This is a genomic window from Actinophytocola sp. (assembly GCF_036555685.1).
GTDB lineage: Bacteria > Actinomycetota > Actinomycetes > Mycobacteriales > Pseudonocardiaceae > Actinophytocola.
Genome location: NZ_DATBKY010000154.1, coordinates 1 through 56,586 on the forward strand (window position 1 = coordinate 1; position 56,586 = coordinate 56,586).

At 72.4% G+C, this 56,586-nt stretch carries 54 protein-coding genes and 2 pseudogenes (1 of these 56 only partly in view); 20 read left to right on the plus strand and 36 right to left on the minus strand.

Annotated features, from left to right (window positions below; all coding sequences use genetic code 11):
* Window positions 1–240: 240 nt before the first annotated feature.
* Window positions 241–1,197 (minus strand): hypothetical protein, encoded by a 957-nt coding sequence (locus VH969_RS14605; protein WP_331974282.1) that lies wholly within the window; start codon window positions 1,195–1,197, stop codon window positions 241–243.
* A complete protein-coding gene (locus tag VH969_RS14610) occupies window positions 1,194–1,769 on the minus strand; it encodes a sigma-70 family RNA polymerase sigma factor (RefSeq protein ID WP_331974284.1) in 576 nt (191 codons plus the stop codon). Before VH969_RS14610 ends, VH969_RS14605 begins: the two co-directional genes overlap by 4 nt.
* An 88-nt stretch (window positions 1,770–1,857) precedes the next feature.
* Between VH969_RS14610 and VH969_RS14615 the strand changes: the two genes are divergently transcribed.
* Complete coding sequence (locus VH969_RS14615; RefSeq protein WP_331974286.1) at window positions 1,858–2,208, plus strand: RidA family protein; 351 nt, start codon at window positions 1,858–1,860, stop codon at window positions 2,206–2,208.
* On the opposite strand, the gene VH969_RS14620 is transcribed toward VH969_RS14615, so the two are convergent.
* A complete protein-coding gene (locus VH969_RS14620) occupies window positions 2,205–3,377 on the minus strand; it encodes a tyrosine-type recombinase/integrase (protein ID WP_331974288.1) in 1,173 nt (390 codons plus the stop codon). The genes VH969_RS14615 and VH969_RS14620 overlap by 4 nt on opposite strands.
* Before the next feature lie 110 nt (window positions 3,378–3,487).
* On the opposite strand from VH969_RS14620, the gene VH969_RS14625 reads away from it, so the two are divergent.
* Window positions 3,488–4,606 (plus strand): coiled-coil domain-containing protein, encoded by a 1,119-nt coding sequence (locus VH969_RS14625; protein ID WP_331974290.1) that lies wholly within the window; start codon window positions 3,488–3,490, stop codon window positions 4,604–4,606.
* On the opposite strand, the gene VH969_RS14630 is transcribed toward VH969_RS14625, so the two are convergent.
* From VH969_RS14630 to VH969_RS14650, 5 genes are all read right to left on the minus strand, one after another.
* On the minus strand, window positions 4,589–5,680 hold the full coding sequence (locus VH969_RS14630; protein ID WP_331974292.1) for a helix-turn-helix domain-containing protein: 1,092 nt from the start codon (window positions 5,678–5,680) through the stop codon (window positions 4,589–4,591). The two genes, VH969_RS14625 and VH969_RS14630, sit on opposite strands and share 18 nt — an antisense overlap.
* 83 nt (window positions 5,681–5,763) lie before the next feature.
* The gene (locus tag VH969_RS14635) at window positions 5,764–6,423 is read right to left on the minus strand and encodes a hypothetical protein (protein WP_331974294.1); all 660 of its coding nucleotides are present in this window, start codon (window positions 6,421–6,423) and stop codon (window positions 5,764–5,766) included.
* Between the two features lie 99 nt (window positions 6,424–6,522).
* The gene (locus VH969_RS14640; RefSeq protein ID WP_331974296.1) at window positions 6,523–7,230 is read right to left on the minus strand and encodes an anti-sigma factor family protein; all 708 of its coding nucleotides are present in this window, start codon (window positions 7,228–7,230) and stop codon (window positions 6,523–6,525) included.
* Window positions 7,227–7,784, minus strand: a complete 558-nt coding sequence (locus VH969_RS14645) for a sigma-70 family RNA polymerase sigma factor (RefSeq protein ID WP_414638512.1) — start codon at window positions 7,782–7,784, stop codon at window positions 7,227–7,229. Before VH969_RS14645 ends, VH969_RS14640 begins: the two co-directional genes overlap by 4 nt.
* Before the next feature lie 161 nt (window positions 7,785–7,945).
* Entirely contained in the window at window positions 7,946–9,415 is a 1,470-nt protein-coding gene (locus tag VH969_RS14650) for an amidohydrolase (RefSeq protein ID WP_331974300.1), read from the minus strand.
* Window positions 9,416–9,545: 130 nt separating this feature from the next.
* Here VH969_RS14650 and VH969_RS14655 point away from each other — a divergent pair, with 130 nt between their 5' ends.
* Window positions 9,546–10,205, plus strand: coding sequence for a hemerythrin domain-containing protein (locus VH969_RS14655; RefSeq protein WP_331974302.1), 660 nt, complete (start codon window positions 9,546–9,548; stop codon window positions 10,203–10,205).
* Here the strand turns inward: VH969_RS14655 and VH969_RS14660 are convergent.
* The 3 genes from VH969_RS14660 to VH969_RS14670 form a co-directional block, all read right to left on the minus strand.
* Window positions 10,202–10,966 (minus strand): crotonase/enoyl-CoA hydratase family protein, encoded by a 765-nt coding sequence (locus VH969_RS14660; RefSeq protein WP_331974304.1) that lies wholly within the window; start codon window positions 10,964–10,966, stop codon window positions 10,202–10,204. The genes VH969_RS14655 and VH969_RS14660 overlap by 4 nt on opposite strands.
* A gap of 71 nt (window positions 10,967–11,037) precedes the next feature.
* Window positions 11,038–12,147 (minus strand): N-acetylmuramoyl-L-alanine amidase, encoded by a 1,110-nt coding sequence (locus VH969_RS14665; RefSeq protein ID WP_331974306.1) that lies wholly within the window; start codon window positions 12,145–12,147, stop codon window positions 11,038–11,040.
* 9 nt (window positions 12,148–12,156) lie between these two features.
* Window positions 12,157–12,735, minus strand: coding sequence for a hypothetical protein (locus tag VH969_RS14670; protein WP_331974308.1), 579 nt, complete (start codon window positions 12,733–12,735; stop codon window positions 12,157–12,159).
* Window positions 12,736–12,902: 167 nt separating this feature from the next.
* Here VH969_RS14670 and VH969_RS14675 point away from each other — a divergent pair, with 167 nt between their 5' ends.
* From VH969_RS14675 to VH969_RS14700, 6 genes and pseudogenes are all read left to right on the plus strand, one after another.
* The gene (locus VH969_RS14675) at window positions 12,903–13,268 is read left to right on the plus strand and encodes a YybH family protein (RefSeq protein WP_331974310.1); all 366 of its coding nucleotides are present in this window, start codon (window positions 12,903–12,905) and stop codon (window positions 13,266–13,268) included.
* A 102-nt stretch (window positions 13,269–13,370) separates the two neighbouring features.
* Window positions 13,371–14,720 (plus strand): LysR family transcriptional regulator, encoded by a 1,350-nt coding sequence (locus VH969_RS14680; protein WP_331974312.1) that lies wholly within the window; start codon window positions 13,371–13,373, stop codon window positions 14,718–14,720.
* A gap of 12 nt (window positions 14,721–14,732) precedes the next feature.
* Window positions 14,733–14,966: pseudogene (locus VH969_RS14685) on the plus strand (hypothetical protein); the annotation flags it as partial.
* A 173-nt stretch (window positions 14,967–15,139) separates the two neighbouring features.
* The gene (locus VH969_RS14690; protein WP_331974314.1) at window positions 15,140–16,414 is read left to right on the plus strand and encodes an SGNH/GDSL hydrolase family protein; all 1,275 of its coding nucleotides are present in this window, start codon (window positions 15,140–15,142) and stop codon (window positions 16,412–16,414) included.
* A 45-nt stretch (window positions 16,415–16,459) separates the two neighbouring features.
* Window positions 16,460–17,230 (plus strand): hypothetical protein, encoded by a 771-nt coding sequence (locus VH969_RS14695; RefSeq protein WP_331974316.1) that lies wholly within the window; start codon window positions 16,460–16,462, stop codon window positions 17,228–17,230.
* A gap of 132 nt (window positions 17,231–17,362) precedes the next feature.
* Window positions 17,363–19,354 (plus strand): GTP-binding protein, encoded by a 1,992-nt coding sequence (locus VH969_RS14700; RefSeq protein WP_331974318.1) that lies wholly within the window; start codon window positions 17,363–17,365, stop codon window positions 19,352–19,354.
* Between the two features lie 63 nt (window positions 19,355–19,417).
* On the opposite strand, the gene VH969_RS14705 is transcribed toward VH969_RS14700, so the two are convergent.
* The 12 genes from VH969_RS14705 to VH969_RS14760 form a co-directional block, all read right to left on the minus strand.
* Window positions 19,418–20,569 carry a hypothetical protein gene (locus tag VH969_RS14705; RefSeq protein ID WP_331974319.1) on the minus strand — a complete coding sequence of 384 codons (1,152 nt, stop codon included), beginning with the start codon at window positions 20,567–20,569 and terminating at the stop codon, window positions 19,418–19,420.
* A gap of 11 nt (window positions 20,570–20,580) precedes the next feature.
* Window positions 20,581–22,461, minus strand: coding sequence for a sulfate adenylyltransferase subunit CysN (gene cysN / locus VH969_RS14710; protein WP_331974320.1), 1,881 nt, complete (start codon window positions 22,459–22,461; stop codon window positions 20,581–20,583).
* Window positions 22,461–23,387 carry a sulfate adenylyltransferase subunit CysD gene (gene cysD, locus VH969_RS14715; protein WP_331974321.1) on the minus strand — a complete coding sequence of 309 codons (927 nt, stop codon included), beginning with the start codon at window positions 23,385–23,387 and terminating at the stop codon, window positions 22,461–22,463. Before cysD ends, cysN begins: the two co-directional genes overlap by 1 nt.
* Before the next feature lie 163 nt (window positions 23,388–23,550).
* Window positions 23,551–25,704 carry a glycoside hydrolase family 15 protein gene (locus VH969_RS14720; RefSeq protein WP_331974322.1) on the minus strand — a complete coding sequence of 718 codons (2,154 nt, stop codon included), beginning with the start codon at window positions 25,702–25,704 and terminating at the stop codon, window positions 23,551–23,553.
* Window positions 25,705–25,849: 145 nt separating this feature from the next.
* A complete protein-coding gene (locus tag VH969_RS14725; RefSeq protein ID WP_331974324.1) occupies window positions 25,850–26,794 on the minus strand; it encodes an LLM class F420-dependent oxidoreductase in 945 nt (314 codons plus the stop codon).
* A 140-nt stretch (window positions 26,795–26,934) separates the two neighbouring features.
* Complete coding sequence (locus VH969_RS14730) at window positions 26,935–27,696, minus strand: esterase/lipase family protein (protein WP_331974326.1); 762 nt, start codon at window positions 27,694–27,696, stop codon at window positions 26,935–26,937.
* 175 nt (window positions 27,697–27,871) lie between these two features.
* A complete protein-coding gene (locus tag VH969_RS14735) occupies window positions 27,872–30,082 on the minus strand; it encodes a choice-of-anchor J domain-containing protein (RefSeq protein ID WP_331974328.1) in 2,211 nt (736 codons plus the stop codon).
* A gap of 173 nt (window positions 30,083–30,255) precedes the next feature.
* Complete coding sequence (locus tag VH969_RS14740) at window positions 30,256–31,815, minus strand: hypothetical protein (RefSeq protein WP_331974330.1); 1,560 nt, start codon at window positions 31,813–31,815, stop codon at window positions 30,256–30,258.
* Entirely contained in the window at window positions 31,808–33,883 is a 2,076-nt protein-coding gene (locus tag VH969_RS14745) for a hypothetical protein (RefSeq protein WP_331974332.1), read from the minus strand. The genes VH969_RS14740 and VH969_RS14745 overlap by 8 nt, the downstream gene beginning before the upstream one ends.
* 120 nt (window positions 33,884–34,003) lie before the next feature.
* Window positions 34,004–34,393 carry a response regulator gene (locus VH969_RS14750; protein WP_331974334.1) on the minus strand — a complete coding sequence of 130 codons (390 nt, stop codon included), beginning with the start codon at window positions 34,391–34,393 and terminating at the stop codon, window positions 34,004–34,006.
* Between the two features lie 110 nt (window positions 34,394–34,503).
* A complete protein-coding gene (locus VH969_RS14755) occupies window positions 34,504–34,719 on the minus strand; it encodes a nuclear transport factor 2 family protein (protein ID WP_331974336.1) in 216 nt (71 codons plus the stop codon).
* Between the two features lie 37 nt (window positions 34,720–34,756).
* Window positions 34,757–35,434 (minus strand): CDP-alcohol phosphatidyltransferase family protein, encoded by a 678-nt coding sequence (locus tag VH969_RS14760; RefSeq protein WP_331974338.1) that lies wholly within the window; start codon window positions 35,432–35,434, stop codon window positions 34,757–34,759.
* Between the two features lie 41 nt (window positions 35,435–35,475).
* Here VH969_RS14760 and VH969_RS14765 point away from each other — a divergent pair, with 41 nt between their 5' ends.
* From VH969_RS14765 to ribA, 5 genes and pseudogenes are all read left to right on the plus strand, one after another.
* Complete coding sequence (locus tag VH969_RS14765) at window positions 35,476–36,441, plus strand: zinc-dependent alcohol dehydrogenase (protein ID WP_331974340.1); 966 nt, start codon at window positions 35,476–35,478, stop codon at window positions 36,439–36,441.
* A 19-nt stretch (window positions 36,442–36,460) separates the two neighbouring features.
* Window positions 36,461–36,859 (plus strand): 6-pyruvoyl trahydropterin synthase family protein, encoded by a 399-nt coding sequence (locus tag VH969_RS14770; RefSeq protein ID WP_331974342.1) that lies wholly within the window; start codon window positions 36,461–36,463, stop codon window positions 36,857–36,859.
* Window positions 36,856–37,932: a glycosyltransferase family 4 protein gene (locus VH969_RS14775; protein WP_331974344.1), complete on the plus strand. Its 1,077-nt coding sequence runs from the start codon at window positions 36,856–36,858 to the stop codon at window positions 37,930–37,932. Before VH969_RS14770 ends, VH969_RS14775 begins: the two co-directional genes overlap by 4 nt.
* Window positions 37,929–38,984: a lysylphosphatidylglycerol synthase transmembrane domain-containing protein gene (locus VH969_RS14780; protein ID WP_331974346.1), complete on the plus strand. Its 1,056-nt coding sequence runs from the start codon at window positions 37,929–37,931 to the stop codon at window positions 38,982–38,984. The genes VH969_RS14775 and VH969_RS14780 overlap by 4 nt, the downstream gene beginning before the upstream one ends.
* Window positions 38,981–39,535 (plus strand): annotated as a pseudogene (ribA, locus tag VH969_RS14785) (GTP cyclohydrolase II); the annotation flags it as partial. The gene VH969_RS14780 and the pseudogene ribA, both read left to right, overlap by 4 nt.
* Window positions 39,536–39,594: 59 nt before the next feature.
* On the opposite strand, the gene VH969_RS14790 reads toward ribA, so the two are convergent.
* Window positions 39,595–40,320 (minus strand): creatininase family protein, encoded by a 726-nt coding sequence (locus VH969_RS14790; RefSeq protein ID WP_331974348.1) that lies wholly within the window; start codon window positions 40,318–40,320, stop codon window positions 39,595–39,597.
* A 76-nt stretch (window positions 40,321–40,396) separates the two neighbouring features.
* Window positions 40,397–41,746 (minus strand): MFS transporter, encoded by a 1,350-nt coding sequence (locus VH969_RS14795; protein WP_331974350.1) that lies wholly within the window; start codon window positions 41,744–41,746, stop codon window positions 40,397–40,399.
* Between the two features lie 97 nt (window positions 41,747–41,843).
* Here VH969_RS14795 and VH969_RS14800 point away from each other — a divergent pair, with 97 nt between their 5' ends.
* Window positions 41,844–43,001 (plus strand): VanZ family protein, encoded by a 1,158-nt coding sequence (locus tag VH969_RS14800; protein WP_331974352.1) that lies wholly within the window; start codon window positions 41,844–41,846, stop codon window positions 42,999–43,001.
* On the opposite strand, the gene VH969_RS14805 is transcribed toward VH969_RS14800, so the two are convergent.
* The 8 genes from VH969_RS14805 to VH969_RS14840 form a co-directional block, all read right to left on the minus strand.
* Window positions 42,998–43,444, minus strand: a complete 447-nt coding sequence (locus tag VH969_RS14805; protein WP_331974354.1) for an SRPBCC family protein — start codon at window positions 43,442–43,444, stop codon at window positions 42,998–43,000. The genes VH969_RS14800 and VH969_RS14805 overlap by 4 nt on opposite strands.
* Before the next feature lie 43 nt (window positions 43,445–43,487).
* Window positions 43,488–44,339, minus strand: coding sequence for an MHYT domain-containing protein (locus tag VH969_RS14810; protein ID WP_331974356.1), 852 nt, complete (start codon window positions 44,337–44,339; stop codon window positions 43,488–43,490).
* 15 nt (window positions 44,340–44,354) lie between these two features.
* On the minus strand, window positions 44,355–44,981 hold the full coding sequence (locus VH969_RS14815; RefSeq protein WP_331974358.1) for a GTP-binding protein: 627 nt from the start codon (window positions 44,979–44,981) through the stop codon (window positions 44,355–44,357).
* Complete coding sequence (locus VH969_RS14820; RefSeq protein WP_331974360.1) at window positions 44,962–45,375, minus strand: DUF742 domain-containing protein; 414 nt, start codon at window positions 45,373–45,375, stop codon at window positions 44,962–44,964. The genes VH969_RS14815 and VH969_RS14820 overlap by 20 nt, the downstream gene beginning before the upstream one ends.
* Before the next feature lie 11 nt (window positions 45,376–45,386).
* Window positions 45,387–45,806, minus strand: coding sequence for a roadblock/LC7 domain-containing protein (locus VH969_RS14825; RefSeq protein WP_331974362.1), 420 nt, complete (start codon window positions 45,804–45,806; stop codon window positions 45,387–45,389).
* Between the two features lie 91 nt (window positions 45,807–45,897).
* Window positions 45,898–48,510: an ATP-binding protein gene (locus VH969_RS14830; RefSeq protein ID WP_331974364.1), complete on the minus strand. Its 2,613-nt coding sequence runs from the start codon at window positions 48,508–48,510 to the stop codon at window positions 45,898–45,900.
* Window positions 48,511–49,413: 903 nt separating this feature from the next.
* Complete coding sequence (locus VH969_RS14835) at window positions 49,414–51,048, minus strand: thiamine pyrophosphate-binding protein (RefSeq protein WP_331974366.1); 1,635 nt, start codon at window positions 51,046–51,048, stop codon at window positions 49,414–49,416.
* Complete coding sequence (locus tag VH969_RS14840; protein ID WP_331974368.1) at window positions 51,045–51,818, minus strand: cyclase family protein; 774 nt, start codon at window positions 51,816–51,818, stop codon at window positions 51,045–51,047. The genes VH969_RS14835 and VH969_RS14840 overlap by 4 nt, the downstream gene beginning before the upstream one ends.
* A 24-nt stretch (window positions 51,819–51,842) precedes the next feature.
* Here VH969_RS14840 and VH969_RS14845 point away from each other — a divergent pair, with 24 nt between their 5' ends.
* Entirely contained in the window at window positions 51,843–52,109 is a 267-nt protein-coding gene (locus VH969_RS14845) for an EF-hand domain-containing protein (RefSeq protein WP_331974390.1), read from the plus strand.
* 13 nt (window positions 52,110–52,122) lie between these two features.
* Here the strand turns inward: VH969_RS14845 and VH969_RS14850 are convergent, their stop codons facing one another.
* Window positions 52,123–53,313 (minus strand): metallophosphoesterase, encoded by a 1,191-nt coding sequence (locus VH969_RS14850; protein ID WP_331974370.1) that lies wholly within the window; start codon window positions 53,311–53,313, stop codon window positions 52,123–52,125.
* 79 nt (window positions 53,314–53,392) lie between these two features.
* Here VH969_RS14850 and VH969_RS14855 point away from each other — a divergent pair, with 79 nt between their 5' ends.
* Entirely contained in the window at window positions 53,393–54,208 is an 816-nt protein-coding gene (locus VH969_RS14855) for a hypothetical protein (RefSeq protein WP_331974372.1), read from the plus strand.
* On the opposite strand, the gene VH969_RS14860 is transcribed toward VH969_RS14855, so the two are convergent.
* Window positions 54,205–54,837, minus strand: coding sequence for a hypothetical protein (locus tag VH969_RS14860; RefSeq protein ID WP_331974374.1), 633 nt, complete (start codon window positions 54,835–54,837; stop codon window positions 54,205–54,207). The genes VH969_RS14855 and VH969_RS14860 overlap by 4 nt on opposite strands.
* A 17-nt stretch (window positions 54,838–54,854) precedes the next feature.
* Between VH969_RS14860 and VH969_RS14865 the strand changes: the two genes are divergently transcribed.
* Complete coding sequence (locus VH969_RS14865; RefSeq protein ID WP_331974376.1) at window positions 54,855–55,010, plus strand: hypothetical protein; 156 nt, start codon at window positions 54,855–54,857, stop codon at window positions 55,008–55,010.
* 1 nt (window position 55,011) lies between these two features.
* Here VH969_RS14865 and VH969_RS14870 read toward each other — a convergent pair whose 3' ends face one another.
* The gene (locus VH969_RS14870) at window positions 55,012–55,488 is read right to left on the minus strand and encodes an SRPBCC family protein (RefSeq protein WP_331974378.1); all 477 of its coding nucleotides are present in this window, start codon (window positions 55,486–55,488) and stop codon (window positions 55,012–55,014) included.
* Window positions 55,489–55,744: 256 nt separating this feature from the next.
* Here VH969_RS14870 and VH969_RS14875 point away from each other — a divergent pair, with 256 nt between their 5' ends.
* The gene (locus VH969_RS14875) at window positions 55,745–56,278 is read left to right on the plus strand and encodes a hypothetical protein (protein ID WP_331974380.1); all 534 of its coding nucleotides are present in this window, start codon (window positions 55,745–55,747) and stop codon (window positions 56,276–56,278) included.
* Between the two features lie 99 nt (window positions 56,279–56,377).
* Window positions 56,378–56,586 carry the 5' portion of a thioredoxin gene (gene trxA, locus VH969_RS14880; RefSeq protein ID WP_331974382.1) on the plus strand. The gene runs 172 nt beyond the window's last position, so 209 of the gene's 381 nt are visible here — the first part of the coding sequence; it begins with the start codon at window positions 56,378–56,380; the stop codon falls past the right edge of the window.

A 56,586-nucleotide genomic window follows, 5' to 3' on the forward strand; every position in this document is an offset into this window, starting at 1 on the left:
GGGAGCGGACCGGGAAGGACACCACGTCTCCTCGAGCCCTGGCCCACCCGGGGCTGGGGGCCGGCGTCCGTGGGCTCGACGGAGCGGCACCGGCGCGGGGGACGTCGCCGGCACCGGTCTTGGTGCGCGAAGGTGAATCGGTGGAAGCGCATCCGTGCAACGCGTCGGATCGCAAAGATTTCGAATACCGACGACCGGGGCAGCGGCGCTGGGCCGAACGGCCTAGGGCGCCCGCGTTGCCTAGGACTTCGCCGAGAACTTCGCTTCGGGAGTCGCTGCAGGAGTCGTCGCTGGGGTCGTCTTCGGGGTCGCCTTGGCGGGCGCGCCCGGGCCGGTCACCTGGTCGTGCCCGTGCGGCTTCTGGACCTTCTTCTTGTGCAGCTGGGTCTTCTCGGGGGCGGGCGCTAGCCCGCCCCCCTGGTCGTCGTCGCCGTTGTCGCCGTTGCCGTTCCTGCTTCCGTTGTCGGCACCGTTTCCGTTGTCGTTCCCCTTGTCGTTCCCTTTGTCCTGGCCGTTGTCGTTGCCCTTGCCAGGGGCCGGGTGGGAACCGCGCGGCGCGGAGTTCTTCGGGGCCTTGGGTCCGTTGCCCGGGTCGAGCGGCGGGGGCTCGACGCCGAGACTCGCGGTCGGCTTGCCGGCGGCCGGCGTGTCCTTGCTCCGGGGGTCGGGCGGCAGCGCGCTGCGCATCTTCGCGATGTCGGCGCGCAGCCGGTCCGCCGAGTCGGGATCGTCGACCTTGTCAGCAAGGTCGTCGGCGGCCGCGAGCAGCTGCTTGGCTTCGTCGTAGCGGCCGTCGTCGGCGGCCGTGCGGGCGTCGGCGACCGCGCGGTTGGCGTTGTCGAGCGCGATGCGCGACTGCGCCATGTCGCCGTACACGATCCGCGTGACCGGCCACAGTGGACTGTCCGGGTTGGCGTACGCCGCCGCGGTCATCACGCCGCCGCTGAGCATGGCGACCGAGGCGGCGATCCCGACCGAGGCGCGGGCGGCGCGGCGTTTAGCACGTCGACGCGGCGGGCCGGTGACGGCGTCCAGCAGCCGCGAGTCGGGCGGACCGACGATCGGGAGGCCGAGCCGCCAGGCGGACAACATCGCCTCGATGTCGCCTTCATCGCGCGGCCGGATCCGCTCGCCGCGCCCGATCCGGTCGAGCAGACGGTCGTCGTTGCGCACGGTGCGCAGGTCCGGATCGATCATGCGACCACCTCGTCGGCCGTATGCGCGCGGGCCCAGCTGCGCAAGCGGGCCATCGCGCGGGACTGCGCCATGCGGACCGCGGCCGGGCTCTTGCCGATGACCGCACCGACCTCCTCGGCGGAGAGCCCGGCGGCGACGCGCAGCACGATGATCTCGCGCTGGGAGTCGGTGAGGTCGTCGAGCAGCGGAAGCAGGCGGCGGGACATATCTGCGGTGACCGCTTTGTCTGCGGGGTCCCAGCCGTCGTCGATGGGCTCGGGGATGGTGTCGATGGGGCGTGTCGGGGCGGTCGCGGCAAGCCGGTGCGCGTCGGCGACCTTGAAGGAGGCGATGCGGTAGACGAACGCCGTGAAGGGCAGCCCGCGTTCCTCGTACCGGGGGAGTGCCTCGAAGACCGCGAGGCAGACGTCCTGAGCGACGTCGTCCGGCGTCTGGTCCCCGCGGCCCAGTGAGCCGAGATGTGCCCAGCAATATCGCAGCACGCCGGGCCGGATCCGTTCCAGCAACTCGGCGGCCGCCGCGGGGTCACCCCGTCTTGCGCGCCGCGCGAGCTCGTTGTCGCGCGTCACCACCTCCCCAGCCTAACCATGATCACCGTGGTTCACGTAACGGTGGCGCGCCCGGCGCGGCGCACCCGCGGCCCGCGATACGGTCGGCGGCGTGAGCACCGACCCGCAGCACCCGTACAGCCCCGCCGTCATCGCCGCCGGCCTCGTGTTCGTGTCCGGCTCGTTGCCGGTTCGGCCGGACGGAACGGTGGTCTGCGGTGGCCGGGCGGCGGTGGACGCCGCGCTCGAGTCGATGAAGCAGCGGATGGCCACGGTCGGCGCGCGGCTCGAGGACGTGGTGAAGCTGACGTACTTCGTCACGGATCTGAGCCTGCGCGACGCCGCGAACGAGCAGTACCTCGAGCTGTGGCCGGAGCCGCGGCCGGCCCGGACGGTGGTCGGCGTGGCGGCGCTGCCGCGGGGGTGCGAGGTCGAGATCGACGCGGTCGTGAAGGCGCCCTAGCTGATCTCCTCGCTGATCTCGTCGCTCAGCTCCTCGCTGATCGCCTTGCCGACGAGGTCGACCGCGCTGCGGGCCGGGTCGCGGGCGGCGCTGTTGTAGACCTGCTCGGTGGTGTCGACGCTGGTGTGCCCCACGTCGGCCTGGACGTGGACGAGCTGGGCGCCCGCCTCGACCGCGGTGGTCACGTAGAAGTGGCGCAGCGCGTGCGGGTGCAGGGTGTCGGCGAGGTCCGGGTCGCCGGTTGCCCTGGCGAGCCTGCGCAGCAGCTGCCAGACCGACTGGCGGGTGAGGCGGTTGCCGGTGCGGGTCACGAGCAGGGGCGTGCTGGTGCCGCGCGCGCCGCGGCGGGCGGGCAGGGTCGTGGGTTCGGTCAGGTAGCCGGCGAGGGCGCGTTCCGCGGCCGCGTGCAGGTAGACGACTCGCGTCTTGCCACCCTTGCCGGCGACGCGCAGGGCCCGGCGGCCACGGGTGACGTGCAGGTCGGCGCGGTCGAGGTCGCAGAGCTCGCTGACGCGCAGGCCGAGGGTGAACAGGGCGACGACGGCGGTGGCGCGGGCGGTGTCGGTCGGGCCGGCGCCACGGCGGGGCCGGGCGGCGGCGGCGTGCAGGGCGCGGACCTGCGCGCGGGTGAGGACGATCGTCGAGCTGGTGTTGCCCGTGGGCCTGGCGAGGCCGAGCCTTCGCCGGTTGAGGGCGGCCGGGTTGCCGGCGGTGAGGCCGGTGTCGGCGAGGTGGCTGTAGAGGGCCTTGACGGTGGCCAGCATGCGGTCGCGGGTGGCGACGGCGGCGCCGGCCTGGTCGAGGTGCTGGAGCCAGGTCTTGACGTGTGCGGAGGTCGCGGCGCGGGGGTCGGTGCCGTGGGTGGCGCACCAGCGGAACCAGTGCAGCTGCCGGAAGCGGCCGCGGGGTGCCGGTGGTGGGCCCTGCTTCGCCGGGCCCGGTTGGAGCGTGGCCGCGTACCGGGCGGCGGCGGCGCGCCAGTTCTCGTCGCGGATGTCGAGCCAGTCCTGGAGGTCGGCGCGGCTCGTGGGTAGGCCGAGTCCTTCGGCGTAGGTGCGGCGGGTGCTCCGGTTGCCGTAGCCGCCGAGCCAGTCGGCGATCGCGTTGAGCAGTCCCGCCGGGTCGTCCACCGACGGCCACGGGTCCGGGTGTCTGGCCAGCTGCGTCACGCCGCTCAGCTTAGCTACAAAAGCTCACTTCTGTAGCGCAAGTATGTTGTAGATATCGAATCTCTAACTTGTGTTAGCGGATACTCAACCCACTAGTAGGGTCCTAGATCATGGAAGATGCGGTGGAAGCGGACATTTCGGGCCTCTGTGGGTTCAGCCGGTGCCGGGCTCCGCTGCCCGCGCCCGGGCCGAAGGGCGGGCGGCCGTTCGCCTACTGCCCGGACCGCTCCTGGCCTGGTGGCAAGACGTGCAAGCAGTTGGCCGCGGCCCAGGAGGCGCTGGCCGAGGCGCTGGGGGAGGCCGGCAGCACGGAGGTCGTGTCCGCGACCACGACGTTCACTGCGGCCGCCGAACAGGTGACCGGCCCGCTCACGTCGTTGCTGTCCGCGGCGGAGAGCCTGCGTGGCACGCTCGCCGAGGAGGTCTCGGCCGCGACCGCCCGCGCGGAGCGGGCCGAGGCCGCGGCGGCCACCGAGCGAGGCCTGCGCGAGGCGGCCGAGTCGGCGGCGGCCGAGACCCGCGCCACCGCCGAGACGACTGTCCGTGAGACCCGGGCCGCGGCGGACGCCGCGATTCAGGAGGCCCGGTCGAACGCCACGTCGGAGATCCACCTGGCGCGAGCGGCCGCCGAGGCCGACGTGCAGCTGGCCCGGACCTCGGCGGAGACGGAGATCGAGCGGATCCGCGAGGATGCGGAGGCCAGGATCCAGGAGGCCCGCGAGTCCGCGGCGGCCGAGATCCAGCGCATGCGCGACGAGGCGGACCTGAAGGTGCTCGAGGCGCGCGACGCCGTGGAGGCGGCCGAGTCGCAGACCGAGCGCCACCGCTTGGACCGCGACCGCGCGAGGGCCGAAGCCCGCGCGGCCCGCGAGGCGGCCACCCGCTCCGACCTGGCCAAGGCGCGAGCCGAAGGCAGCGCGGCGGCGGAACGCGACCGCGCCGAGGCCGCCACCCAGACGCTGGCCACCGTGACGGCCGACCGGGACGCCGCCCGGGCGACCGAAGCCCACCTACGCGAGGAACTAGCCGAGGCGAGAGCCAAGCTGGACACCCACGCCACCCACCTGGCGAAGGCCGCCGCGGACCTCACCACGACCACCCAACGGGCCGACACCCACGAACGCCGCCTCGCCTCGCTGCGCACCGCCCTGCTCGACGACAGCGCGGAGGACCTCCGCACCCGGCTACTGGCCGTCCTGCTGGACCGGTCCTCAGTGGACCAGGCGTAGGCGAGGGCGCTGGTCGGAGAGGCCGACCAGCTCGCGGAGGCGGGGGAGTCCGATGTGGAGGGATGCGGCCAGCCGGGGGAGCGGTAGGCCGTGCTCGGCGGCCAGGTCGACCGCGCGGCGGAGTAGGGCCGGCTGCTCGCCCGGGTAGTCCGAGGTCACCGGCTCCTCGGTACGCCAGCCCAGCGCGGTCAGCGTGGCCATCGTGCGGCGGACGGTCGACTCGGCGTACACGCCCAGGTCCTTGCCCCGGTACACGAGCGCCGCCACCGACACGCCGTAGCCGTCGGCCAGCTCCTTCAGCGCCGGCACGGACACCGGGGCCGGTAGCAGCGGCCGGACCTCCGCGGCCGGCATCAGGAACTCCGCCGCGAACGCGTTCGCCTGCCGTTCGTGGGTGGGGGAGCCGGGCGAGGGGTCCGGATGGAGCAGCAGGTGGCCCAGCTCGTGCGCGACGGAGAACCGGCGGCGCATCGGGTTTCCCTTGTCCGACAGGGCAATCATGGGCCGGCCGTGCAGTGCGGAGGAGAACGCGTCGATCGTCGTCGCGTCCACCGACGGGAGGCGGGCCACGACGATCCCGCGCGCCTCCAGGTTCCGTACCAGGTGCGCGACCGGCCCCGGACCGAGGTCCCACGCCTTGCGCACCGTCTGCGCCGTCCGCGCGACCGAGCCGTGCGGGATCCCCAGCGGCAGGCCGAGGTCGACCGGCGGCAGCTCGATCACCTGGTCCAGCGCGTCGGTGATCTCCCACAGCAGCTCCACGTGCGCGAGCGCCTGCTGCCGCTGGACGGCGGTCGTCGCGCGCAGGGAGCGGAAGTGTGCCTGCGTCGTGTCCAGCCGCAGCTGCGGCCGCCCCACGCCGAAGAACCCCACCGGCATGTCCAGCGCGACCGCGCACCGGGCGAGGGTCGCCGCGCTCGGCCGGGACTGGCCAAGCTCGTACTGCGACACCGCGGCCGCCGTCCGCTCGATCAGCGACGCCAGCTCGCGCTTGCGCAGCCCCGCCAGCTCCCGGGCCATCGTCAGCCGCGCGGGAGCGAATGCTCGCGCGACGGCGGCGGCACTCGACGACACGACGACCCTCCCGCATGGACTGGAAGCGAACATGCGCCATCGTCGCCGAGCACTCAGCGTGGCGCGAACCGGGTGATCTGCGACTACTCCGAGGCGGCCGGCGCCTCGCTCCGTGGTCGCAGGGGCAACGTCGGCTGGGTGGCGGGACCGAACGCGTCCTCCGCACGCGGTACCGGTACCGCGGTACCGGCCAGCAGCTCGCGCAGGTTCACGCACCAGTCCCACTCGATGTGGTTGTCGTCGGAGAGCATGCCCTGACCGGCCCACAGTCCGGTGAGGCCGAGCGCCTCCGTGCCGTGCCACGGCAGGAAGAGCAGCTCGCGCCCGGACAGCCAGGCCTCGCGCCTGCTGATCAGCCCCTCGTGGTCGCCCGCGCCGAACAGCTCGCGACGCAGGTCGCTCGCGTCGCCCAGGGAGCCGTCCGGTCCGGCCGGCATCAGCAGCTGGTACATGCCGACCCGCGGCAGTTTGAGGAGCACCGACTGGAACGCGGCGTCGACCTCGAGGCCCGGCAGCTCGCCGGTGAGCGAGCCGGCCGTGCCCCGCAGGAACTGGTAGCGGTCCGTGCCGAAGCTGGTGTTGTTGCGCCAGCTGCCGCGCGGACCGGTGCGCCCCGGCTGGAAGCTCGCGGCCGCGTCGTGCGCGTCCTGCAGCCAGGCGCTGATCGTCGCGACGAAGTCGGTCGCCGGCAGCGGGTGGAGCAGCGTCGTGAGCCGCTCCACGTCCCGCGGATCGTTCGACACGTGCCGCTCCTCTTGATCGCCGGGCCCGTCAGGTGATCGCGCACTTGATTTTGGCACCGGAATCCGCCACGCCGGGGGAGGCGGGGAGGGCGTGTCGGCTCAGACCGGAACGGTCACCATCGTCTTGCCGTCGGTGGTGACCACCTCGACGGACTTGACCGTCGACGGGTCCACCAGCGCCGTGCCGTCCAGCGCCGTGCCCTCGGCCTCGCCGACCTTCGACACGCGCCAGCTGCCGGCCAGCACCGGCTCGCCGACCTTCGGGACGACCCGCAGCTCGCAGTTCAGGCCGGCCTGGATGCCGCTGACGTCCGCGTGCAGCGAGACCCAGCCCATCTTCGGGACGAGCGTCACCGCCATCGTCGCGCCGGTGCCCGAGTCGGTCGCCCGCGCCTGCCTGGCGTTCTCGGGCACGGTCGTCGTGGGGCCGCCGGCCACCTGCTGCGGCGCGGTCTGCCGGCCGATCAGGACGCCGCCGCCGAGCGCCACCGCGAGCGCCACCGCCGCCGCGACCGTGATCATCGCCGGGCCCAGGCGGCTGCGCCGCTCCGGTCCGGGCGACTCGGCGCGGGCGCGCCGCAACGTCTTCTGCAGCAACAGGTCGCCGCCCGCGGGCGGGCCGTCGAGGAATGCCTCCGGCGGCACCTCGTCGAGAGCCAGCCGCAGGTTGGTGTACTCGCGGACCTCGAGCTGGCAGTCCGGGCAGCCGGCCACGTGGGCCTGCACCGCGTCCTGCTCCGCCGGATCCAGCCCGCCGAGGGCGTACGCGGCCAGCAGCGAGGGATCGTGCTCGACGGGGTGGTTCATCGCGCACCTCCCTTGGCTCCCTTGGCCTTCGCGCCCAGTGCCGTGCGCAACGCGCGGACCGCGTGATATGTCCTGGATTTCACGGTACCCGGGGCGATCTGCAGCGCAGCCGCCGTTTCGTTGACCGTGTGGCCTCTGTAGTACAGCTCGACGATCACCGCACGGTGCTCCGGGGTCAGCTGTTCGATGGCGCCGAGCACGGTGATCGTGTCGACCACCTCGTCGGCGTGGTCGCGTGCCGGCGTCGGGATGTCCACGGTCTGGTTGACCTCGGTCGGCCGCACCGCGCGGGCCCGTGCCCGGTCGGTGATGATGTTGCGGGCCACCGTGAGCAGCCAGCCCCGCACCGAGCCGATGCCGTGCTCGAGGTCGTCGGCGTGCTTCCAGGCGCGCAGCAGGGTCTCCTGCACCACGTCCTCGGCGGCCGCCCGGTCGTTCGTCAACCGGATCGCGTAGGCGAGCAGGCTGCGCCCGTGCTCCTCGTAGAGGGTGCGTATCAGGTCCTCACCGGGAACCTGTTCCGCACGAGCACGCCGCGCCTTCCTGCTTGGGATCGCCACGCTTGCCATCACCTGCCCGGAGGTCAGTTCACGAGGGTGCGCCGCAGCAGCCCGTGCGAACCAGGCCGGGCCTCGATCGACGAGCAGGGTACTGGACAGGGATGCCGTCACGACCATCCACACGAGCAGACGGTGCGAACGGTTCATTTCCGTTCCTAGCCCGCATGGGTGATCCTTCCGCCGAGAACCGTGGCGACGATCGGCATGTCGCGCAGCTCGTCCGGCGGCAGATCCCGCAGGTCACGCCCGGTGATGACGAGATCCGCGCGGTCGCCGACCGCCACCGTCGTCCGGCCGCCGGCGCTCGCCGCGAGCGCGGCCGGCAGCGGCAGGCTCTGCTCGGGGTGCCAGGGCTCGCGGCCGTCGTCGGTGCGGGTCACCGCGGACGCGATGCCGTCCCACGGGTCGAGCGGGGCGACCGGCGCGTCGGAGCCGAACTCCAGCCGGGTTCCGGCCTTGAGCAGGTCGGAGTAGGCGAACGCGCGGGCGGTGCGACCGGGCCAGAGCCGCTCGGCGACGTCGCGGTCGTCCGGCGCGTGGGCGGGCTGGACGCCGACGGTGACGCCGAGCTCGGCGAAGCGGGGCACGTCTTGGGACGCGATCAGCTGGGCGTGCTCGATACGTCGGTCGGCGACGTCGACGCCGGCGAGCGCGTCGAGCGCGATGCGGTTGGCCGCGTCGCCGATCGCGTGCAGGGCGGGGGAGATGCCGGCCGCCGCGGCGCGCTCCAGCAGGGCCGCCAGCTCCTCCTCGGTCACGAGCTGCTCGCCCGGGTACTCGTCGTCGGGGAAGTCGCCGGGGTAGGGATCGTGGCACAGCGCCGTGCGGGTGTTGAGCGAGCCGTCGATGAAGATCTTGAGCGGGCCGACGGTCAGCAGCCCGTCCGAGCCGGGGACCTCCGCGCCGGTGCGGTGGCCGCGCTCGATGGCCTTGTCGAGCACGAACCGCGCGATGACGCAGCGGATCCGGGTCGACGGCGGCCGGATCGCGAGCCGGCGTGTCCAGTCGGTGACCGTGTCGGCGTACTCGTAGTCGGCGATCGCGGTGACCCCGCGGGCGGCGGCCGCGTCGGTCGCGTCGAGTACCCACTTGTCGGACTCGGCCGGGTCGGGGGTCGGCAGGGCGGCGGTGGCCGCCATGGCGTCGTCCTCGATGAGCACACCGGTCGGGTGCTCGCGGCCGACGAGCGTGAGCGCCTCGGAGTTGAGCCACACGGCGTGTAAGTCGTTGCTGAACACCGCCACGGGCCGGTTCGGGAACGCGCGGTCGAGCAGGTCCTTGTGCGGCGGGACGCGCCAGAACGTCTCGTTGTAGTGCGCGCCGGCGAGCAGGCCGGTGTCGCCGGGCGGGCCCTGCGCGGCGACGAGCAGCTCGACGGCGTGCACGGCGGACCGCGCGCCGGCGACGGAGATCCGCTGCCGGATGCCGGCCCACTGCAGCATGTGCGCGTGCGCGTCGACGAGGCCGGGCAGCAGCGTGCCGCCCCGTCCTTCGATCACCTCGACGCCTTCGGGCAGCGCCTCGACGGGGTCGATCGCGGTCACGCGCCCGCCCTCGACGCGCACGTTCGCCCGCCGCCCGGTGAGCCCGATGGAGACGTCGCGAAGCAGAAGTGGCTTGTGCATCCGCGCCAACCTACCGCTCGCGGTCCGACCACGTGACGCGAGACACCACTGACCTCCTGTGAGCAGCCCTAACGGTCGCCCGCGGGTCGGCGACTGTCGAATTGGTCGGGAGAGCAGGAGGAGTCATTACATGTCGCAGACCAACGGTGCCGTCGACACGTGGGAGATGGTCGTCGTGCACAAGGCCTTCCGACGGGAGTTCGGCCGCGTGGCCGGGTTGATCAGGCAGGTGGCCGACGGCGACCGCCGGCGGGCGGAGATCGTGGCCGATCACATCGCGTTCCTCACCGACGGGCTGCACCATCACCACACCGCGGAGGACGAGGTGCTCTGGCCGATGCTGCTGGACCGCGTCGGCGAGCTGGACGGCGAGCTCGTGCACCGGATGGAGACACAGCACGAGACCGTCGGGACGCTGATCGCGCGCGCGAACGAGCTGCTCCCGCGGTGGCGCGCGCGGGCCGACAAGACGACCGGCGAGGAGCTCGCCAACGTCTTCGAGAAGATGTCGGTCGCGCTGAACGAGCACCTGACCGACGAGGAGACCGAGATCCTCCCGCTGTGCTCGAAGTACCTGACCCAGGCCGAGTGGGAGTCGCTCGGCAAGCGCGGGCAGGAGGGGCTGCCCAAGGGCGCCAAGGCGTTCGTGGCCCTCGGCGGCATCCTCGAGGACGCCACGCCGCAGGAGCGCACCCGCTTCCTCGCCGGCATCCCGCTGCCGGCCCGCGTGCTGTGGCGCGTCGTCGGCAAGGGCATCTACCGGCGGGAGCTCGCCCGCGTCCAGGGCTAGCGGCCCTCCCACACCGGTGGCCGCTTCTCGGCGAACGCGCGGGCACCCTCCTTGGCGTCCGCCGAGGCGAACACCGGACGCAACAGCTCCCACTGCATGTCGAACGCCTCGTCGGGCGGCCAGCCGCCCGACGAGGCGATGATCTGCTTGCTGGCGGCGATCGCGAGCGGGCCGTTGCACACGATGCGCGCGGCCAGCTCGCGTGCACCGGCGAGCGCACCTCCGGGCGGGGTGAGCCGGTTGACCAGCCCGTACCGGTGCGCGTCGACCGCGGAGAGCGGGTCGCCGGTCAGCGCGAGCTCCATCGCGATCTGCCGTGGGATCCGTTGCGGCAGCCGCAGCAGCCCGCCCGCGGCCGCCGCCAGGCCACGCTTGACCTCCGGAATGCCGAACCTCGCGTCCTCGGCGGCGACGACCAGGTCGCACGCGAGCACGACCTCGCACCCGCCCGCCAGCGCCCAGCCCTCGACCGCCGCGATCATCGGCTTGCGCGGCGGTGTCAGGCAGATCCCGGCCAGGCCGCGCCCGGGCAGGGTCGCGTCCTCGCCGCGCAGGAACGCCTTGAGGTCCATGCCCGCGCTGAACGTGTCGCCCGCGCCGGTGATGATGCCGAGCGTGATGTCGTCGCGAGCCTCCAGCTCGTCGACGGCCTTGGCGACGCCGACGGTCACCGCGCGGTCGATGGCGTTGCGCGCCTCCGGGCGGTTGATCGTGATCACCGCGACCCGGTCGGCGAACTCGGTCAGCACGACGTCGGACATGGCTCCTCCTCGAACGCGGGACCGTCGATCGGCGGCTACCCATTCTGGGGCCGCTCGGAGCCGTCCGCGGGTCAGCCGCCGTTGACCAGCTGGATGTAGTAGTCCCAGTTCCAGTTGGGGCCCGGGTCGGTGTGGTCGTTGCCCGGCACCTCGCTGTGGCCGACGATCCCGGTGCGGTCCTTCGGGATGCCGTAGGTGTCGCACAGCCACGACGTCAGCGCCGCCGACGAGCGGTACATCGCGTCGGTGAACCACGACGGGTCGTCGATGAAGCCCTCGTGCTCGATGCCGATCGAGTACGGGTTGCCGCTGCGCGCGTGCCACGCGGTGTCCCCGTCGGCGACCATGTGTGTGATCTCGCCGTCGGCCGAGCGCACCACGTAGTGCGCGCTCACCTGTGCGTCCGGGTTCTGGAACCAGCTGATGGTCCCCGCGTACGAGCCTTCGGTCACGTGGATGACCACCGTGGTGATCGCCTGGCTGCGACCGGCGGAGTAGTTGGCCGGGCTGGCCGGGGTCCAGATCGCGTTCGGGTAGTCCTGCGCGTGGACGTCACCGGAGACGTCGTCCAGCGCGCGGACGTTCGCGAACCGGCCGAGCTCCGGCTCGACCGCCTGGGACGCGACGACCACCCGCTCGCCGCCCGGCTTCGCCGTGACGCCGGACGCGAGCAGGTCGTAGACGGTGTCGGCGTACATTCTCGCCACCCGGTCGTCGCGCGCCCCGCCGTACGCGGCGACGACGGGATACCAGGCGCCCAGCCGGTCGCGCGCGGCACCGTCCAGGCCCTGCTCGTCGGCCAGCGCCCGGAGCACGGCCGCGCCGCCGCGGACGTTCGCCGCGGTCTCGGACCGCAACGCGGCGGCCGGCAGCTCGGTGAGCTCGGCGGCCTGTTCCAGCGTGTGCCGCGCCGGGTTGCTCACCAGGTGCATGACGCCGAACCCGTTGTCCTGGCTGGGTTTCCCGTCGTGACCGTCCAGGTGGGACTCACCGTAGCCGACCGCGACGACCAGGTCGCGCGGCACGTCGAACTCCGCCGCGGCGGAGGCGAACGCGTCGTTCAGCGCACCGCCCGAGTGCGGGTCCTGCTGTCCGGTCGCGGGCCCGCCGGTGACTACCGCGGCCGCCACGACGGCCCCGGCGATCGCCGCGACGCCGCCGATCTTCATCGTCTTGCGCATCGTCGGCCCCTACTGTTCCCGGCCGGCCTGGAAGCCGCCGACCTCGGCGAGCATCTCCTGTGCCTTGCCCTCGGCCTGGTCGTAGCGCTCCGGGCAGCACGAGCGCTGCACGGTCTGTGCCAGCAGGCCCGCGGACAGGTCGGGGTAGAGCGGCTCGTTGTGGATGGCCTGGGCGAAGAACTGGGTCGACGCGTAGTTGACGTCCATGATCTGTTCCGGCGTGCCCCAGCCCTGGCTCGGCCGCTGCTGGAAGACGCCGAGCGAGTCCGCGTCGCCGCACGGCAGGTTGTTCATGTGCGACTCCACCCAGCCGGCCTCGAAGGCGGCGAGCATGACCTTCGGCGACGCGCCCATGTCCATCCCGACCTGGTGGACGGTCTGGGTGACGGCGAGGTCGCGGTCCGCCGGGATGCTCGGGCAGTCGAGCGGGCCGATCTTGGCCGGCACGTGCCCGCCCGGGACTGCCGCGGCCGGGTTGGCCGGCTCGGTTTCCGGGCTCGCGAGCGCGGCAGTGGCGACCAGCCCCGCGGTCGCGACGGCCGCGGCCAGCGCGAGCGCGAGCCGGCGTGCGGGAGTGAACATGGTCATCGGTGATCCCTCGCTACGTACTGACTGCAGGTGGTCACGCTCAGTGTCGATTGGGCGCCAGATGTCCGATACCGACGAATGTCGGTGTGAAATTCACAGAAGTGGATCAGGGCGTGACCGCCGGGAAACCGCTTGGCGTCCGGGCGGCGGATGGGCAGGATCCGCGCATGACCGACGCGCGCGAGGCCATCGACCGGCACCTCGAGACGATCACGGACCGGGATCTGGACGGCTACGCGGCGACGCTGCACGACGACGTCGTGCTGGTGTTGCCGACCGGGACGACGTTCGCCGGCAAGGCCGCGGTCGTCGGCTTCCACCGTGAGTTCTTCGCCGATCCGGACTGGTCCCAGGACCTCACGGAGAAGACGACGACCGTCCGCGAGGACGTGGCCCGCGCGTTGTTCGAGGCGGACTACCGCGACGTCGACGGCGACGGCGCGCCCGTCCGCCAGCGGTTCCTGCTCGGGCTCGTGTTCACGCGCGTGGACGATGAGTGGCTGCTCCTGCACGACCAGTGCACGCCCGTCTGACGGCCCAACCTGTGCCGAGTCGGTGGCCCGGCCGCGCTCGCGCCTCGTACCGTGCTCCCGGACGGCTATGTCGGGGACGCCGTCGGATGAGCGAGGCGCAGCGTGACCAGCGAGGCGGCACGTCCGTCGGAAGCGGTCGAGGTCGGGTTGCCAGTGGACGAGACCGACCTCGTCCTGTTGCGTGCCGCCGCCAGCTCGCCGTCGGTCGCCGAGGCGGCCCGCACGGTCGGCCTCCCGCCGAAGGTCGCCAGCCGCCGGCTCGACCGGCTCGAGCACCGGCTGCATCTCGTGCTCCTGCACCGCCACGACGACCGGGTCGCGGTCAGCCCGGCCGGCCGCCGCGTGCTCGCCGCGGGCGCGTCGCTGCTCGCCGCGATCGCCGCCGCCGCGCAGACCACCATCGACGTCGCGGCGGGCGTCCGGCCCGGCCTGCCCGGCCTGCGGCTCGCCGGGTTCGGCACGAACTGGGACACGTTCGCCGACGACCTGGCCGCCGGCCTGCCCGGGGTCCTGCTCGAGCTGACCGTCGCCGAGCCGGCCGAGGCCGCGGAGCTCTACGACCGCCGGCTGGTCGACCTCGTCTATGCCTGGCAGGTGGGTGAGCCGCTTCCGTTGGCGCGCCCCGCGCACAGCCTCGCGGTCCTCGACGAGCCGCTGTGGGTGGCGCTGCCGGCGACGCACCCGAGCGCCGCGGACGCCGCCGTCCCGCTGGGGCACCTGGTCGCCGACCGCTGGCTCACCGGCACCACCGATCTCGCCGGCCGGCTCGTCCGCGCGGCCGGCGCCGGCGCCGGCTTCGTGCCCCGGGTCGGCGAGCCGGTCTGCTCGGCACCCGCGGCCCGCAGCATGGTCGCCCAGGGCCTCGGCGTCACGCTCGTGTCGCCGCTGGCCACGCTGCCCGGGCCCGGCGCGCGCATCGTGCACCGGCCGCTGACCGACCCGCCACTGCGCCACCACGTGCTGCTCTTCGACCCGGACCTCGTCGACGACCGGGTCGCCCGCCTCGTCGTGCACCGGCTGCGCCGCCAGTACGCGACCGCCGCGGCCCGCCGCAACCCGGCCTACCGCACGGGCCCGGGCTTCCCGGTCCCGCGGCCGGACGCCGACGACCCGGCCGCGTCGCTGACCGCCGACCCGGCCCTGCTCGCCGGGCTCCGTGTGACCGGCCGCCCGATCCCCGCCGGCCGCCTCACCCTCGACGACGTGCACCTGCTGCACGCGATCGCGGCCACCGGCAGCCTCAACCGCGCGGCCCGGGTGCTGCTCGTCAGCCAGCCCGCCCTGTCCCGCCGGGTACGCAGGCTGGAGGAGACGCTCGGCACGGCGCTGCTCGTCCGCAGCAACACCGGCTCGTCCCTCTCGCCCCTCGCCGGCGCGCTGCTGGGCCAGATATCCGGCGCGGTGGCGGCGTTCCGCGCCGCGCTGGCGCCGCACCCGCGCCACGGCCACTGAAAGTTCGGGTGCGCGGCGCTGGACCTGCTGCACGCCGAACGCGGCCTGGACATCCCGGTGCATGTGGACGGTGCGGCGGGCGCGATGATCGCCCCCCTCGCGGCACGGATAGCCGACCTGGGCCCGTCCCGCCTGCTGACCGACGGGAGCGAGCTGCCGGTGTTCGCGTTCACCGTGCCGGGGGACGGGTTCTCGGCCTTCGACGTGTCCGCGGCCCTGCGCGAACGCGGCCGGCTCGTGCCGGCTGCGTGCCCAGACCGCACCGGTGCGGGGCACCGAGGGCGCCTCCTTCTCCCACGGCGCCCAGCCCGGCCACGGCTGAGCCGCTCGGGCTCGCCCGGGCGGAACGCGACGATCGGATCTTGACGGTCGCCGGACGGAGTGGTCTGATCGACGTGAAACTTGTTCACGTTTCGGTCGTGGCCATTCGGGAGGCCGTGATGTCCCTGCTCAAGCGTTCCCTGTTGGCGGCTGGAGTGGCCGTCACGCTCACCGCCGCCGGCGTGCTCACCGCGGTGGCCGCGCCCGACTCGGAGGCCGCCGCACTGCCGACGGCCGCCGTCGCGCTCGGTGACAGCTTCATCAGTGGCGAGGGCGGGGGTGACTACCAGCCGGTGACCGACCTGAACGGGGTCTCGCAAGGGTTCCCGGGCTGGGACGCCCCCAACGACAACGCCTTCTTCTGCCACCGCTCCGCCCATTCCTCGCTCCTGCAGGCGAACCTCGCCGGCATCCAGGACCGCTTCAACCTCGCCTGCTCCGGCGGCCAGCCGCACGACATGGCGAACCCCTCCGCGAGCCGGGACAAGGGCCGGCTGGTCACGGCGCAGCTCGACCAGCTCCGCGCCGTGGCGCAGACGCACGACATCGACCTGGTGCTCGTCGGGCTCGGGTCGAACAACGCCTCGTTCACGTTCGGCGACGCGGCGTCCGTGTGCGCCAACCGGTTCATCGCCGACGCGTGGGTCGGCTGGTGGGAGTTCTGGGCCGGCGACCCGCCGCAGGAGCCGTGCGTCATCTCCGACCTGGCCACCGACGCGGAGTTCGCCGCGGGCACCGCCGAGACGACCGACGCGCTGCGCGGCCTGCTGACCACGCTCGACGAGGTCGACGCGGACGGCCGGCACCGCATCGTGTTCCAGGACTACACGAACCCGCTGCCGCAGGACTACGCCGAGCGGTACTTCACCGAGGACGGCCGCGCCGACGACCGGGACAAGTTCCGCGCGCTCGGCGCCGAGAGGTACGCGGCCGGCTGCCCGGCCCACCGCGCGAGCCTCGCGGCCGGTCACCTGTTCTCCGAGGGCCTCGGCCGCCTGGTCGCCGCCACCCACTCGACGCTCTCCGCCGAGTTCCCCGGTGCCGACCTCGTGTTCCTCGACGTCCAGCACGCGTTCGACGGCGCGCGGCTCTGCGAGCAGGACGGCAGCCCGGACAACGCGCTCGCCACGCCGATCCGGCTGCAGGACGGGCCCACCGGCGTGCCGGTGACGAGCCTGGCCGGCAAGGACAAGATCGCCGTCCAGCGGATCGCGCAGACCTGCGTCGACCACTTCCAGACCTGCCAGGAGTCCTGGCATCCCAACGTGAACGGGTACGCGGTGCTCGGCCAGTGCCTGGCCGGCGCGGCGACGACCGCGAGCCGTGCGGTGGCCTGCGCCCGCCAGCCGGACGGAGCCGTTACGGTTCGCTGACCCGCGGCGAACTCCTCCCATGAACGCCGTGTGGGGGAGGTCGCGATGAGGTGGCGGACGCTGGCGCGGATGTACGGCAGGACGTCGACGGAACGCCTGCCCCGGCTCGCCGAGGCCGTCGCCGAGCTGCGGGACAAACCGTCGCGCTCGAAGGCAGAGGAGGTCCGGTACGCCGCGACCCTGCAGCTCTTCATGACGGAGCTGCGCCTGGCGGGCAGGCGGGCGGAGGCGATCCGGGCCGGCACTGAGGCGCTCGACGTGGCCCGGGCGCTCGACGCTCGCTCGCCGGGCCGATTCCGCGCCTTTCTGGCACAGTGCCTCGTCACCCAGGCGGACACGCTCGTGCCGGACATACCGGAGTCGGCCGGCGAGGTTCGCCTGCTGACCGGCGAGGCGATCGACCTGTTGCGGCCGTGGCTGGAAAACCCGCCGCCGGCACGTGCCCGGCTGGTGGCCACCGCGTACGGAGCGCGCGGGCATGCCGAGCTCGGGGCGGGCGACGTGGCCGCCGCCGAGCCGATGCTGTGGCGGGCGTTCGACGCCGCCAGACGAATGCGCCGGCGCGACAGGCTGATCCCCGGGCAGCTGGAGTGGCTCGCCGGCGTGGTGGGTGCGCTGGCGAGGTGCAGCCAGGCCAAGGGCGACATGGCCGAGGCCGACCGGCTCGCGACGAAGTCGCGCGAGCTGGCGGAGGCCGGCAAGGCCGTTCGGCTGGCGGGCAAGGAGATGTGGGCGGCGGTGTCGGAGGTAGGCGACGTCCTGCGCGGGCGCACCGTGCGGGCGTCGGATGCCGATGGCGGTCCCTCCGCGCCGTAGCTAATTCGGTTGCCCGCTCGCCGGTCGTCTGGTCTCCTGATCCGGCACCGCAGGCGACCGAGGAGAGGAACATGCGAGCAGCTGTCGTGTCCACCCCATCTGGCCTTTCCGTCTACCCAGAGGACATGACGCTTGAGTCGCACCCTGAACTTGGGGATCCTCGCCCACGTTGACGCCGGCAAGACGAGCCTGACCGAGCGGCTGCTGCACGCGGCCGGGGTCATCGACCACGTCGGCAGCGTCGACGACGGCAGCACCCAGACCGACTCCCTCGCCCTGGAACGCCGGCGCGGTATCACGATCAAGTCCGCCGTCGTGTCGTTCCACCTCGGGGACAACACGGTCAACCTCATCGACACGCCCGGCCACCCGGACTTCATCGCCGAGGTGGAGCGGGTCCTGAGCGTGCTCGACGGCGCGGTCCTCGTGATCTCCGCCGTCGAGGGCGTCCAGGCGCAGACGCGCGTGCTCATGCGCACGCTGCGCCGGCTGCGGATCCCGACGCTGATCTTCGTCAACAAGATCGACCGAGGCGGCGCGGACCCGGATCGAGTGCTGCGCGCGATCGCGGACAAGCTCGTCCCGACGATCGTTCCGATGGGGACGGTCACCGCGCCCGGCACCCGTGCCGCCGGGTACGTGCCGCACCCCGGGCCGCCCCCAGGGCTCGCCGAGGTCCTGGCCGAGCACGACGACGCCCTGCTCGCCGCGTACGTCGACGACGAGCCAGCGCTGTCGCCCGGCCGGCTCCGCGCCGAGCTGGCCGCGCAGACCGCGCACGCGTGGGTGCACCCGGTGTACCTGGGCTCGGCGATCACCGGTGCGGGTGTCGGCGAGCTGAGCGACGGCATCGCGTCGCTGCTGCCCGCCGCCGCGGGCGAGCCGGACGCGCCCGTGTCGGGCACGGTGTTCAAAGTGGAGCGTGGGCCGGCGGGGGAGAAGATCGCCTACGTCCGCATGTTCGCCGGCACGATCCGGCTGCGGGACCGCGTGCGGTTCGCGGCCGGGAAGGAAGGCAAGGTCACCGCGGTCGCCGTGTTCGCCGACGGCACGACGGAGGTTCGCGATGCCGTCGTGGCGGGGGAGATCGGCAAGCTGTGGGGGCTCGCGGACATCCGGATCGGGGACGCGATCGGCTGCCCACGAGAGGGTGCCGGGCACCACTTCGCGCCGCCGACACTGGAGACCGTCGTCGTGCCCACCCGATCGGCCGACCGCGCGCCGCTGCACGTGGCGCTGACGCAACTCGCCGAGCAGGACCCGCTCATCAACCTGCGGCTCGACGAGGTGCGGCAGGAGATCTCGGTGTCGCTGTACGGCGAGGTGCAGAAGGAGGTCATCGGTGCGACGCTCGCCGACGAGTTCGGCCTGGCCGTGTCGTTCCGCGAGACGACCACGATCTGCGTGGAGCGGCCGGCCGGCACGGGTGCGGCCTACGAGCTGATCGGCAAGGACACCAACCCGTTCCTCGCCCAGGTGGGCCTGCGGGTCGACCCGGCGCCGCGGGGCAGCGGCGTGGAGTTCCGGCTCGGGGTGGAGCTCGGCTCGATGCCGTACGCCTTCTTCAAGGCGGTGGAGGAGACCGTGCACGAGGTGTTGCGGCAGGGGCTGCGCGGCTGGCAGGTGCCGGACTGCGTGGTGACGATGACGCACTCGGGTTACTACCCGCGGCAGAGTCACGCGCACCAGAAGTTCGACAAGAGCATGTCGAGCACGGCCGGCGACTTCCGCAACCTCACGCCGCTGGTGCTGATGACCGCGCTGCGGCGGGCGGGCACGGTGGTCGAGGAGCCGATGCACCGCTTCCGGCTGGAGATCCCGGCGGACACGCTGGGCGTGGTCCTGCCGGCCCTGACCCGGCTGCGGGCCGTTCCGGCGGCGCCGCGGCCCGCGGGCGCGGCCTACGTCGTGACCGGCGACGTCCCGGCGGGCGCGGTGCACGAGCTGCAGCAGATGCTGCCGTCGTGGACCCGGGGCGAGGGCATGCTGGAGTACGAGTTCGACCACTACCAGCCGGTCGCCGGCGCGGTGCCGAGCCGCCCGCGCACCGACCACAACCCGTTGGACCGCAAGGAGTACCTGCTCCAGGTCCAGCGGCGGGTCGTGGGCGCCGGGGCGCGCTGACGAACGGGCGGGCAGGGACCGAACGATCGTCCGGTGGGGTCGTCAGTCGCCGTTTGCGACCGTTCAGCGCGTCCTGAGCTCGTGGATCCGCACGCGGGCGTCGCGGTAGCGGTCGATCGCCCAGCGGAACGGCCTGGGCACCAGCTGCGTGACCAGCGCCTCGCGCTCCTCGGCCGCCCGCTCGCGCTCGGCCTCGAGCTCGTGCAGCAGCCCGGCCAGCGCGTAGATCGCGGCGTCCAGGGTCTCGGCGTCGCCCACGTCGTCGGGGTGCCGCGGCTCCGGCCCACCGGTCGCGGGCAGCAGGTCGTCGAGGTCGCCGGTGACCTCGTAGCCGGCCTCGCGCAGGGCCTGGGCCATCTCCTTGCTCTTCTGCAGCACCCAGTCCTGGTCCTCGGCCGGCAGCCGCAGCGGTACCGCGCCGGGCCGGGCGGCGAGCACGTTTACCGCGAGCAGGTTCTTCACCAGCCGCTGGTACACCGGCCAGGGCAGGTCCTTGACGACGAGCTCGTTCACCCGCCGCACGACGTTCGTCTCCACGACGCCCATCGACGGGTTCCGGACGTCGACCTCGACCGGCCGGTTCGCCGGGTCGGCGCCGACCGTCTTCGCGAACCGCTGCCACAGCTCGTCACGGGCGGCACCGCGGGGGACCGTCACCACGTGCACCCGCTCGGCCGGCAGGTCGCCCGCCCAGTTGCGCAGGACCACGGGCAGGTCCTGGTAGCTCCAGAACGTCCTGGCGAAGAAGGGGTCGATCGAGTCGTCGAGCCCGCGCAGCGAGCGGGTGAACTCGCCGAACGTCAGCATGCCGCAGTTCTTGACGTCCTCCTGCCACACCGCGGGCACCTGCCGGGCGAGGTCACGGGTGGTCAGCAGGACGTGCACCTCGAGGCCGGCGAGCGACTGGAGGGCGCGCTTGATCGCGGCGGGCGAGGCGCTGCCCAGCATCTCGTGCGAGATGATCGACGTGCCCGGCCAGTTGCGGACCTCGGTGACGAGCCGGTCCCACGCGCCCGGGACCGCGGGGTCGACGTGTCCGTGCCAGACGAGCTCGCGCAGGTCCTGCGTGGCGAGGAAGTGCGCGTCGTGCCGGTCGCCCGGGTACAGCACGCCGGCCTCGCGCAGCGCGTCCCGGTTGGACCAGAGCACCTCCTGCAGGTAGGTGGTGCCCGTCTTCGGCGAACCGATGTGCAGGAACACGCGCTGCCGCGCCATTGCCACCCTTCCTAGACGAGGAGCGAGACGAGCCGTTCGACCGTCTCGTCGAGCGCACCGGCGCCGTCGACCACGACGTCGGGCTGTTCGGGTGCCTCGTAGCCCTGCCCGACGCCGGTCATGTTCGGCAGGTTCCCGGCCTTCGCCTTGGCGTACAAGCCCTTCGGGTCCCGCTCCGCGCAGATCTCGGCCGGCGTGTCGACCCAGCACTCGACGAAGTCGCCCTCGGCGAACAGTCCTTTCGCGACCCGGCGGTCGGCCCGGAACGGCGACACCAGCGCGACGATCACGATCAGCCCGGCGTCGAGCAGCAGGCGCGCGGTCTCGGCGACCCGGCGCACGTTCTCCGCGCGGTCCTCCGGGGTGAACCCGAGGTCCTTGTTCAGTCCACTCCGGACGTTGTCGCCGTCGAGGACGTAGGTGTGCAGGCCCATGCCGTGCAGCCGCCGCTCCAGCGCGTCGGCGATCGTGGACTTGCCGGCGCCGGGCAGGCCGGTCAGCCACAGCACCCGCGGCCGCTGGCCCTTGAGCCGCGCCCGGGCCTCGCGGTCGACCGCGTACGCGTGCGGCACGATGTTGGTGCCGCGGCGCAGCGCGTAGCGGACCATGCCGGCCGCGACGGTGTCCTTGGTGACCCGGTCGACGAGCAGGAAGCTGCCGGTGTCACGGCTCGTGTCGTACCTGTCCAGCGAGACCGGCCGGTCGGTGGACAGCTCGACGGTGCCGATGTCGTTGATGCCGAGCGTGCGGGCCGCGAGCTGGTCGCCGGAGGTGACGTCGAGCTTGCCGCGGATCGTGGTCACGACGGCCGGCACCGTCAGCGGGCCGGCGAGCAGCAGGTACGACCGGCCGTGGGCGAGCGGCTCCTCGGCCGTCCACACGAGATGCGCGGAGAACGCGGTCGCCGGCTGCAGCGAGTCGACCCGGGCGGCCGGGGAGGTGAGCAGGTCGCCGCGCCGCACGTCGATCTCGTCGGTCAGCGTGACGGTCGCCGGCAGGTCCGGCTCGGCGCGGTCGAGCTCACCGTTCGGGCCGAGGACCTTGTCGATCGTCGTGGCGGCGCCGCTGCCGGCGACGACCACCCTGTCGCCCGGCCGCACCGGCCCGCCGACGACGGTGCCGGCGAACCCGCGGAAGTCGTCCGCCCGGACGATGTACTGCACCGGCAGCCGGAACGCCTGCGCGCCGGTCTCCTTCGGCTCGGGTGGCCGCCACGCCGACAGCGCACCGAGCACGGTCGGCCCGTGGTACCAGGGCATCCGGTCCGACGCGGTGATCACGTTGTCGCCGGTGAGCGCGCTCACCGGGATGACCTCGACGTCCTCGACGTCGAAGCGGGCCGCGGCCGCGCGCACCCCGCCGGCGAGCTCCTCGAACAGGACGTGGTCGTAGCCGCGCGCGTCGAGCTTGTTGACCGCGGCGATGACCGTGCGGACGCCCATCAGGGCGCAAACCGCGAGGTGCCTGCGCGTCTGCGCGCGGATGCCCTTGGTGGCGTCGACGAGCAGCAGCGCCACGTCCGCGGTGGAGGTCGCGACCGCCATGTTCCGCGTGTACTGCTCGTGGCCCGGTGCGTCGGCGATGATGACCCGCCGACCGGACGGCAGGTCGAGGTGGCGATAAGCGACGTCGATCGTGATGCCCTGCTCGTGCTCGGCCTCGAGCCCGTCGGTCAGCAGCGAGTAGTCGACCTCGCCGACGGGCACGATCGACCCGCCGCGGCGGGTCCGCCGGGCGTAGTCGAGCTGGTCGTCGGGCACGCTGCCGGTCTCCGCGAGCAGCCGGCCGATGAGCGTGGACTTGCCGTCGTCGACCGAGCCGCAGGCGATCAGGCGCAGGACGGAGACGGGCCGGTGCCGCGGGCGGGCGACAGCCTCATCGACGAGAGTCATCAGAAGTAGCCCTCCGCCTTCTTGCTCTCCATGGACTTGCCGCCTTCGCCGTCGATGAGCCGGCCCGCGCGCTCGGAGCGGCGGTCGGCCTGCATCTCGTCGATGAGCTCGTCGAGCGTCTCGGCCTTCGACTCGACAGCCGCGGTCAGCGGGTAGCAGCCCAGCGTGCGGAAGCGGACCAGCCGCTCCTCGGGGGCCTCGCCGTCGCGCAGCGGGTAGCGGTCGTCGTCGATCATGATGAGCTGGCCGTCGCGCTCGACGACCGGGCGCGGCTTGGCGAAGTACAGCGGGACGACGGGAATCGACTCGCGGCGGATGTAGCGCCAGATGTCGAGCTCGGTCCAGTTGGACAGCGGGAAGACACGCATCGTCTGGCCGTCGGCGAGCTCGGTGTTCGCGCTGTGCCAGAACTCCGGGCGCTGCTTGCGCGGCTCCCAGCGGTGGCCGGGCTCGCGCAGCGAGAAGATCCGCTCCTTCGCGCGTGAGCGCTCCTCGTCGCGGCGCGCGCCGCCGATGGCGGCGTCGAACCCGGCGGCGTCGAGCGCCTGGCGCAGCGCGACGGTCTTCATGATGCGCGTGTACTCGTGCGAGCCGTGGGTGAACGGCGTGACGCCGTCGGCCCGCCCCTCCTCGTTGGTGTGTACCCGCAGGTCGAGACCGAGCCGGCGGGCCGTGTCGTTCCGGAACTCGATCATCTCGCGGAACTTCCAGCCGGTGTCGATGTGCAGCACCGGGAAGGGCACGGGACCGGGTGCGAACGCCTTCACCGCCAGGTGCAGCAGGACCGAGGAGTCCTTACCGATGGAGTAGAGCAGCACGGGCCGCCGGAACGCCCCGGCCACCTCGCGCATGACGTGGATCGCCTCCGCCTCCAGCATGTCCAGGACGGCTTCCGGCGAGATGGCTTCCTCCGCCTCGACAGGCACCTGTGTACTTCCTCACTTCGGTCGCGTTTTCGTCACCGATGAGCGGCGGACGTGCTTTCAGACGTGCTTCAGGTCGGCAAGGGTAACTTGTCCGACCTGGACCATCGCACAGGAGCCCGGCACCGTGGCGGTGCCGGGCTCCCGGTATGCGGCGTTACTCGCCTCAGCAGGTCTCGGCGTAGCGGCACGCCACGACGGTCGGGCGCTCCACCGGAGAGCCCTGCTGGATCGACCAGGCCAGCCGGACGAACTGGGCGTGCGTCCAGGCGAGCGGCGTCGCCGACGTGGTGCCGGTACCCGGCTCCTTCGCCGGTGCCGGCGGCCGGTTGTCCCACACCTGTTCGGGCAGCATGAGGCCGTCGTTCGCGGTGGCCGCGATCGTCGCGAGGCGGTCGCGCGCGCTCGCCGCGTCGCCGGCGAGCAGGTCGTACTCGCCGCGCTCGCCCGCGAAGATCGGCCACAGCCGGCCGTAGGTGCGGGTCGGCTCCGGCGTCGGCCAGATGACGTTCCACGGCTCCCCGGTGGCCTGCTCGCCGTAGCCGTCGCTGGTGAACCGGTGCCAGAGCTGCCCGGCCGGGGTGTCGTCGCCGAGCTCGGCGTCCACCACGCCCAGCGTGTTCACGATCCCCGGGTCGTCCGCGGGCCGTACGCCGAGGCGCACCAGCTCGAGGAAGCTCGGGTCGACGACCGTGCGCTGGTCGACCTCGCCCGGGTTGTTGTCACCCAGGTTGTACTTCGTGCCCTGGTCCGGCTTGCCGTCCTTGGTCAGCCGCAGGTAGTACGGATCCGTGGACAGCGGGCCGGTGCTGGTGCGTGTCCAGCCGTCCACCTTGGACGCCCAGTCGTCGGCGATCGCCAGGTAGTGCGCGGCTCCGTCGGCGTCCCCGGCACGGTCGAGCAGGTCCGCGAGGCAGACCAGGCCGGCGATCTCGGAGGCGATGGTCGCGGGGGAGTAGCCGCTCTGGTTCTCCCAGCGCTCCTGCTCGGTCCACGGCGCCTTGTTGCCGTCCTTCGTGTAGTTGACCATGAACTCGGCCGCCTTGCGCAGACCGTCCAGAGTGGACGCGTCGGTGCGGTGGAGCAGCCAGGCGAGCAGCATCGGCGCGGCCGTCTCGTCGAGCTGGATGCTCGTCCAGTACGGCTCGCCGTTCACCCGCGTGTTCTGCGACAGGTGACCGTCGGCCTGCTGCTGGACGCCGAGCATGTAGTCCAGCGCGCGGTTGGCGCCGTCGTCGTCGCCGGCCGCGAGCAGGCCGGTCGCGATCTGGTACAGGTCACGCGGCCACACCAGCGCGTAGGAGCCGAACTCCGGGGAGATCTGCCGGTCGAAACCGAACGCCCACGGGAAGGTCGGCGAGGCGATGTACGCGCCGGGGTGGGCCTTGTCCTCGGACGCGGCGAGGACCATCAGCGAGCTGCGGTAGACCTCCTGCTCGTGGCGGGTGGTGATGCTCTTCGGCGGCTTGTTGAGGCCGGCCACGTAGTCCCGCCAGCCCTTCGCGTAGTCGCGGGCGGCGGAGCGGAAGCCGGTGTCGAGCGACTGGTGCGCAGTCCGCACGGCCTGGTCGCGGTCCTTGCCGAAGCCGAGGACGAGGGTGTCGTGGCCGTGCTTGACCCCGTCGATCTTGAGCCGGCCGGTCTGCACGACGTTGCCCGGGCCGGCCTGGCCGTAGGTCCAGTCCATCGTGTGGTCGTCGGCGAGGTCGGTCCAGCCGTCGCTGGTGCCGAGGTAGCCGGTCGAGGTGGCGGCGAACCCGCGGCCCGCGACCAGCGCGCTGGTGGTGGCCTTGTCGGAGGCGACGAGCTCGGCACCGCTGGTGCCGTTGTCGTCGTTGCCCTCGCGGGACAGCGCCGGGTCGTAGAGGACGTAGGCCTGCAGCGGCCGGTGGGCGTGCAGGTCGACGTCGACGAGCATGCTCGCGCGGTCGGGGTCGGTGACGTAGGTGAGCTCGGCGGTCCAGCCGGTGCCGCGCGCGAGCTGGCGGAACGTCAGCCCCTTGCCGGCCACGGGCTCGGTGCGCACGTCCACGTCCTGGGCGCGCTCGGTGAAGGTCTTGCCGTCGGTGACCATCAGCTGCAGGTCACGCACCGCGGGCGTGCTGAGGTCGGGGTAGAAGACCTCGGTCATCCGGCCCCCGCCGAGCGTGAACCAGACCGGGCTCTTCGCGCCGCCGTGGGCGGTGCCGAACGCCTGCTTGTCGGCTGGTTGGTACACGGCTTCGGCGCCGGGCCCGCCCGGCGCCTCGCCGCCGGTCGCTCCTGCCGGCACCGCGGCGCTCACCGTCGCCACGACGGCCGCCAGCGCCCCTAACAGCACACTTCTCCGGTGAAGGCGTGTTAACCGCACGAGGTTCCTTTCCAGACAAGAATCGAGTCGGCCGATCCTAGGAAGGTGACGCGGATGCGCACCACCTACCAAAGGTGCCTGATGCGGTGTCCTCCCGCATGACCACCTGGATGGTCTACAGAGGACCGGCCAGCGCGCTCAGCGTGCGTTCGCCGGCGGGGTCGCCGGCCGTGGCGGGGACGACGGCCACCTCGTCGAGGCCGGCCTCGGCGTACTCGGCGATGCGGGCGCGAACCGTGCCCGCATCGCCCACCAGGCCCACGACACGGGCGGCCTCGACGGGGAGCGCGGCCAGCAGCTCGCCGTGCGGGGCGCCCCGGTCGGCCAGGTCGACGGCCGCGCCGAACCCGGCGGCCACGAACATCTCCCGGTAGCCGCGGACCGGGAGGTACCCGGCCAGCGAACGCGTCAGCTGCGCGTCCGACGCCTCGTCCGGGTCGACGGCGGCCGGCAGCCACGCCGCGAGCGGTGGCGGCTCGCCGGTCGCCGCGTGGAGCCTGGCGCGCAGGTCGCGGACCTGTGCCGGGGTCACCAGGTCGAGCAGCATCCGGTCGGCGTGGCGCGCGGCGATGCGGATGGCCCGGTCGCCGAAGGCGGCGATCGTCAGCGGTCCCGTGGCGGGCGGCAGGCGGCGCCGGAAGCCGTGCGTACCGGTGGCGCCGAACCACTCGCCGCGCCGGTGCGCCACGTACGCGGCGGCACTGTCGCGCAGGTCGCCGACCGGCTTCGCGCGCGATCGGCCGTGCACGCCCTCGACGACGCGCGTGCTGGACGTGCCGAGCGCGACGCCGACCGGCCGCCCGACGGCCGCCTCGACGGACGCGGCGCCCCGCACGATCGTCAGCGGGTCGCGCACCGACACCGGTACGGGCCCGGCGGTCAGCGCGATCCGCGTGGTGGCCGTGCCGACGGCGGCGGCGAGCGCGAACGCGTCCCACGTCGGTCCCTCGCCGAGCCACACCTCGCCGTAGCCGAGGCGGTCGGCCGCCACGGCGACCTCGATGGCCTCGGTGGGTGGCTGCTCGTCCTCCCGTGCCGCGGCGACCACGCTGATCTTCACCGCGCTCACCCTACGCGCTGCCGTACCAACGGTTTCCGGCAAACGATCGGCAGTCGGATCCGCGCGGAGGGCGCCGGATCCGGCGTGGCCCGGCGGTGGCCGGATGGGGCCGGAGGGTCGGCGTCACACCGCCGGATGCGTCAGACGGCGAAGCAGTTCAGCCTGATCGGCTGGCCGGCGAGGGCGTCGTGGATGCCGGAGTACACGGTGCCGTCCAGGGCGAGGCCCACGTGCTCCACCACGCGCAGCGGGCACTGCGACTGGATCCGCACGTTCGTCGCGCCGTCCTGCAGCGCGGCGTTCGCCACCGGGCGGACGAGCTCGTCCAGCGAGGTGTAGAAGTTCGTGTACCGGACCGAGCCGATCGTGTCGTCGCCGTCGTTGAGGGCGTTGACGAAGTCCGAGCCGACGGCCATCTGCTGGCAGGCAACGATGCCGAGGCAGTTGCCGCCGCCGAAGAAGTCCGCGATGTTGGCGACCGCGGTGCCGTAGTGCGGTGCGCCCAGGCTGATCAGGCTGTCCACCTTGGCGTCGCCGCCGAGGTACTTCACGTACTGCCGGGCGACCAGCCCGCCCTGCGAGTGCCCGACCAGGTCGACCTTCGCCGCGCCGGTGCGGGCCAGCACGTCGTCGACGAACGCCGCCAGGTCGCGCGCGGTGCCGGCGATGTCGCCGGTGCCGAGGTTGGTGAGCTCGAAGACGAAGGCCTCGTGGCCGTCATCGCGCAGCCGTCTCGCGAGCGGCTCGTAGAAGAACGCCGGGCCGAACGTGCCGTTGACGACGACGACCGGATCGGGCTTGTCGGCGGCCGCGGACTCGCCGGGCCAGAAGAACACTGCGAGGAGTGCGCAGACGACTCCGGTGAGTAGTGAGCGCAGGGTGGCCGGACGGAGACGCTTCATCGAGTCCCTCCAACGGGTGCAGGGGCAGGGCCCGTGGTGAAACTCACGTTAAGGCGTACCGGTGTTGTTACTCAACGGTAGAAAGTAGGAAAACCGGTGCTCAACGGGAGAACCCCGGTACGCGGCCGAAGCCACGCACCGGGGTTCCTGGTTGCCGGATCAGTTCAGCAGCGGGTCAGGCGCCTCCACCGCCGGGCTGCACGACGCCGTTCACCGTGAGCGTGTACGGCGCGTACTGCTGGACCTGCTCGGTCGGCTCGTCGTAGGCGACCTCGACGACGACCTTCGGGAACAGCGCGAACACCAGCAGCTGCAGCGTGCCCAGGCGGACCTGGTTCTTCCCGTTGAACTCGGCCTGCAGGCCGATCTGGTTCCGCTCGTCGTAGCCGATGACGCGGACGTTCCAGTTGTTCACCGGGGTCGGGTGGATCTCGGTGGGCGAGTCGAACGGGTCAAGGCTCGACCCGTCGCTGACCAGCGTGCCGCCGACGGTCACGTCGTCGACCTTGAGGCCACCCTCGTTCACGCCGCCGTCGCTGACGTACTGGAAGCCGAGCAGTACCGTCTGGCCCGCGAACGCGGACAGGTCGAACGAGTGCGGCTCGAATCCGTTCGTCGTGCCGTTCAGGCCCGGCCCGAGCGGCGCGGTGACGGTCTTGTCACCGGCGATCGGCGTGAACGTCGCGCCGCCGTCGGTCGAGACCACGACGTAGCCGTAGTCGAAGCCGAGCTCGGCGCCGTACTTCGCGTTGAAGCGCAGCGTCGGGTCGGCCGTCGGCACGGCGACGGACGTGACCGCGGTGGCGTTGATGCTGTTGCCGTTGCCCGACCACAGCACCGGGTTGCCCGGCCGGTCCGGGTCGTCGTTCACGACCGACCACGTCAGCGGCAGTGACGGCAGCGTGGTGGCGCCCTGGAAGTTCAGCGACCTCAGGTCGATGCCACGCAACGGTGTCCCGTTGGCCCGCTGGAGCTGGACGAAGTCCGCGCCGTTGGGTGCCGCCCCGGGGTCGTCGTTGACGTTCGGGTTGGCGAAGTTGACCGTCGAGCGCAGGCTCGGGGTCGTCACCCGCTTCTTCGGGACGCCGAGCATGATGCCGCGGGCCGAGTCCCCGACGATCTTGTCCATGAGGACCATCGTCTGGAAGTCGTGGAGCACGCGGTACATGTCGTGCACGCCGACCGACTCGAGCGTGGCGTCGAGGCTGGCCAGCCCCTGGCGCTCGCCGTCGCGGTGGAGCGTGGACATGAAGGCCTCGCCGTACCTGTCGTAGAGGAAGAGCATCAGCGAGTAGGCGTTGCCGTAGTCGGCGAGCACCTGGCTCGGGGTGCCTTCGTCCCAGATGTTCAGCGAGTTCTCCGGTCCACCGCAGTCCCTCGGGTTCGGGTTGAACGGTGTCTGCACCGAGCCGAAGCCCTGGAAGCAGTAGATGTGGCTGTCACCGCCCTTGTCGAACACCGTCTTGGTGCCGTCCACATAGCCGACCAGGGTCTGGGCGAAGTCGGAGAGACCCTCGTTGATCCAGTTCCCCTCGAACGGGTCGGTGTAGTTGTGCAGCAGGTGCTGCCACTCGTGCGCGAACGTGCCCTCGTAGAGGTGCGGGCGTCCGGGGCGGCTGGTGCACGGGTCGGCGGTCGGCTCGTCCGGCGGGTTGGCGCCGCTGCGGTGCGCCCAGTCGAACGCGTCGATCGTCATGACGTTGCGGTCGAACAGGAAGTTCAACTGCGCCGAGAAGAAGCCGGCGATGTAGGTCGGCGCGGCCGGGAAGTCGTAGAAGTTGTCGTCCCGGACGTTGTCGATCAGCGCGACCGTCTTGTCGCCGTCACCGGTGTAGACGCCGCCGTTGCCGTTGGCGTCCGGGGCGATCTGCGAGTTCGTTCCGTCGCGGTCCGGCGGGGTGCTGAAGGTCGCCGTCTCCTTCGGGAACATGTTGTTGTCGAACTCGTCGACCAGCTCCTGCGCCTGGGCGTCGGTCACCGTCGTGGTGTTCGGGATCTGCGTGCGGCAGTCACCGGCCGGGAAGGCGGTGTCGTTCGCGACCCAGACCTCGATCTTCTCGCCCACCGCCCGCAGGGTGTAGTCCTTGCGGTAGAGGATGCCGTTGAAGTCGTCCAGACCGAGCCACTGCCGGACCGTGCCGACGGTGGGGGTCGGGTCGGCCGCGGCCAGCGCCTTGGCCCTGGTCTGGGCGTTGGGCGTGTACTTCGCCGGCGCCTGGACCTTCTTGCCGTCGAGCTTGAAGTCCTTGCGGACGAGCTCCCGCACGTCGCTTGCCGGGGTGGAGTCGTCGCTCGGCGCCGCACCGACCGACGAAGCCGGGAGAACCTGCAGCAGGGGAACGAGTAGCAGCGCGGCTGCCGCCGAGAGTAATCGGCTACGTCGCATGGAATCCCTTTCGCTCTACGCGCTCGCGGCGAAGGGGTGTCCACGTACGCGCGCGCGTGTGTACTTGTCTCGCACCAGACCCTTTCGGTGAGCGAGAGGCAGACGTTTCACAATCGGACGTCCGAATGTGTCGGCATTCGGAGTAATGTCAGACTGAGTCGTGTTTGCGCAGGTCAGGCGATCGTGCTGGAGCGCCCGAGCCAGCGTTCGCGCCATGCGATCCGCAGCCGGATGGCGCTCAGCGGCACGTCGTCGCGGACCAGGCGGGCGGCGACCTCGCGCTGGGCCCACGGGCAGAGCTCGCTCAGCAATGACGGAACGTCACCGCGGTGGACGCCCGGCACGAGAGAGACGGTGATCTTCGCGCGGCCCGTCAGCCGCCCGCCGGCGCCCACGTGTACCCGGTAGTAGTCGATCTGGCCGTCGGTGACGCGGTCGGTCGCCTCCCTCAGCTGGGCGAGGACGAGCTCGGCGACGTCCGGGCGCAGCGCCGGGTCCGGCTCGAGCGGGATGCCCCACGACAGCCAGACGGGGTGGTCGGTCTCTTTGACGGACTCCTCGATCCGCGGGCGGACCGGGCCGGTGGCGAGGACGCGGTAGTCCGCGGCCGCCGAGTCGCCGATCGTGCTGCGCTCGCGCACTCCTTGGCGCCGGGTCAGCCCGCACGAGCTGGCCAGCTGGCCGATCCCGTCGGTGATCGGCAGGCAGGAGCCGTCGGACGGGGTCTTGCCGATGCGGGCGGGCGCGATCGGCACCGCGAGGTTGAGGAACGCGATCTCCTGCATGGACGCCTCGGAGACGGCGAGGATGCCGACGTGGCGCGCGAGCAGGTCGGCGGCGATCGCGGCCGACGAGCCGATGCGGGCGGGGCCGACGAACGTGACCAGCTGAGCCGCGGCGGGCACGCCGTCGGGCGCCCAGCCGAACAGCTCGGTCTTGCGCTCGACGTAGCGGTCGTGGTCCGGCGGCAGCACCGACCACCACTCGCCGCGCACCCGGCCGAACCGGCGGTCGGTCACCTGCAGGCCGAACCCGTGCTCGGCGGCGAACGCGGCGATGTCGCAGACGAGCTCGATCCGCTTGTGCCGGTTGGAGACGTCGAAGCCGACGATCATGCGCAGCGCCATCCCGTTCGGCAGCCGCGGTGCCTCGCCGGAGCCGTCCTCGCGGAAGCGACGCGGCGGGTCGCGGAACGGGGCGACCGGCGACTGCAGGAACAGCACCGGCATGCCGATGCCGTCGGCGTTGGGCGTGGTGGCGTCGAGCATGCCGTGGTAGGCGAGCGCGATCATCAGCGAGTCGGCGTAGTCCGGCCGCCAGGCGGCGTAGTCGAGGGTCAGCAGCAACTCGGTGCTGTGCGCGGTGTCGTAGAGGAAGTCCGGGTTGATCGCGACGCTGCCGCTGTAGAGCCGGTGGGCCGTGCCGGAGGTGTCGGACTCGTGCCGGCACACCGAGATGCGGTTGTCGGTGACCATGTCCATCTGCTTGCTCGGCGTCAGCGGCGACCACGTGTGCAGCTGGAAGCCCATGCCGGCGAGGTGGAACGCGAGGGTCTCGGTGGCGACGCGGTCCTTCGCGGTCGGCGGGGTGACGTCGGTCGGTGGCGTGCGTGGGGTGTCGGCGCCGCCGGCGCCGAAGTGCGTGACGTCGAAGAGCACGGCCGGGCTGCCCGCGCTCGCCGCCCGTGCGGCGACCGCGGCGAGCGCGGGGTGTTGCAGGCCGGTGCTAGGCATGGTCCTCGCTCTCGATCGTGGAGAACTCCGCGCGCGGCCGCTTCCAGTGCCGGACGGGCCGGCGGCGGATCTCGCCGATGAGCCACATCGGGCTGGTCCGGTTGACCGGCACGCGCCGCCTGCGCTTGACGGCCTTGCCCACGGAGTCCGCGCCGACGAGCAGGAACAGTCCGAGCAGCGCGACCATGCCGAACACGAACGGGCCGTCGAGCGCGTCCTTGCGGCCGGACGCGACGAGCAGCGCCAGCACGCCGGCGATGATCACCGCGGTGTAGGCGACGTAGCGGGAGAACAGGCGCAGCTGGCCGAGCACGGTCTTGTTGGACGGAATGTCCAATCGGGACAGCAGGAGGCCGGGCACGAGCAGGAGCATGGTGACGATGGCGTCCGCCGACGAGATCGGGGAGTCGCCGCCCTCGGCGCTGGGCCGGAACCGCGCGTTGAGATCGCCGAGCAGCGGGACGCCGGTGAACAGCGTCGGCTCCAGCACGACACCGAAGCCGACGACCAGCAGCAGCACGGCGAGCAGCAGCTTGCCCACGTTCGACGCGAGCGACGGCGGGTCGTCGACGAGCACGGCGTACACAGTGGACGCGACGGGCTCGACCGGCTGCGGGTCGATGCCGAACGGGCGCCGCTGCCACTGCGCGTGCCCGGCGTTCTCGCGCGGGTCGTTGTCGACGTGGATGTCCTTGTCCACCTGGGACTCGACGAGCTCGTCGGCGAGCCTGTCGAGGGTGTCGCGGGTGATCATCCCGTCGGCGAGCTTGCGGTAGTGGTCGGTCTCGTAGAGGTGCGCGAACTGGGCGAGCCGGGTGACCACGGGCCGGTCGGGCAGCAGGCTGGACTCGGGCGAGCTCGCCTCGCGCCAGGCCGGGAAGCGGGGCGAGCGGGCGGAGAACGTCGCGTAGCGTTCCTCGATGTAGGTCCGGAACGACTCCAGGTCGCGGTAGCGGCGGCGGCCGAACTCGGCGAGCCGGGAGGCGATGCCCTGCAGCTCGAGCTCGAGCAGCTTGGGCGTGACCGCGCGGAGCCGGTCGTAGCTCTCGGAGACCGTGCGCATGTCGTCGACGAGCGAGCGCAGCGCGGGGGAGTCGACGTCGCTCGTCATGAAGAACCGGCGGACCTGGATCTCCGGCGGCACCTCGAGCGTCACGTGGTAGGACTTCACCGCGCGCGGGATGAGCGTGGAGTACCGGACGGTGAACTCGTGGCGGAACGTGGCCGACCGCGCGAACGTGTTGCGGGTACGCAGGTTGTGCGACCGCGCGGGGATCACTGGGGCGTCGTAGCGCAGGAAGCTCTGCGCCTTGTAGGTCGGCACCTCGACCACGAGCAGGTACTCCTGCGAGGCGACGTCGAGCAGCCGCAGGAACGGGCTGTCGCGCTGGAAGAGCTGTTCGACGGCGAGCGCCGCCTTGTCGCGGATGGTGTCCGAGTCGGTCGCGCGGCCGCGGGCGCCGGGCGGCGGGACCGGGTGGCCGCCGCGGCCGCCGCCGGTGATCAGGTCGGCGATGGTCGCCTCGATGAGCCAGCGCGACCGGTTCGAGTTGTGCTTCACGGTGTGCAGCAACGCGTTCGGGTGCTCGGTGCGCCGGTCGGAGGTCAGGAACATCCGGAATGCCTTGCACATGCCGTGGATCAGCGCCTGTGCGGTCTCGACCTGTGGCATCCGCGGCACGACGTTGCCGGCCGCGTCCCGCACGACGACCGGGGCCATGTCGGTGCGGGCCTGGCGGGAGACCGGCAGCCACACGCCGCTCGGCCGGCCGCCGACGCCGCCGGGATCGGTGCGCAGCGCCCACTTCTGTTCGGGCGTAAGGACGTTCGTGTCGATGTCGACGCTGACCGAGCGGGCCATGTGGGTGGAGTCGGCGAGCGTGAGCGCCTCGGTCATGCGGTCGATGTGCTCGAGGCGCAGCGCCAGCGCGAGGAGGTTCAGCCCGAGCGCCTCCTGGTAGCCGTCGTGGGGCGGCGGTGCGGTGGGGATAGGGGTGCGGTGCAGTGCCGAGAGGAAGCGCTGTAGGTGGTCGGCCTCGGTTGCCCAGTGCAGGGCTCTGCTCGGCACGGCACCTCCTTGGGCCCAGGGTGAGCGGGCGTCACTCACTGTGTCGACGGTACTGCTTGCGCCGTTAGCGGTGATCTTGCCGGGAATACCTGTCTCGTAACCTGTCCCGGGCCGCGCTTGTCAGTGGTGCACCTCGTCCATGAAGCTGCCGCCTGCGCCGACCGTGCGCACCGCGTCGACCAGGGTCATGCCGAGCACCTGCTTGAGCACGAACCCCGACGCGCCGGCGGTGATCGCGTCCGCGCGCGAGCCGTCGTCGGAGGTGAGTACGAGGCAGCGCAGCCGCGGCCGGCGGGCCCGCAGCTCGCGGCACAGGTCGAGCCCGTTGCCGTCGGGCATGCGGACGTCGAGCACGGCGACGTCGGCCTCGATCTGGTCGGCGCGGGCGAGCGCCTCCGCGACGGTCGCCGCCTGGCCGACGACCTCGAGGTCCGCCTCCGCGGCCAGCAGGTCCGCGATGCCCTGCCGGACGAGCTCGTGGTCGTCGACGAGCAGGATCCGAATCCCCACCGTGGCCTCCCTGCGGTTCGCAGGCACACGGTAGACCGCTCTGTCTCGTATACGCCGCCGTCCATCGGCCCGGGCGCTCAGGGCAGAAAGTCCCTGTGCCACAGGGACTTTCAGCCCGTCCAGCGGTAGATCTGCCCGTCGCGTAACTCGTACTCGCGGGGTGGCCGGCCGGGCGGATGGTGGGCGAGGTGTGCCAGGACCTTGGTGCGGCCGCGCAGCGTCGCCGCGGGGTCGGACCAGTGCAGGTAGGGGTGCAGCAGGGGACGGACCGCGGGCCAGTCCCGCCGCTCGAGGGCGTCGAGCACGTCACGCACGACCTGATCCATGCCGCGAGTAGAGCACGCGGCCCCGACATTTCCGTACCTAGCGGTGGCGGTACTGCCAGCCGATGTCGCGGAGGAAGGACAGCGTGAGCGCTGCCAGGGCCGTCGCCGTGCTCGCCACCGCCAGCCCGGACGGCAGCAGGCCCGACGCGGCGACCACCAGCGCCACGCCCTGCACCGCCGCGACCGTCTTGCGGGCGAGGCTCGGCGGCAGCGGCAGGCGAAGCCACCCCACGAGCACCCCCGCGCCTATATAGAGGTATCGCCACGCGCCGATCGCCACGTCCCACCAGCCCTGCGACAGCGCCACGTACACCGACAGCACCAGCAGCAGGAACGCGTCGATCTCCATGTCGAACCGGGCGCCCAGCGGCGTCGCGGTACCCGTGCGGCGCGCGACCTGGCCGTCCGCGAAGTCCATCGCCAGCGCGAGCGCCGCCACCGCCACCACCCACGCCGGCGAGCGTGCCTCGACGACGAGCGCGGTGACCCCGCCGACGAGCGCCGCCCGCACGAGCGTCACGAGGTTGGCCGCTCCGAGCGACCGGGTGCCGGTCCTGGCGAGCCCCACCGCGAGCGTCCCGCACGTCACGGCCGCGAACGCCACGCCGGTGAACCAGCCCCACGCGCCCGCCCGCAGCACCGCCAGCACGACCGCCTGCGCGGCCAGGCCGACCAGCACGGCCCGCAGCGGCAGCACGGCACCTCCGGAAAGCACGTATGGTGATCATGAGCATAACCGGCGGAAGGCGGCAGAGGATGGAGCGCGCGTTCTGGCTGCGCGCACCGGGGGAGTGCGAGCTGCGACCGGTGGCGCTGCCGGCGCCCGGCCCCGACGACGTCGTCGTGCGCACGCTCTACTCCGGGGTCAGCCGCGGGACCGAGTCGCTCGTCTTCCGCGGTGGCGTCCCGGCCAGCCAGCACGCCGTGATGCGCGCGCCGTTCCAGGAGGGCGAGTTCCCCGGGCCGGTCAAGTACGGCTACCTCAACGTCGGCGTGGTGGAGCAGGGCCCGCTCACCGGCCGGACGGTGTTCTGCCTCTACCCCCACCAGACGCGCTACGTCGTGCCCGCCTCGGCCGTGACCCCGGTGCCCGACGACGTCCCGCCCGCGCGCGCGATCCTCGCCGGCACCGTCGAGACCGCGGTCAACGCCGTCTGGGACGCCGCCCCGCACGTCGGCGACCGCATCGCCGTGGTCGGCGCCGGCATGGTCGGGGCCAGCGTCGCCCGGGTGCTCGCGGGGATCCCCGCCGCCCACGTGCAGCTGGTCGACGTCGACGAGAGCAAGGCGACGCTCGCCGCCGCCCTCGGCGTCGAGTTCGCCACGCCCGCCGCCGCCGGCGGCGACCTCGACCTGGTCGTGCACGCGAGCGCCACCGACGCGGGCCTGGCCCGCAGCCTGGAGCTGCTCGCGCGGGAGGGCACGGTCGTCGAGCTGAGCTGGTACGGAGACCGGCGGGTCAGCGTGCCGCTCGGCGAGTGGTTCCACTCGCGACGGTTGACCTTGCGATCGAGCCAGGTCGGGACCGTCGCACCGGCTCGCGGCACCCGAAAGGGTTACGCCGAACGGCTGGCCGTGGCGCTCGAACTGCTCGCCGATCCGGCGTACGACGCGCTCGTGACCAGCGAATGTCGGTTTGACGACCTTCCGGTTGCGCTGCCCAGATTGATCAGCGATGAACCCTCTGCCCTCTGCCTGCGTGTTATGTACGACAGCACTTAGTCGACAGCAGGAGGCCGGGGTGTTCAGCCTCACCGTCCGCGATCACGTGATGGTCGCGCACAGCTTCAACGGCGAGGTGTTCGGCCCGGCGCAGCGGCTGCACGGTGCGACGTTCATCGTGGACGCCACCTTCTCCCGCGAAGAGCTGGACGCGGACAACATCGTCGTGGACATCGGGCTCGCCACCCGCGAGCTGAACAACGTCCTCGGCGACCTCAACTACCGCAACCTCGACGAGGTGCCCGAGTTCGCCGGCATCAACACCTCCACCGAGTTCCTGGCCAAGGTCGTCGCCGACCGGCTCGCCGAGCGTGTGCACGCGGGCGCGCTGGGTGCGGGCGCCAAGGGTCTCGCGGAGCTCTCGGTGCTGCTGCGCGAGTCCCACGTCGCGTGGGCCGACTACAGGCGCGCGCTGTGAGTGCGGCCGAGACCACGTTCGTGTTGCCGGCGGACGTCGACGACGTGACGCTCGCGAGCGGCGGCAACGCCTACGACCGCCGCATGTGCGAGGTCCTCGGCCTGCGTGAGGTCACGGTGCCGGGCCGCTGGCCGACTCCCGACCAGGCCGACCGCATCCACCTGGCCAGAGTGCTCGGCGAGCTCCCGGACGGGTCCGTCGCACTGCTGGACGGACTCGTCGCGTGTGGGGTGCCCGAGTTCGTGGTGCCGCACGCGCGTCGGTTGCGCATCGCGATCCTGCTGCACCTCCCGCTCGCCGACGAGTACGGGTTGCCGGCCGACCGCGCGGTCGCGCTCGACGCCCTCGAGCGCGAGACCCTGCACGCGGCGTCCGCGGTGATCGCGACCAGCGCGTGGGCCGCGCGCCGCGCGGTCGAGCATCACGAGCTCGACCCGGGCCGCGTGCACGTGGCGACCCCCGGGGTCAAGCCCGCGCCGCTCGCCACCGGTACCGACGGCCGGCTGCTCTGCCTGGCGTCGATCACCCCGCGCAAGGGCCAGGACGTGCTCGCCGAGGCCCTCGCGGGCGTCGCCGACCTCGGCTGGACCTGCGAGTGCGTCGGCTCCGTGCGCCGCGACCCGCGGTTCGTGGACAGGGTGCACGCGCTGATCACCCGGCACGGGCTCGCGAACCGCATGTCGATCACCGGCCCGCTGCCCGACGCCGAGCTGGAGGGCCGATTCGGCCGCGCCGACCTGCTCGTCCTGCCCTCCCGGGGCGAGACGTACGGCATGGTCGTGACCGAGGCGCTGGCTCGCGGGATCCCGGTGCTGACCTCCGATGTCGACGCGCTACCCGACACGCTCGGGCAGGCGCCGGACGGCGGCGTGCCCGGACTGCTCGTGCCACCCGGGGACGTGGCCGCGCTGTCCGAGGCGCTACGCCGCTACCTGACCGACGCCTCGCTGCGCGGCCGCCTTCGCGAGTCCGCGCGCCAGCGCAGGCGTCACCTCGAGGACTGGAACCAGGCGGCGCTGCGGCTGGCCGCCCTACTCGACCGGCTGCAGGGAGAACCCTCATGCGCGGCATGACATTGCAGGAACCGACCGAACGGGAGACCGCCGACGGGGAACGGACCGGCCAGGTCCTGCTCCCCGTGCGGGTCGAGCCGGCCACGACGGAGACCTCCGGGCCGGCCCGCGCGAAGCGGGGCCTGAACAAGGGCAAGTTGTGGGCCTGGGCGAAGCTGCTCATCGGCGTGGGCATCGTCGTCGCGCTGGTCTGGAAGGTCGGCGCGAACGGCTTCCTCGACGGCTTCCGGGTCATCGACGTCGGCGAGGTCGCCGCGGCGCTCGGCATCGGCCTCGTGACGACGGTGCTCAGCGCGTGGCGCTGGTGCCTCGTCGCCCACCGGCTCGGGCTGCGGCTGCCGCTGCGCCGGGCCGTCGCGGACTACTACCGGGCGCTGTTCCTCAACGCGGTGCTGCCCGCGGGCGTGCTCGGCGACGTCCACCGCGCGGTCCAGCACGGCCGCGACGAGGGCGACGTCGGCGCCGGCGTGCGGGCCGTGGTCCTCGAGCGGACCGCCGGGCAGGCTGTCGTGGTGGTGGCCGGGGTCGTGGTGCTGCTGGCCGGTCCGACGATCGCACCGGCCCGCGACATCGGGCTGGCCGTGCTGATCGTGGCCTCCGTGGTCGTGTTCGCCTACCTGGCCATGCGCCGCTGGACCGGGCCGGACTCGCGCTGGCGTCGTACGCTCGATGATGTCCGCCACGGGTTGCTCGCCCGCGACGCGTGGCCCGCGGTGGCCGTACTGTCCGCCGCGGTCCTGGCGGGGCACGTCACGCTGTTCGTGATCGCTGCCCACGCGGCGGGCGCGAACCTGCCCGCCGGCGAGCTGGTTCCACTGGTGATCGTCGCTTTGCTGGCGATGGGGCTGCCGGTGAACGTGGGAGGTTGGGGACCAAGGGAGGGTGCGACAGTGCTGATGTTCGCGGCCGCCGGCCTCGGTGCCGCGCAGGGACTCACCACCGCCGTGGTGTACGGACTCCTCGGGCTCGTCGCGAGCCTGCCGGGCGCGTTGATGCTCGTCCGCCGACGGGAACAGCGTGGACAGGGACGCCGACAGGAAGTGACCGCATGACGAACCTGGCCGACATCGGGCGCAACGCAGCGGTGGAGCGCGTGGTCGACACCCGCCTGCCCACCGTGTACGGCGAGTTCCACGCCGTGGGCTACTACGACCGCTGGGGCGGGCACGAGCACGTGGCGCTGGTCCACGGTGACGTCACCGGCCGCACGCCGCTGACCCGGGTGCACTCGGAGTGCCTCACCGGAGACGCGTTCGGGTCCACCCGCTGCGAGTGCGGCGACCAGCTGTCCGCGGCCATGCGGCAGATCGTCGCCGAGGGCGCGGGCATCCTGATCTACCTCAAGGGCCACGAGGGCCGGGGGATCGGCCTGCTCGCGAAGCTGCGCGCGATGCGGCTGCAGGAGGAGGGGCTGGACACCGTCGAGGCGAACCTCGCGCTGGGCCTACCCGTGGACGCCCGCGAGTACCACATGGCCGCCGAGATCCTCCACGATCTCGGCGTGCGCTCGATCCGGCTGCTGTCGAACAACCCGAAGAAGCTGGACTCGTTGTCGCACAACGGGATCCGCATCACCGAGCGCGTGCCGCTGCTGGCCACGCCGACCGACGACAACCTGCCGTACCTGCGCACCAAACGCGAGCGGCTGGACCACTACCTGCCTCACCTCGAGGGGCTGCCGAGCGCGGCCAGCACGTCGGCGAACGACTCCACCAAGTTGGCGAGCGCGGCCTTGCCCTTGGCGGCCGAGGCGAGCGAGGGCCGGCCCACGACGCCGGACGCGGTGTAGGCGGCGAGCCCGCGCGTCAGCATCCGGTTGCGCTCGTCGGCCAGCTCGTCGTGGTCGGCGTAGTCCGCGCGTACGACCTGCGGGTGGGCGTGCAGCAGCAGCGAGGTCTCGAGCTCACCGGCGTGCATGTCGCTCTCCGGGCCCAGCTCCACGCCGCCGGCCGCGCGCGCGTTGAGCCAGTCGACCTCGGTGGGGAAGAGCGCCATCCGCTCGCCGCGGGCGCTCGCCTCCTGCACGACGTTGCCCAGCACGTAGTTGCCGCCGTGGCCGCTGATCAGCACGAGCTTGCCGATCCCGCCGCGGCGCAACGACTCCGCGATGTCGGTGACCGTGGCGTAGAGGGTCGCCGCGGAGACGCTGACCGTGCCGCGCCAGCCGGCGTGCTCGTGCGAGCAGGAGATCGTGACCGGCGGCAGCTGCAGCACCCGGTACGCGGCGCCGACGGCGCGGGCGACGGTGACCGCGATGACGGTGTCGGTGGCGAGCGGCAGGAAGTCGCCGTGCTGCTCGAAGCTGCCGACAGGCAGCAGCGCCACGTCGGCGTCGCGCTCGCGTTCCTCGGTCGCCGTGCTGAGGGGGAGGAGGTAGTCGTCGGTCATGTGCCCATCATGGCCGCTCGAGAACGCCGGCCGCCCGCCCCGCCGTGGGCGACGGTTCCGGCTGCCCGGTGAGTGGTCAGCGGCCGCCGGCGGTGGCCGGGGCGCGGCGGCCGGCGCCGAGGGCGGCCGTCGTGGCGGCGGTGGCGGCGCAGATGGCCGCCGCGGCCAGGGCCGAGATCCGGAAGCCGGCGAGGAAGCCCGCGCCCGCCACCGGGCCGGCGATCGCCGCGAACGCCGCGGTGCCCAGCGCGCCACCGGACTGGCGGGCCGTGTTGTTCACCGCGCTCGCGAGGCCCGACCGGTCGGCCGGGACCGCCGCGACCGCGCCGCTCACCAGGGCCGGGGTCAGGATGCCGAGGCCGATGCCCCAGATCGCCATCGCCCCGAGCAGCACCGGGTAGGGCGTCTCCGGCGCGGCGAGGGCCAGCAGCGCGATGCCGCACGCGGTCGTCCCGAGGCCGACCACCGCGACCGGTCCCGGGCCGAGCCGGCCGATCACCCGGCCCGCGTACGGCGGCAGCAGCACCAGCGGCAGGCACACCGGCAGCATGGCCAGGCCGGCGTGCAGCGGATCCAGGCCCCGGACGTCCTGCAGGAACTGGGTCATCAGGAACATCATTCCGAGGGTGGCGCCGTTCATCACGACCGCGCCGAGGTTGGGTAGCACGAACGATCGGTCCCGGAACAGGCCCAGGGGCAGCATCGGGTCGCCCCGGCGCTGCGCGGCCACGAACAGCGCGCCCACCGAGACGGCAGCCGCGGTGAGCGTCCACGACCGCCCGGCCACCCCGGCGACGAGCAGCCCCAGCGCGGCGGTGCCCAGTACAGCGCCGACGACGTCCGGCCGGCGCGACCGGTCGCCGGTGTCGCGCGGCAGCACCACGAACGCCGCCACCAGGCCGGCCACCACGAGCGGCACGTTCAGCCAGAACACCGCCCGCCAGCCGACGGCCGTGACGAGCAGGCCGCACAGCACCGGTCCGGCCGGCAGCGCGATCCCGCCGATCGCCGCCCACACGCCGATGGCCCGGGCCCGCGCCCGCGGCGAGGGATAGGCGGCGGTGACGACCGCGAGCGTGCCCGGCAGCAGCAGCGCCGCGCCGGCGCCCTGCACCGCGCGCGCCGCGATCAGCCAGCCGATGCCGGGCGCGAGCGCGCAGCCGAGCGACGCCAGGCCGAAGACGACCAGCCCGGCGAGCACCATCGGCCGGTGCCCGATGCGGTCCCCGGTGGCCCCCGCGACCAGCAACAACGCCGCGAACGGCACCGAGTACCCGGTCACCACCCACGCGAGCGGCCCACCGCCGACCCCGAACTCAGCGGCGATCCGCGGCACGGCCACGTTCATCGCGGTGACGTCCAGCAGGACGAGGAAGTACCCCACGCACATGGTGACCAGCAGTACGCGAGTGTCCCGTGCGCTCACCCGTCCGACCGTACGCCCCGGACGTGTCGGCGCCGGCCGACAAGTCCATAGTGGACAAAAACGCTTGATGATCTTGGAAACGGGGTACTAGCCGCCCGTGTTCGAGACCTTCCTGCTGCCGGTCACCACCGCGCTCTCGATGTTCCCCCTCATCGTGCTGATCGTGATGCTGCCGGTGGCGGTGGTCAGCTACCGCCGCCGCGGCCGGGCGGGCGGCTGGACCACGCTGGTCTTCTACGCGTTCCTCTTCTACCTGCTCGCCGCCGCGCTGCAGACGGTCATCCCGCTCCCGAGCGATCCCGCCGGCTACTGTGCCGCCAACAACTACGCGAGCACGCCCCAGCTGCGGCCGTTCTACTTCGTGCAGGTCCTGCGGGAGCGCGCGCAGGGCGACTGGAGCCCCGGTGCGCTGATCCACTACGGCTCGGTCTGGAGCACCGCGCTCAACGTCGCCCTGCTCGCGCCGCTCGGGTTCTTCCTGCGCTACCTCGCGGGCGTGCGGTTCGTCGCGGCCACCGCGCTCGCGTTCGGGGTCTCGCTGCTCTTCGAGCTGACCCAGCTGACCGGGCTGTGGTTCGTCTACCCCTGCGCGTACCGGCTGTTCAGCGTCGACGACATCATGCTCAACACGGTCGGCGCCGTGCTCGGCTGGCTCGTCGCCGGGCCGCTCGGCCGGGTGCTGCCGCCGGTCGAGCCGGAGCGGGAACGCCGCCGCTACGCCACAAAGGTCACCGTGAGCCGCCGGCTGTTCGCGCTGCTCGCGGACGCGGTCGGGTTCGTCGTGCTGACCGGTCTGGTCGTCGGGCTCGTCGTGCTGTTCGGCGGGCCGGCCGAGGGGCGCGGGCCGATCATCGCGGTGCTCGCGGCGGTCTGGTTCCTGCTCGTGCCGGTGCTGACCGGCGCCACGGTCGGCAAGCGGGCGATGCTGTTGAAGGTGGAGCGGACCAACGGCCGGCGGGCCGGCCCGGTGTCGCTGCTCGTGCGCAACGGGATTCTCTTCTCCCCGCTGTGGCTGCTCTGGCTCGCGCTGTCGGTCGACGACTGGGACGTGTTCGCCGACCCCGGGCAGCTGCTGATCCCGCTCGGCATGCTGGTATCGCTGTTCCTGGTCGGCATCTGGACGCCGCTCGCGGTGTTCTTCGGCAAGGAGGCGGCGCCGCACGAGCGGCTGTCCCGCACCCGCAACGTCGCGATCGTGGCCGGCCCGGACCCGTCGGGCACGACCACGACCGTGACGAAGGTCAATGCGAGCTAGGAGGCCTCGACGGCCTTCTTGATGCGCTCGGCGAAGTGCGGCGCGTCCTTGCGGGCGGCGGACAGCGCGAAGCCCGCGATGACCTTGCCGAAACCGTGTCCTTCGAGGACGTTGAAGATGCGCAGCTTCGTGCGGGTGGCCGAGACGGGCTCGAAGTCGTAGCCGCCCTCGGCCGCGGTGACGGCGTTCTTCGACTGCTCGGCCCAGCGGATCTTGGCGTCCGGCACGAACTCGGTGATCTTGAACTCGCGGTGGGTCGTCATGCCCGCGTCCTTCACCGTGCTCCTGTAGACCGTGCCGACCGCGGTCGGGCCGTCGGTGGTCTTCTCGATCTTCTGCACGCGCGGGCTGAACTTCGGATCGTTCTCGCCGTCGGCGAGGAAGGCGAAGACCTCCGCGACGGGACGGTCGATCTCGATGGTGGCCTCGAACTGACCGGCCATGGACACTCCTCGGGTCGTTGGTGCGGCACGATCATGCCGCAGGTCAGCCGGCGGAACCAAGCGGCTCGCCGGAGGCCGCGACCTCCTCCTTCGATGCCGTCTTGGGCTCGGCCGGCACGGTCTCCGCGCGCCGCGGAATGTCCTCGCCGGCGGGCTCGCCGGGGACCGCCATCAGGACCGCGGTGATCGTGCCGGCCAGCGCGAGCGCGCCCACGACGAACACCGGCAGCAGGAACGTGAACACCTCGACGCCGGCCGGGGCGGGCGCGGTGGGCTCGAGATCAACGCGGACCGCGGCCATGCCGGTGTAGTGCATGCCGGTGACCGCCACGCCCATCACGAGGCCGGCGAGGACGCGCAGCGACAGCCGGCCGGTCGCCACCGTGAACCAGAGCGCGGCGGTCGCGGCGAACACCGCGATCCCGACGGACAGGGCGACCAGGCCCGGGTCGTAGGAGATCGTGCCCTTGAGGTTGACCGCCCACATGCCGGTGTAGTGCATCAGGGCCACGGCGACGCCCATGATCACGCCGCCCGCGAGCAGGCGCCACAGCGAGTACGTCCGCCGGGCACCGAACACGAGCAGGCCGACGAACACCGCGGTGATCGCGAGCAGCGCGGAGATCGCGGTGCGGGCGACGTCGAAGCGCACGGGCAGGCCCGGGGTGGTGAAGCCGAGCATCGCGATGAAGTGCATGAGCCAGATGCCGACGCCGCCGATGGACAGCGCGGCGGCGGCGAGCCAGCCGACGCGTAGCGCCTCGGTGCGCGCGGTGCCGGCGAGTGCCGTGCAGGCGAGGCCGACGGTGGATCCGACGACCGAGGTGATGTAGGCGAAGACGACGAGCCAGCTGCCGAGATCGAAGTGGTGGACATGGTCGACGGCGAGGGACATGTGCGGGGGTGCTCCTCAGTGTGCGCCGCGCGCTCGCACCGGTCTCTTGGGGAGTGGGGCCGGGGTGGGCGCCAGCTTGGCCAATGCGTACTCGCTCGCCGCGATCAGGACCTCCTTGGCCGAGTCGCGGGAGCGGGCGTCGCAGTTCATGATCACGACGTCGTCCGGGAGCGTGAGTGCCTCCCGGACATCCTCGGTGGAGAAGCGTTGGGCGCCTTCGAACTGGTTGACGGCCACGACGAAGGGAAGCCCGCGGGCCTCGAAGTAGTCGATGGACGCGAAGCCGTCCGCCAGCCGGCGCGTGTCCACCAGCACGATGGCGACGATCGCCCCCAGGACGATGTCGTCCCACATGAACCAGAAGCGGTGCTGGCCGGGCGTGCCGAAGACGTAGAGGACGAGGTCGTCGGCCAGCGTGATGCGGCCGAAGTCCATTGCTACGGTCGTCGACATCTTGGCCGACGTCACCACCATCTCGTCGACACCGACGCCGGCACTGGTCATCAGCGCCTCGGTGCGCACCGGCGCGATCTCGGACATGGCACCGACGAACGTCGTCTTGCCGACGCCGAAGCCGCCCGCGACCACGATCTTCGCGGAGGTGATCCGCGCACGTGTCGCGCTACTTGGCACGAAGTCCACTGAGCACCCTCTCGATCAGCCGGCGTCGTTCGTCGATGCCGGAGTCGGCGGTGAGCGTCGCCTCGACCACCACCAGCTCCTCACCGAGCAGGTCCGCGACGAGGACCCGCGCCACTCCCAGCGGCACCGACAGGTGCGCGGCGATCTCCGCGACCGAACGCGGCTGCAGGCACAGCTGCGTCACCGTCCACATGGCACTCGCCCGGCGTTGCGGCAGCGCCTGGCCGAGCGGTGTCGTGCGCACCCGCGCCTCGACGGCGAGCTCGACGCTCGGCTGGGTGCGGCCCTCGGTCCACGAGTAGGGCCGCGCCAGCGCGGCGGGCGCGTCCGCCGGCCCCTCCGCCAGCGGGTCGGCAGGCGCGTGCGCCAGGGCGTCTGCGGGAGCGTCGGTCACGGGTCTTCCGTTCAGGGTCTGTCCTCGGCCCCACGGACCGGGGTGTCGACCATCCGCCCGACGCGGTCGACCAGCAACGTCATCTCGTAGCCGACGAGCCCGATGTCGCAGCCGGAGGCCGCCAGCACGGCGAGGTGGGAACCGTCGCCCACGCTCATCAGCAGCAGGAAGCCGCCTTCCATCTCGATCACCGACTGCACGACGCGGCCCGCCGTGAACAGCTGTGCGGCGCCGACCGTGAGGCTCGTGAGCCCGGCGGTCAGCGCGGACATCTGGTCGGCGCGGTCGCGCGGCAGTCCCTCGCTCGCGGCGACGAGCAGGCCGTCGGCGGACACCAGCACGGCGTGCGTGACGCCGGGTACGTCCTGGGTGAAGGCGGAGACCAGCCAGCCCAGTGTGGGCTCGGTCGTGGTGGTGCTGTCGGTGGTCATCGACCCCTCCCTCGGATCGGAGTCGGCGGCTCTCCCCAGCCGCCGGCTCGTGTCGACCGGTTCGTTCACGGGGTCTTCCCGTGACGCCACGTCAGTTCTCCCGCTCTGTTGCGGACTCGGGATCCGGCTCCTTTCGAGCGCGGCGTGCCGCCTGAACGCCGCCGTAGTGCCTGGACAGGTTGTTGCGGATGGCTTCTGGGTCCCGGAAGCCGGTGCCGGTCTGGCCAGCATGCTGACCGGAACGCTTGGGCGGCGACGCGCTGCCCGGCTTGCGTACCGGCAGGCCCGCGGTCGTCGAGGTGTTGCCCGGCGTCCGCACCGGCAGACCCGCCGCGGTGGTGCGGATGGTCGGCGGGTCGATGTCCGACATGTGATTCGTTCCGGCGGTGCCGTTCGTTGCGGCGGATTTGGTCACAGCCGACTCGGACGACACCGCGTCCGGCTTCTTGTCCGGCTTCTTGTCCGGCTTCGCGTCCCCGAGCGGGGTGGCCGGGGTGAGCCAGCCGCGTCCCGAGGTGTCGGGCGCCTTGGTGGTCGCGTGGTTGGTACCGCTGGTCCCGTTGGCCGCTTCCTCGACGGCGACGACCGGGGTGAACCAGCCGATCTTGCTGCCGTTCGGCAGCTCCGGCGGCAGCGGCGGCACGACCGGCACCGGCTGGAGGGCTCCGGTCGTCCTCTCGGCGGGCGCGGAGGTCGATGCCGAGGCTGCCGCGGACGCCGCCTCCGGTGCCGGCGCGGCGGCCTCGGGCTCGGCCGGCTCCGTCTCCCGGACCGCTGCAGGGGTCGCCATCGGGGTCGCCTGTCCTTGTGCCGCAACGGTTTCCGGGGCGCCCTCGGACAGCACCAGCGTGCCGGGCACGTGCACGCTCGCGGTGATGCCGGCCTGCTTGGCGCGGTCGTGGGTCGGTCGCAACCGGACCGTCAGGTCGTGCCGCGCGGCGAGCAGGCTGACCACGAACAGGCCCATCCGCCGGGTGGTCTCCGGGCCGATGGCGTCGGCGGCCGCGAGCCGGTGGTTGGCCGTCTCGAGGTCCTCCTCGGCCATGCCGAGCCCGCCGTCGATGACCTCGAACAGCAGGCCGCCGTCGGTGCCGCGGTCGGCGGTGAGGACGACCTTGCGGTCCGGCGGGGAGTACCGGGTGGCGTTCTCGAGCAGCTCGGCGAGGATGTGCACGACGTCGGTGGCGGCGGTCGCGCGCACGGCCGCGTTGGGGGCGTGGCCGAGGCTGACCCGCTTGTAGTCCTTGACCTCCGAGGTCGCCGCTCGCAGCACCTCCACGACCGACACGGGCCGGTTGCCGCGCTTGGGCGGGGTGCCGCCGGCGAGCACCTGGAGGTTCTCGCCGTTGCGGCGCAGCCGGGTGGCGAGGTGATCGAGGCGGAACAGGCCATCGAGCCGGCGCGGGTCGTGCTCGTCGGCCTCGAGGCTCTCGATCACGCCGAGCTGCAGCTCGACGAGGGACTGGCTGCGCCGGGAGAGCGTCATGAACATCTCGCTCACCTGGTGGCGCAGCTCGGCCTGCTCGCCGGCGAGCCGGACGGCCTGCTGGTGCATGTCGTCGAAGGCGCGGGCCAGCTGGCCGATCTCCTCGTCGGTGCGCACGGCGACCGGCTCGACCGCCTTCCAGTCGACGTGGTCGCCCGCGCGCACCCGGTCGACGGTCTTCGGCAGCTTGTCGTGTGCGACCGACAGGGCGGCGGCACGCAGCCTGCGGACGGGCAGCAGCAGGGAGCGGGCGACGGTCAGGGCGACCGCGAGGGCGGCGAGCAGCGCGCCGAGCACGATCGCGGCATCGCGCAGGGCGTCCGAGCGGGCCTGGTTGGTGCGCTGGCCGACGGTGTCGACGAGCTCGGTGTACTTCTGGTCGATCAGCCCGCGCAGCGAGGTCTGCTCGGTCTGCAGGTCGGGCAGCAGCCGCTGCAGCTCCGCGGTCTTGTTGCGCGCGATCGCGGACTGGATCGCGTCCCGGCGGGCGGACCACGTGCGGGTCGCGGAGACGAACTCGGGCAGGTCGGCGGCCGGGATGTCGAGCGAGAGCTGCTGGCCGAGCACGGCTTCCTCGGCGGCGTTGTGCTGCACGGAGGCGGCGACGTCGTTGCTGACCGGCTTGCCGGTGGCGGAGGCGATCAGTGCCTCCTCGCTGGCGAGCGCGGCGCGCAGCAGCAGCATCGACAGCAGGTTGGACGCGCGGTCGTCGAGGTCCTCGGTGCGGGTGAACGACACGACGCGCGGCAGCAGCTCGCCGAGGCCCGCGATGACCGCGCGGTAGGAGAACGCCTCGGTGACCGGGTCGGTCTTGCCGGTCGCGGCCTGCTTGCGCGCCTCGGCGAGCTGCTCGAGCGCGTCGCCGAGCTTGCGGTTCACGTCGCTCGGCAGCTGCGCGAAGTCGGCCGCGTTGCGCAGCTCGGTCACCTGCTTGTCGACCGCGTCCTCGCGGCGCGCGCGGGTGTTCTCGTCGGGCGGCACGGCGGCGACCATCTCGAGCGCGGCGAGGTCGGCGAGCTTCACCGCCTCGCCGACGACGTCGAGCTGGTCGCGGACGGTGCTCAACCTGTTGGCGTCGTCCAACTGTTGCTGGACACGCAAGCCACCGAGAATCAGCGCGACGATTGCGGGAACCACGAGCACGACGGCGACCTTCGTGCGCAGGCTCCAGCTGTTGACCCGCCACTTCGCCGCATCCTGCTGACCTGGCTCCGGCACCACATGTCCCATCTGAACGTCGGCTGTGCCGGTGCCCCCCGGCTAGTTTCTGGCGAGCCCCAGAAGCTCCGCGAAAATCGGACGCACTGGCGACTTCGCGATGCAAGCCGAACCGTTCGACAATGTCAAGACCGGGCCAGGTGTGGCGCCCGTTCGATGTTCAACTAAGGACTTTGGTCCCGCCCGGTTACTCCAAACGCACTACAACCTTCGGAGATCATTCTTCGGGTGCCGGGCGGGTACCGATCGTGCGGGCGACCAGCGAATCGACGGGTATGTGCGGGGCCGTCGCGGCCCGTGACCGGACGGCCACGGTGAGCGGTTCGAAAATTACCGTCAGATCTCGGCGGGTCGCTGGAAAGTTCTCGCGCGAGCGGGTTCGAGGATAGAATTAGCTTATCAATCGCAGGAATTTCCGGACCAATTCCGAGGCTATTTTCAATCCGTCTACTCGCGGTGCGCGCAGGTGCCGTCGGGGAGCTCGCGGGCCATCAGCGCGCAGGAGACCGTCAGCCGTTCGGCCCGCCGCGGCGGGGGACCGGTTCGCGCGCAGCCAGGCGGAGAGCATCGCGCGCAGTCGCTGGCGCTCGCCGCCGGGCAGCCGCGGCAGCGGCCCGAGGAGGACCACGAGCCGGTCGACGACGTCGGGGGTGCGGACGGACGGGCAACGCCGCGGGCAGCCGGTCGTCGAGCCGCACAGTGATAGCGGTGCCAGACCCGCCGAGCACGTGCCCGCGGGCTGACCCCGAAGCGGGACGGGGGACACCGTGAGCCGGCGGTACTCGCCGAGCCGGCGCTGCCGCGGCTCGGTGCGCCGGTACACGCCGGCGACCGCGGAGGACACGTCGTCGACGACCGTCCACACCGAAAGGCGCGCGATGTTCGCGCGGATCCGGAAATCGGCTAGCGGAACGCCTCGGCGAGCCACCAGGACCCGCCGTCGCTGGTGATCTTGGCGTCGACCAGCAGCGGGCGGTCGCGCGGGCTGTCGAGCCACGCGGTCACCCCGTCGAGGTCGGCCGCGGTGCGCACGGTGAGCCCGGCGCAGCCGAAGCCGGTGCCGATGGCGGCGATGTCGGTCTCCGGGAAGCGGACGGTGGCGTGGTCCTGGCCGGTGAAGTGGTGCACCTCGGCGCCGTAGGCCTCGTCGTTGTAGACCACGATCACCATCGGCAGGCCGAGCCGCACCACGGTGTCGAGCTCGGCGATGCTCATCAGGCAGCCGCCGTCACCGAGCGCGGCGACGGGAAGCCGGTCGGGCCGGGCGAGCGCCGCGCCGATCGCGGTGGCGAGGCCGAGCCCGATCGACTGGTATGCCTGGGTGAAGCAGAACCCGTACTGGTCCGGCACCTCGAGGTAGGCGCTCGGGTAGCCCATGAAGTTGCCCGAGTCGACCGACACGATCCGCTCGGCGGGCAGCAGCTCGTCGAGCCGGCGGCTCAGCACCCTCGGGTCGATCCGGTCCACTGTGGACTCATCGGTGACCGGCACGTACCGCCAGCGGCCCTGCTCCCCGATCCGTGCGCGGACCTCGGCGGTGCGGTAACCGTCCTGAGTGGAGCCAAGGAGGGACAGCACGTCCCGCGCGGTCTCCGCGACATCGCCGAGCACGCCGAGGTGCACGGGCCGGTGCGCGCCCAGCGCGGTCTGCTCGATGTCGACCTGGGCGAGGCGGGCGTCCGGCCCGATGAGCCTGCCGTGCCGGGTGGTCCACTGGTTGAGCGCGCAGCCCCACCCGACGACGAGGTCGGCGTTCCCGATCAGTTCGGCGGCAAGCGGTGTGGCGAAGCCGCCGGAGATGCCGAGCGACCACACGTCGCCGGCGAACAGGCCGTTGGCCACCGCCGACGTGGCGAGCAGCGCGCCCGTCGCCTCGGCGAGCAGGCGCAGCTCCGGCCCGGCGCCGCGCGCGCCGCGGCCGGCGATGAACACGGGCCGGTCCGCCGCGCGGAGGGCGCCCGCGAGCTCGGCGGCGGCGTCCGCGGCGGGCCGGACGGTGGCCGGTGCGGCGGGTGCTGCGGCGGCTGGCGCGGGCTGCGCGGGTTCGGCCGGCGCGGCCTGGACGTCGAGCGGCATGCTCAGCACGACGGTCCGTCGCTCGTGGACGGCCGTGCGGTAGGCACGCACGGTGTCGGCCACCGCCGAGCCCGGCGAGTGGATCCGTTCCGGCACGGCGCCGACCGCCGCGACGGCCGCGTCCTGGTCGATGCGGAAGTTGTTCCGCACGGCCGCGCCGGGCGTGTCGGCGGTCAGCACGAGCAGCGGGGTGCGGCTCTTGGCGGCCTCGGTGATGCCGGTGAGCGCGTTGGTGAGCCCGCAGCCCTGGTGGGTGGTGACGACCGCCGGCCGGTCGCTCATCCGCGCGTACGCGTCGGCCATCGTGGCGGCACCGCACTCGTGGCGGGCGGCGACGAACGGCACGCCGCCCGCGCGCAGCGCGTTGGTCACCACGAAGTTACCGCTGCCGACGACGCCGAACGCGTGGTCGACGCCGAGCCCGGCGAGCGTGTGGCCGACCAGCTCGGCGGTGGTGCTCACCGTTCGACCAGCGCGTACACGCGGGCCGGGCTGCCCGACCCGCCGACGATCGGCAGCGGCGAGACGACGAGCAGCGCGCCGGTCGTCGGCAGGCTCGCGACGTTCTGCAGCTGCGTGAGGCCCATCTTGCCGGCGCCGAGGAAGAAGTGGTGGCACGGGAAGGCCGGGTCGAAGCCGTGCGCGGCGCCGGCGTCGGTGCCGACGGTCTCCACGCCGATGCCGACGAGGTTCGTGTCCTCGGCGAGCCAGCGGGCGCAGTCGGGTGCGATGCCCGGCGTGTGCGAGCCGGTCTCGTCGGCGTTGAGGAACTGCTCGGCGTCGTGGGAGCGGCGGTCCCAGCCGGTGCGCAGCAGCAGCCAGCCGCCGGTCGGCAGCTCGCCGTTCTCGGCCTCCCAGAGGCGGACGTCGTCGATCTGCAGCAGGTAGTCGGGGTCGGCGGCGACCCGGTCGGACACGTCGATCACGACCGCGGGCGCGACGAGCGTGCGCAGTGCCAGCTGGGAGACGTCGAGCCCGTCCTTGCCGGACGACCAGTGCACGGGCGCGTCGACGTGGGTGCCGGTGTGCTCGCCGGTGTGGATGTTGTTCCAGTACCAGTGCGGGCCGTTCTCGTCGTAGCGGCTGATCTGCTCGAGGGAGAAGTTGATCGTGTTCGCGAACGGCGGGGGCAGCTGCAGGATCGGCGTCTCCGGCGACAGGGGCGCGGTGAGGTCGACGATCTCGACCCGGTTCGTGGAGATCGCTTCGAGCAGGTCGGCCAGCAGCGGCATCGTGGGCTCCTCGGGGGTCGGTGGCTGGCTGGACACTATGCTTCCGCCCGGTCCGAGATCCAGGAGGCGATTCGCATGTCCACGAGCGAGGAGCTCACCCGTACGTTCCACGAGCTGGACATGAACGACGACGGGCAGATCACCATGCAGGAGTTCGCCTCCGCGATGACCAACCGCGGCGAGACCATCAGCGAGGAGGAGATCGCATCGATCTTCGCCGACGCGGACACGGACAAGGACGGCCGCATCTCGCTGGAGGAGTTCACCTCCGCGTGGAACCGCGCGGGCTGAGCCGCCCGGGGCGTCAGCCCGGCGCGCGGAGGATGAGCAGGCTGATCTCGCTCGGGGCGAAGACCCGCAGCGGCGGGCCCCAGAAACCGGCGCCGCGCGTGGTGTACAGCTGGGTCCGCTCGCCGTGGCGGGTGAGGCCGTGCACGGACGGCTGGTCGACCCGCACGAGGTAGTGGAACGGCCAGATCTGCCCACCGTGCGTGTGGCCGGACACCTGCAGGTCGACGCCCGCGGCGACCGCGTGGCGCACCTGCTGGGGCTGGTGGGCGAGCAGCAGCACCGGCAGGCCTTCTCCGGCGCCCGCCAGCGCGTCGGCCAGGTTCGCGCCGTGGCCGGGCAGGCCCGAGCCGACGGCGGTGGCGTCGTCGATGCCGGCGAGCACCAGCCGGTCCCCGCCGCGCTCGACGACCACGTGCCGGTTGTGCAGTGGCGTCCAGCCCAGCTCGGCCATGTGGTCGAGCCACGCCTGCGCCTCGCCGAAGTACTCGTGGTTGCCCGTCACGTACACGCGCGCGAGCCGCGCCCGGATGTCGCCCAGCGGGGCCGCCTGCGCGCGGCGCCGCGCCACGGTGCCGTCCGCGATGTCGCCCGCGTGCGCGACGACGTCCGGCTCGAGCGCGTTGACCGCGGCCGCCGTGCGGGCCGACCACCGGGACCGCTCGATCGGGCCGAAGTGCGTGTCGGCGAGCAGCACCACCTTCGTGCCGTCCAAGCCCGGGCCGAGCCGCGGCAGCACGACCTCGGTGACCCGCACCCGCGGCACCCGCATCGCCTCGAAGGCGCCCCAGCAGACGAGTACCAGCGTGGCGCCCACGGCGAACGCGGCCACGAGCCGCGACCGCAGCGGGTTCTCCACGTCCGCGATGGCGAGGACGACCCGCGGCACGGTGCCGAGAACGGTCCAGGTGAACAGGATCCACGCGACGCCGATCGTCGTGTCGCCGATGCGCGCCGCCCAGTCGAGCGTGCGGGGCCCGTGCCCGATGATCATCAGGTAGGGCAGCACCAGCGCGGCACCGATGATCAGTACGGTGCCGGCGACGAACACCGGGACGGGCCACTGTGGACCCGACAGCACCAGCGCCCACCACGGCACGCCGAACAGCAGCACCAGCGCGGCGAACACGAAGCCGAGGAACACCCGGCGGCTGCGTGGCCGCGCGACCCGGTCCTGCTGTTCGATCCGCTGTTCAGTCTCGGCCATCCGACCTCCCGGGCCCACGCTACCTGCGGGCGCATATGCCTTCGAGGGGCGTGGTACTCCTGACCCGGAGGTGGTGGCGGTGGCCGATCCGATCACCGATGAGCGCGTCGCGGCGGTGTTGCGTACCTTCGTGCGGTCCTGCGGTCCGATGCTGGCCCGGTTGCGCAGGGACGACGCCGAGATCGAACTGCCGGACGAGGACCGGGCAGGTGACGTCGACCGGAAGGTGCTCGACCGGATCAAGAGCAGGCTCGGGCAGCTGCGGTACCCGGGCTCCGAGTCGTGGGCGCAGCTGACCGTGGACGAGCGAACCGACTGGTGGGTCAACCGCGTCGGCCGGTTCACCGCGCTCGCCGCGTCGGTGACCGGTCTCGCCGGTGCGCTCGGCGACCGCCTGCCGCTGCAGGACATGCTCGGCTCCGCCGGCCAGGGCCTGCTGCTGTGCGCGATCGCGAGCGAGCACGGGGTGGACGACCGCGGCACGCGGGTGCGCATGCTGGCCATGGTGCTGTTCGAGCGGGACATCGACCCGCTGGTGGCCGCGGGCCGGGGCGACGACGCGGCCGACGACGCGGTCGTCGCGCAGCTCACCCACGAGCTGCCGGCCGCGACGTCCGTGCCGGACCCCGCCAGGGGCCGGCGGTTCGGCGTGAAGGCCGCGGCGAAGTGGCTTTGGCGGCAGGGCCGGCTGCTGCTGTCGGTCTCCGACGAGCTGGGCAAGCGGCCGCACGGCCGGTTCTACCACCGCGCGATGGGCAAGCTGCCGCTCGTCGGCATGGCGGGCGACTACTTCGGCGAGCGGTCGGCGCTGAAGCGTGCGGCGCGGGCAGGTCACAAGTGGCTGCACGCGAACGCGGTCCCGACCCTGCGAACCTCGCCGCCTGGGCGTGTCTAGCCCTGGGAGACGGCGATCTCGTCGCCGAGCCGGCGGCCTTCGCCGAGGCGCGTCTCGTCGCCGCTCCAGAACCGGCCGGGGTCGTACCAGTTCGGCTTGCGCGAGGCCGGCAGGAGCCCCATCGCCTGGTAGGTGATCGCGACGACCTCCGCGCAGTACGCCGTCTCCAGCTGCCCCTCCGCCACACGCCTGGTCAGCCGGGGTACCCGGCCGTAGACCCAGCGGGACAGCAGCTTCGCGGTCGACGGGAACGGCGTGCCGTCGAGGCGGGCGATCGTCTTGAGGACCGCGTCCTCCATCTCGCGCGTCACCGAGGGTTCGAGCTGGCGCAGCCACGCGCGCTGCTTGTACCTGGTCGTCCACAGCACGACGGCCTCGCGCAGGTCGTGCAGCTGCACGCCGCGGTGGCGGGTACCGGTCCACATGTCGGTGAGGGAGCGGCCGAGCTCGGCGTGCCACATCAGCGGCGGCAGGTCGTCGAGCACCACGGCCATGCCGACGTGGTTGATCGGGCTGTTCGTGGTGATCCGGATGGTCCGGTCGGCGGCGGTGCTGCCGCGGAAGAGCCAGACGTCGCCGGTGCGCGTGAGTTCGACGGCCTGGTCGAGCGCGAGCTTGCTGTCCGCCATCGCGGTAGCGTAGGCCAATGCGCTGGTGGAAGGTCTTGGGAGTGGCGGGTTTCGTGGGCGTGGCCGCCACCGGAGCGGTGATCGCGCGGGCGGAGCGCAAGCGTCGCGGGTACACGCCGGAGGAGATCCGGGCGAAGCTGCACGAGCGGGCCGCCGAGGTGATCCAGCGGTGAGCTACGCGGCCTGGGCCGCCTCGGCGGCGGCCTTCACGGCGGCGAGGGTGTGTTCGATCGATACGACGTTGTAGCCGGGGCGGTCGGCGCGGCCGGTGAATCGCGGGCCCATGAACCGGCGGATGAACCAGTTGCCGACCCGGAACCACTGCTCGGTGAGCAGGCAGCCGGCCTCGGTCGGGACGAGTTCGTAGGACCAGCGTGACACCCGCATGCCGATCGGGGTGCGGACGTCGAAGGTGAACCGCCGCCCGGGCTCGCACGCGACGACCCGCACCTTGGTCCACCACTCGAGATCGCCGTTGCGGTTGGTGCCGCGGAACTCCGCGCCCAGCGCGGGCCCGGTCGCCCCGCCGACCCAGTGCCCGCCGACGTTCTCCGGGCTGAACCGTCCCATCCGCGGCAGGTCGGTGACCATCGACCACACGGTGAGCGGGTCGGCGGCCACCTCCGTGCTGATCGAGATCGTGGGCTCCACCGGAAAACCGTAGCCCGGCCGGGTCGGATCGCGACACGTGCCGGCTCCGACTCCGCACGCACGGATAACCGGTATTTGCGAACGGGACCGACCCTACTTTCGTAGGTTGCAGGCTAAATCGGGCATCAGTAACTTCGATATCACCGGGGACGGAAAGCGCTTACCCGGGGCATTTTCATCGCATTCGGATTCACCAGTTCCACCCTGCTACTGAAGTGCTGTCCACCATCCAGTCAATGTCGACAGGAGACGTGCGATGTATCGGCTGGTCATGAAATTGGCCATCTCTGTTTCGGCCGCGGTGGCCCTCGGCGTCCTGGGGGCGCCGGTCGCCGGAGCGGCGACCGGGGCGGCGACCGGGGCGGCGACACCCGCCGCGGCGGACACGGCGAAAACCACGGCGACCGAGCGGATCGCCGCTGAACAGGCGGCTCCAGCCTGGTCTTACACCATCCAGCCGTCCTGCTCGGGCTGGGCGTCACCGATCCGCACCGGTGCGAACTACTGGGGCGGCGCCTCCGAGGGCGGCGGCACGCCGGTCGAGTGCCAGAATTCCGCCATCACGGATTGCGGCTTCGAGCCGATCGAGATGGTCACCAAGGACGGCCGGATGATCGTCGTCGGCTGCAACTACGGAATGGGCCAGCTCATCAAGCTGTTCCCGGGCGCGGTCAATGACCCCGCCCTCCTTGCCGCCCATGAATTCGGGCACAACTGGTACGGCCATTCCTACAACGGCTGCGCCTCGTGGGCGAGCCCGTACGACGTGATGGCGACCACGATGTGCTGACCGACCGTTCCGGGCAGGTGCCCACCGGCACCTGCCCGGAACAATTCGGCCGGCTTCGGTGTTGACGGCGGTAACCGACGAAACAGAGGAGAGCCGTACGTGGCGACCGTCGAACTGACAACCGAGAACTTCAACGAGGTCGTGGGCGCGCCCGGGACCGTGCTCGTCGACTTCTGGGCGTCCTGGTGTGGCCCCTGCCGCAACTTCGCGCCGGTCTTCGAGAAGGCCGCCGAGACGCACGACGACATCGTGTTCGGCAAGGTCGACACCGAGGCCCAGGTGGAGCTCGCGCAGGCGTTCAACATCTC

Excerpts from the sequence above, each read along its gene's own strand:
- VH969_RS14695 (WP_331974316.1), top strand. The coding sequence starts at position 16,460 with ATGAGGTGGCGGACGCTGGCGCGGATGTACGGCAGGACGTCGACGGAA.
- VH969_RS14705 (WP_331974319.1), bottom strand. The coding sequence starts at position 20,569 with ATGGCGCGGCAGCGCGTGTTCCTGCACATCGGTTCGCCGAAGACGGGC.
- VH969_RS14875 (WP_331974380.1), top strand. The coding sequence starts at position 55,745 with ATGTATCGGCTGGTCATGAAATTGGCCATCTCTGTTTCGGCCGCGGTG.
- VH969_RS14810 (WP_331974356.1), bottom strand. The coding sequence starts at position 44,339 with ATGTCCCTCGCCGTCGACCATGTCCACCACTTCGATCTCGGCAGCTGG.
- VH969_RS14755 (WP_331974336.1), bottom strand. The coding sequence starts at position 34,719 with ATGGATCAGGTCGTGCGTGACGTGCTCGACGCCCTCGAGCGGCGGGAC.
- VH969_RS14640 (WP_331974296.1), bottom strand. The coding sequence starts at position 7,230 with ATGAACCACCCCGTCGAGCACGATCCCTCGCTGCTGGCCGCGTACGCC.
- VH969_RS14605 (WP_331974282.1), bottom strand. The coding sequence starts at position 1,197 with ATGATCGATCCGGACCTGCGCACCGTGCGCAACGACGACCGTCTGCTC.
- VH969_RS14860 (WP_331974374.1), bottom strand. The coding sequence starts at position 54,837 with ATGGCGGACAGCAAGCTCGCGCTCGACCAGGCCGTCGAACTCACGCGC.
- VH969_RS14850 (WP_331974370.1), bottom strand. The coding sequence starts at position 53,313 with ATGGCCGAGACTGAACAGCGGATCGAACAGCAGGACCGGGTCGCGCGG.
- VH969_RS14840 (WP_331974368.1), bottom strand. The coding sequence starts at position 51,818 with ATGCCGCTGCTGGCCGACCTGCTCGAAGCGATCTCCACGAACCGGGTC.
- VH969_RS14765 (WP_331974340.1), top strand. The coding sequence starts at position 35,476 with ATGGAGCGCGCGTTCTGGCTGCGCGCACCGGGGGAGTGCGAGCTGCGA.
- VH969_RS14780 (WP_331974346.1), top strand. The coding sequence starts at position 37,929 with ATGACATTGCAGGAACCGACCGAACGGGAGACCGCCGACGGGGAACGG.
- VH969_RS14650 (WP_331974300.1), bottom strand. The coding sequence starts at position 9,415 with ATGCACAAGCCACTTCTGCTTCGCGACGTCTCCATCGGGCTCACCGGG.
- VH969_RS14735 (WP_331974328.1), bottom strand. The coding sequence starts at position 30,082 with ATGCGACGTAGCCGATTACTCTCGGCGGCAGCCGCGCTGCTACTCGTT.
- VH969_RS14730 (WP_331974326.1), bottom strand. The coding sequence starts at position 27,696 with ATGAAGCGTCTCCGTCCGGCCACCCTGCGCTCACTACTCACCGGAGTC.
- VH969_RS14665 (WP_331974306.1), bottom strand. The coding sequence starts at position 12,147 with ATGCGCAAGACGATGAAGATCGGCGGCGTCGCGGCGATCGCCGGGGCC.
- VH969_RS14660 (WP_331974304.1), bottom strand. The coding sequence starts at position 10,966 with ATGTCCGACGTCGTGCTGACCGAGTTCGCCGACCGGGTCGCGGTGATC.
- VH969_RS14625 (WP_331974290.1), top strand. The coding sequence starts at position 3,488 with ATGGAAGATGCGGTGGAAGCGGACATTTCGGGCCTCTGTGGGTTCAGC.
- VH969_RS14805 (WP_331974354.1), bottom strand. The coding sequence starts at position 43,444 with ATGGCCGGTCAGTTCGAGGCCACCATCGAGATCGACCGTCCCGTCGCG.
- VH969_RS14825 (WP_331974362.1), bottom strand. The coding sequence starts at position 45,806 with ATGACCACCGACAGCACCACCACGACCGAGCCCACACTGGGCTGGCTG.
- VH969_RS14655 (WP_331974302.1), top strand. The coding sequence starts at position 9,546 with ATGTCGCAGACCAACGGTGCCGTCGACACGTGGGAGATGGTCGTCGTG.
- VH969_RS14670 (WP_331974308.1), bottom strand. The coding sequence starts at position 12,735 with ATGACCATGTTCACTCCCGCACGCCGGCTCGCGCTCGCGCTGGCCGCG.
- cysN (WP_331974320.1), bottom strand. The coding sequence starts at position 22,461 with ATGACTCTCGTCGATGAGGCTGTCGCCCGCCCGCGGCACCGGCCCGTC.
- VH969_RS14740 (WP_331974330.1), bottom strand. The coding sequence starts at position 31,815 with ATGCCTAGCACCGGCCTGCAACACCCCGCGCTCGCCGCGGTCGCCGCA.
- VH969_RS14865 (WP_331974376.1), top strand. The coding sequence starts at position 54,855 with ATGCGCTGGTGGAAGGTCTTGGGAGTGGCGGGTTTCGTGGGCGTGGCC.
- VH969_RS14675 (WP_331974310.1), top strand. The coding sequence starts at position 12,903 with ATGACCGACGCGCGCGAGGCCATCGACCGGCACCTCGAGACGATCACG.
- VH969_RS14790 (WP_331974348.1), bottom strand. The coding sequence starts at position 40,320 with ATGACCGACGACTACCTCCTCCCCCTCAGCACGGCGACCGAGGAACGC.